A 46,207-nucleotide genomic window follows, 5' to 3' on the forward strand; every position below is an offset into this window, starting at 1 on the left:
GCGTTTCTTCTTAACTCCCGTCTTTACTGGCCTATAAAGGTAGTAGAGACTTACTTCAGGAGGGTTGCTGTTTTGCTTTTCCCCCGAAGCGGATGCGCATTTTAGGGAAATGAGCGCTCACGTCAACCCTTATTCATGAAAAAGTAATAAAAAGTCGATAAAAGTGAACCAAACGTCTATTTTTTAGTCGGATGTGATAATTAGTAGACAATGTGGACTAATTACTAATAGGATGAGAGTTGAGATCCTATATAGTAGTTCCATAAAGTGGAAAACGATCGCTGCCGATAACAACCTTAAATGTGGCATAGAATGTCGCTATTTATTTTGAAGCAAATAGTGTTTTAGTGTTTTTTTGCAAAACGCTCGGCAGCATCGTTATAAAGCTACGCAATAATTATAAAAGGTGGATTTATGTCAAGAACGCTAACAATTCTGTCGGCATCACTAATAGCAGCTGGCTTTCTCAGTACCGGTGTTGTTACATCAGCAAATGCACAGGAAGCGTCGCAAGAAGTTTCACCCCTTACAGAATCTAACGAATCTGCAGGCCCATCAATAGTGCCAAAAGACGAAGTGAGTGAATCTACTAAGTTTCAAACTGCTTTTTTAAAGCGTCAGGTAGAGCAGACCATGTCAGTGGGAAGAGCAATTAGCTCTATAGCTGGTCACTATCCACAAGACTTAGTGCTTGTGGTAGACATTGCATTAGACACTTACCCTGATAAATACAGAGAAATCATCTTCGCTGCAATATCAGCGCAGCCTTCGTCTACCGAAGAAATTGTTCAACTTGCTATAGAAAAAGAAGTGAGTAGCTGTCCAAACATCGTTAAGTTAGCTATAACGGCTGAACCTACTTACGTGGATTTTGTGGTTCATGCCGCAGCAATGGCGACACCAGAAGAATTAGATGAAATAGTGCGTGTTGCCGTACTGACTCAACCAGACTCTGCCGACAGTATTGTGCAAACACTCTCCCAAGAGCATCCAAACAAAATTGTAGAGATAATGACAAGTGCGCTTAACGCAGTTCCCTTCGTTGGTGAATATGTAGTGGATGCCTTATTAGCCGTATTTCCTAATAAAGCAGAAAAAGTAGTGGAGACTGCTGTACGCGAATCATCGCAACAGCGTGAACAAATAATGCGTATCTTACATACTGCGAACAATTCTGGCGTTTCTCAGGTTAAGCTTAAAGAATATGCCTTGTCTGCAGGACTCAGCGAAAGTGACTTTGATAACGCAGTAGGTAACTAAGCTCACTTTTACTTAAAGGCGTTTGCTTACATGACGAGCGCAAATGAACACCGTAAATTACCCATAGCAATTAAGGTTAACTGAAATTAAGGTTAACTGAGCAATAGATAACGCACGTTATCTATTGCAGCTAAAACGCCATCCCAAAAAAATGAATACAGGTTCGCACGCTAATAGAGAGCTGTGATCATAGCACCTATCATTTACTCATCATCAAAAGGCAGGCTAGGCACTACTTCATTTCATACAGCATAGCTGCCTCTTTATAAAGCATGAGTTCTGCTTTCAGCAAATCCACTTTCGCTTTTATTTCTTTTATTTGCGCCTTTATTTCGTTTTGCGCTCTAGCATTTAATACAAACATATCGCTATCGCCGGCATCAAACCGCGTTCTCTCTACACGTGACAATGTTCTAGCAAGTGACGCATTTTCGCTTTGCAACGCAGCTATATCTTTTGCTTGAGTCCAATATACATAAGCTTGCTCGAAGCGTTGCATGATCGACTGCTGGATTGAGGTAAATTTGTGTCCTAACTCCCGCTGCTTAGATAGTAACTGAGAGCGTTCCGCTTTGGCCTTTCGGTTACCAAGTGGATAAGAAAACGAAAGGCCGAGTTTAGTCTCTGTACCTTCTAATGTTTCAGATCCTGCCCCGACATCTCGAGCAATAGACGCTTGTAAATCGAGCTTTGGCAGTAAGGCATTATTGGCTAGCGCAGTTTTGTTTTTTACCACCTGCTGCTCCAACTGCATCACATCAAGTTCTGGGTGTTGGCGCAAGGCTTTACGCAACGCCATAATTTGTGCATCACCCACCCAAAATGGCCATTCAATATCGTTTGGCGGTGTATCAGCATTAAACGACATCATGTCTCCCTGTGGAGAGCGCCAATAGAACGACAACATTTGAGCATGAGCGTCGCGCTTTTGCTTAAGTTCGGCAAGTAACAATCGCTGCTGCATAATATTTGCTTGAAACTCTACCAACACGATATTGGCAAGGTCGCCCTTTTCAACACGTGTGGTCAACGCTTTTTCCCTGTCTTGGGCCGTAACAAGCAAATTATCTACCGCCTTAATTTGCAGCGCACTTTCGTACCACGATATGTACTCAGTAACCCCTTTATAAATAAAGTTATTGAGCATACTGGTGGCTTGCGCTTCCCACTGCGCCGTGGCAAGTCCCGCATTTCGAAGCTCAGTTCTGCGCTTATCTATTTCACGATTCTGTAGCAACGACATAGCAACACCAACGCTCGCCTCTCCAGCAGAAAGTGTATCGTAACCACCTTCATAAGCCGGGAAATCGCCCGCGGCAATACGATACTCGGTAAATACATTGGCATTATAATCCTCCACCGGGTTAGTGAAGCGTTGGGTTAAATTTGTTCCGTCGTAATACCCGCTTACTCGACTTTTTGTTTTCTGCTCTATGAATGGGTCGAAGCTGCTTCGTGCAATTTCTACTTCAGCGGCCGCCTGGTAATTACCCTCGTTAATCGCCAGTACATAGGGATGGTACTGGGTCATGCTATCTATAAATTCATTAATACTGGGCGCAGGAACCTGGCTGGCTGTATTCTCTATTGCATGTGCGTCCGATATACCACTTAACGTTAAGGCAACCACGGCTGAATTAAGAAAGTAACTGAGCTTCACTTTATTGATCATAACCGACCGCTTCCTTTCGCAGTGGCGGTAGTTTGTGGCTGCACCGTAGGTTTAGGTGGGAAGTTATTTAACTGACGCCACATTTCATAACCTAAGCGAACCTCCTCAAGCAATATCCACGCTCTTACTTGGCTTCCCAAGCGTGCTGAACTTTCTGCCGGCCAGGCTACGTCATCTTTGTCGGGTTTTATCCATACCTGAAACTCACCCATGGTATTCGCCACCGGCTCTACATACACAACTTCCCCACCGAAAGTACCTATTGCAGCACCAGGCCAACCGCTAAACTGAAACACCGGCCAACCGTCAAATTGAATACGCGCTTTCGCGCCTGGTGTTACTAAAGGCGCATCTAGCCCCCGAACCGTTATTCTCACACTGCGTTTTGCATCAGCAGGGATAAACTGGCCTAAAATGTCTCCTGATTTTACGAAAGTGGACACGCCGCCAGATAACAATCTAACCACTGTGCCATCAACCGGCGCCACTTTGGTTTGTGTAGACTGACGGGATAGCGTCATGCTTACATCGTTAATTTCTGTTACCGACGCGGCCGCTTTCGCTCGCAACTCTTCCACTTTTATTTGCGCGTTCTCTACTTCTTTGCGCGACACTAGCCCCTGCTTTTCGAGGCCTATCTGCCGCTGCAGGTTGTTCTCGGCATTTCGCACAGCGGTTTCATTAGCTTGGTTCTTTAGGTTAGCCGCAGCAAGCTGCGATTCTAACTTTTCTAAGCGCTGTGCATCTATATCAATAAGCGTAACAATAGGCGCACCTGCTTTTATCTGCTGGCCTTCCCTCACGTGCCACTTCTTCACCTGCCCATCCACCAGCGCGTTAATCGGCTGCATGCGATCTTCAGGGTCCAAAGAATCCACCATGCCTGTTCCGTAGGCTGTCTGGATCCAAGGCGTAAAGTACAGTGTAAAGCCTGAAACTATAATCAAAAACACGATAATGCCGCATACCACTCTGTGTAGTTTAGGCACCCGCAAGGCAGGCAACGACGTCATGTTATCTAGAAAGCGACGTTCAGCATTGTTCATTTAACTGTCCTCCTTAACATGCCCGTCTAATGTCTTGTGACCACTGGCATTATAATGCGTTACTTGTGCGTCATCGTGCAGGTGCACTAAGCCCGTAGCGCATTCAGGAATGGGCATATTAGAAAAATACAGCACGGTAAAATCGTATTCCTTCAATCGCTCAAGTAGTCGTATCCTTAAAGCCGGCGGAATGGCGTCGAAGTACTGATTCAAAATCAAAATTTGAGGTTTAGCAAGAATTGCTGCGGTTAACTTTAGAAGCAAGAAATGTATCGGTTGCAAAGGCGCTCCTAACACTGAAACTACTGTCCTTAGACCATCAGGTAAAGCATCGACTACTGACGTTAACTCCACCACTTCTAATGCTGCGCGAATATCAGCATAACTCGCCTTTGGCTGAGCTAGCTTCAAATACCGTTCAATAGACACTTCAATAATTAATGAACGGTCGAGAACAGTAACGGCTTGGCGAAGCTCGTGGATATCGTAGTCATTAAGGCTTAAGTTATCCAATGTAATTTCACCCGAACTTACCGCTTTGTAACGCTTCAAAAGCCCTACTAATTTTGGTTGTATCCAGCTCTTTTCTGTTGTTACAAAGTACTGCGTTCCCGGCTCTAATGTCATATCAATATCGCAGTGATCGTCGCCTTGTTTAAGTGCTAACTTGTTGAATGTTAGCTTAGAAGACGTGGGTATATGTTCAGCTTCTGAATGAAGTGATTCTTGCGGCATGGATAGCGCACTACCGAGCTTTTCAGCTGCACCATAGAGTTCATAGTACAGTTTTAAATATTGAGTAAAGCGAGAAAGCCCTAGAAACACTGCTGACATTATCAATTCTGCAGCAACAAGCTGGCCGATAGACAGCTGCCCCTGTACCACTAGTACGCCACCAATCCCTAATAATGATGCACTCGCCATTGCGTAAAGCAGTAAAAACATAACAACTTGAGAGAAGGTATAATGAAAGTGATTTTTATGCTTTTGAATATAGTCGCCAATAAAACCTTCGGTGCTTTTTCCCGCATATTCAACATGGTCGGCTGACTTGAAGAACTCGTGGGCACTCGCAATGTCGTGTAGCCACTTGGCTGAATTATATTTTGCAGTGGATAATTGAATTGCCGTGCGCTTAGCGCCCCGCCCCCAAACTTTCCATACCGCATACATCACAAGGATCAGCACTACGTTAAAAGCCAACAACGTGGGGTGATAAAATGACACTAAGGTAAAGCCCACCAGCATTTGCAATACCAGCGCAAAGCCATCAATCATGAGCGAGGGAATATTCTTTTGTAACGTCATTATGTCGAAATAACGTTGGGTCATACTGATATTTTGGCGACCTTCAAAATAGCTATGTGGCGCCATAATAGTACGCAAACCTATTTCGGAAGTAAGGCGCGCGTACACTTTGCGCTCGTAATACTCCATTATTCGCATGCGAAGAGCACTGAACACGCCAGAGGTGAATAGCGTGAAAAACAGCACCATGGCGAGTATCACCACGGCTCGCGTTGAACCGATGTTAGCGATACTGTTTATCAGGGTTTGTACCGCAATAGGTACTGCCAGCGTCATCAAACTTATCGCTACGCCATAGGCTATCGCCACTGAAAAAAAGCTGGATTCAGGTTTTAACAACGAAAACAGCATTTTCCTTGTATTACGCAGATTAATCACTTTCGCCATAATAGTATCTTTTGTATACCCGTAAGCTTATTTTCTATAGTGTAATTTAATATTTAATAAGATTAAATCTGTTATATTCTTCTAACTTCATCGGCAAAAACTTAGTTATGCATCATTTAAACTATCACCATCTTTACTATTTTTATCTTGTGGCACGGGAAGGCAGCATTGCAAAGGCTGCAAAACTTCTTCACGTTACTCCTCAAACGGTAAGTGGGCAACTAAGTACCTTTGAAAATCAATTAGGCTATTCACTTTTCGACAGAATAAATAAGCGGTTATATTTAAACTCAAAAGGAAAAGTAAGTTATCAGTATGCCAGTGAAATATTTCACAAAGGTAACCAACTTGCTGAAATTCTTAATACAAATGACGAAATTAATACGAAAGAATTCGTGATTGGTATTACTAATGGTGTTCCAAAAGTGCTTTTTTACGACTTTGTGCACAATACCATGCGCGAGTTCGCGAATGTGAAGTATGTAATAAAGGAAGACAGCTTCGAGGGATTATTAAAAGAATTAGCCATTAACGCCGTCGATTTCATTATGGCCGACCGAGGCATTGCGCCTGGTACCCAAGTGAATGCTAATAGCTACTTTCTGGGTGAAAGCTCGCTCAGCTTTTTCGCTAAACACCCGCTGAAGCATAACGAACACTTTCCTGCCTGTTTAAATCATTTGCCGCTGCTTATGCAGGGGCATACATCAGGCATACGGCACGCTCTTGTTAGCTGGCTTGAAACTGAACAGCTGTACCCTAAAATTGTTGCCGAATTTGATGACAGTGCACTACTTAAACTATTTGGTAGCGAAGACTTTGGGGTATTCTGCGCGCCCTCAGCTATATCTGCTCATGTAGAGGCGCAATACGGCGTGCATAGTATTGGCAACGCCAAAACACTTAACGAACGTTACTATGCAATCACCGGGAAAAGTCGAGCGGATTACACTATTTGCGAGCACATTGTAGATAACGCAAAGGCACTGTTTACGCAGAGTTAGTCGCGACGGCGTCACTACAATCTGTATTATTTCTCGCTTACCTACTGTCTACTACCCTTTGCAGCGCTCTACGCACAATGCCACCTGCGCTTCGCCGAACTGGTTATCTAATGCTTCGTGAGCGTCTTTTTGAACCTTCGTCCAATCAAATCGCCCTCTGCCTAAATAGGCACATTCAGCAAAAGCTTCCACTGCTTCAAAACATTCCCGCACTATCAAATCTTCAGTAATCATTGAAGGTATCCTGCTCTTCAAAACCTAACTGAATAATATCTCATTAGCTAAATATCAGCCTGTGGATTTGCGTATTGCGCTAGTGGGCTTTGTATATCGCCGGATAACTTTGGTGGTGTGGGTTAACAATAAATGGGGTCAGATCCGCATTTAACTATTAATGCGGACCTGACCCCCTTTATCCCTCTTCGGTATCAAGGTATTCTGCGGGCAAATCTGTTTTAAGGTATTACAGTGAAAAACGTGACGATTTTAGACGGAGGCATGGGTCAAGAACTCGTTAAGCGAAGTAAGCGTGAGCTAACGCCGCTGTGGTCTGCAGATGTCATGCTGCATGAGGCGAATTTGGTGCGCGATGTGCACGCGGAATTTATTGAAAGTGGCGCTGAGGTGATCACGTTAAACACCTACACCGCCACCCCACAACGGCTTACGCGAGATGGCTCTATCGAACTTATCAAGCCCTTGCACGAAGCTGCAATAAAAGCTGCACAGGCGGCTGTTGCGCAATCGAGTAAACCCCACACAAAAATTGCAGCGTGCTTACCGCCTCTAGTAGCCAGCTATCATCCCGATGATGCCATGCCCTTCGAGGAAGCCCTTAGCTCGTATCAACAGCTTGTAGCGTTGCAAAACTCAGCGGCAGACATATTTTTGTGTGAAACCATGTCTTCGACAAAGGAAGCCAAAGCCGCCTGCATCGCAGCAAAAGAGACAGGTAAGCCTATTTGGATAGCATTTTCAGTGAGTGATTCAGAGCCTACATTATTGCGCGGTGGCGAGCCCATTGCTGATGCAATTAAAGCACTGAGCCAATTAGAGCCGCAGATGATTTTACTAAACTGCAGTCGCCCTGAAGCCATCAACGCAGCGCTTAATGAAATTCATTCCTTATTAAGAGAGTGTGAAATTCCCTTCGGTGTTTATGCTAATGGGTTTAAAGCCGTTGATGAATTGTATCCTGGCGACACAGTAGAGAGCTTGTCGCAAAGAAAAGATTTGTCGCCAGAAAAATACGCTGAATACGCAGTGGCATGGGCGCAGCAAGGCGCAAGTGTTATCGGAGGGTGCTGTGAAATAAGCCCTTTGCATATCAAGGCGGTGAGCGAACAGCTAAAATAATAAAAGAGGGTCAGAGCCACATTTAACTCAGTTCATTAGTCCCTTTTAAAGTAAACGCAGATTTAAGCCAACATCTATTACTTTTGAATAAGCAATTGCTGATGCCTCTTTTTTGAACCATTATTTAGCTAAGTTTAGCTAAGCCATATAAAGGTAGCATATGCAAACGAACATGCATGAAGCAAAGAGCAAACTGTCACAACTTGTTGAATTGGCAGTTTCAGGCGAAGAGGTGGTCATTGCAAAATCAGGTAAGCCAGCGGTAAAACTAGTGCCTTACAAAGCCCAAAAAGAACGGGTGTTTGGGCGGTTTAAAGGGCAAGTTATTGCGTCTGACGATTTTGACTCTAAAGAAGTAAACGACGATATAGCAAACACGTTTGGTATGTAGCACGATGAAAAGAATTCTATTAGATACTCATGCGTTAATTTGGTGGATGTGTGGAGATAAAAAGCTTGGCCTAAATGCACAAGAGCACATTGCTAATCCTGAAAACGCTATATTTGTAAGCGCAGCAACAGTATGGCAAATGTCGATTAAACAACAGATGGGCAAACTTGAAGTACCTGATGACATTGAATCAATTGTTGAACAGCTAGGTTTTAGCGCATTACCCATCACGTTATTTCATTGTCAGCAAGCGGGCAAATTACCAATGCATCATAGAGATCCGTTTGATCGCATGTTAATCGCTCAAGCCCAAGCAGAGGGATTGCAGATATTAACGAAAGACGCGTACTTTCCTGATTACGGTATTCGGTTAATCGATGCCAGTAAATGATAAAGGGGGTCAGATCCGAATTAACGCATTAATGCGGATCTGACTCCCTTTATTTGCAAAGGAAGTTTTTAGTCGGCGTTGAACAGGTCGCGACTGTATACTTTTTCTAGCACGTCTTCGATGTCGGCAGTTACACGGTTGGCCACTATCACATCAGACTCTTTCTTGAAGGCTTCTAAGTCGTTGACTACACGAGAGCGGAAAAACTCATCTTCAGTGAGTACCGGCTCGTATACAATAACTTCAATACCCTTGGCTTTAATACGCTTCATAATGCCTTGAATAGCACTTGCGCGAAAGTTATCAGAGCCCGACTTCATAATAAGGCGGTAAATACCCACAATTTTCGGATTGCGGCTTACAATTGAATCGGCGATAAAGTCTTTGCGGGTGCGGTTAGCATCTACAATGGCTTGAATCATGTTGTTAGGCACTTCGCTGTAGTTAGCCAGCAACTGCTTAGTATCTTTCGGTAAGCAGTAACCGCCATAACCAAAGCTTGGGTTGTTATAATGCCCGCCAATACGAGGGTCTAAGCTTACCCCCTGAATGATTTGTTTTGTATCTAATCCGGCACGTTCTGCATAGCTGTCTAGCTCATTAAAATATGCAACACGCATCGCTAAGTACGTGTTAGCAAAAAGCTTAATAGCCTCGGCTTCAGTACTGTCGGTAAATAGTATTTCAATGCCTGTCTTAATAGCGCCCTGCTCTAGTAGCTTGGCGAAAATTTCAGCTCGCTCTGAACGCTCGCCTACAATAATACGGCTTGGGTGTAAGTTATCGTAAAGCGCTTTGCCTTCACGTAAAAATTCAGGTGAGAAGATAATGTTATCAGAGCCATGACGCGCTTTTGCTTCGCGTGTAAACCCAACAGGCACAGTAGATTTAATTACCATCACCGCTTTTGGGTTAACCGCCATTACGCTTTTAATAACCGCATCAACACTGCTGGTATTGAAGTAATTAGTTTGAGAATCGTAATCGGTGGGTGTGGCGATAATTACATAATCCGCGTCGCGGTAGGCCACTTCAGCATCTAACGTTGCTTCTAAATCAAGCTCTTTGGTCGTCAAATACTCTGAGATTTCAATGTCTTCAATAGGAGACTTACGGCTATTTAGCATCTCAACTTTTTCAGGTACTAAGTCAACAGCCTTCACTTCATTGTGTTGCGCTAGCAAAACGGCGTTAGATAGGCCTACGTAACCTGTCCCTGCCACAGCTATTTTGTACTTTTTCATTGTCTGTTCCATTTGTTTAACTTATTCCAAATTTTCGAAATTTTCTAATGTTTGCCATTAATCAGATAAATTATATTCTAGCTTGCTAGCAAATCTAATCATAAAACCATTTCGTAAATCACAGCGCGCTTAATCTATGCTGAGTAAATTGCGTAATTCTTTCTAAGCTTAAACCTCTTCTTTTGTTTTTACCGAAAAGTTTTCTCGCTTAAGCGTAAGGTTCGGGCTATAAGCGGGGTCGTGTTCAATATAGTTACTCCACTTACTCTTCAAGTATGCTAGCTCCTTATTAAACCTCGCCGCCTTCTCTGGCGCATGGTCTAAACCACGGCTTACCGATTCATGATGATAAAGTTCGGCTTCGGCGCAATATACATTTCTAACCCCAGTTTCTTTTACTCTCAGGCAAAAATCTACATCGTTAAACGCTACGGTAAGGTCAGTTTCATTCAACCCACCCACTGCATCAAATAGTGACTTTTTCACTAACAAGCACGCTGCGGTAACCGCGCTGTAATTTTGCGTCGCAATTAACCGCTTCATGTAGCCGGGGTGATAACGAGGGAAGTATTTGTGTGCATGGCCTGCACCACCACCGTAACCTAACACCACACCGGCATGTTGAACTCTGCCATCGGAGTACAGTAACTTCGCTCCTACACAACCTACATCTTCCCGTAATGCGTGGCCTACCATACTGGTTAGCCACTCAGGTTTTATCACTTCAATATCGTTGTTAATAAGGCCGATAATTTCACTGTTTGCACTTGCATGTTGCACGCCAAAATTATTAATAGCGGAGTAATTAAATATTCCAGGGTAGCGTAAAACACGAATTTTAGGGTGTTTATCCAGCTCTTCAAAATACTGTAAACTAGCAGACTCATCTGAACCATTGTCTATCAATAATATTTCATAATTTTGATAGACCGTTTTTTCCAATATAGAAGTAATACACGCTTTTACGAGGTCTTTCCCGTTTTTCGTCGGAATGATTAGCGAGACCAAGGGCTCTTGCTCTACTGGCCACTGATTATGATTTACACCCTGTTGCTCGTTAAATGCTGGTACTGCTTGTGTTAGTACTTTTACTGTTTGAGCTACATCTTCAAGCCCGTTGCGCCATACAGCTTTATTTAAGCTTCTGTGCACAAGCGTATATGCAACATGCTCGATGACTATGGAGGTATTTTTAAGCCACAGTTCGGTAATCAGACCTGCAATTGTATTAGCATCAATTGCCGAACGTTTAAGTATTTGGGCAGTTACCAGCACCCCGGTTGAAACATAAGCAGTTGACAGCTGTAACTCTGGGTTCCAGTCTGGCAGGAAATAAGGCGACACGCGCTGCTTCTTCCCATTCACTTTGTCGGTATCGCAGTACACAATATCAGCGGTGTTCGATAGCCCTGCACATGCCTGTATAGCTTCACGAGTAAGTACGTCGCCACTATTAATAAAGAATGCACGCATATTAGCGGGTAACTGATCTATTGCATCATGAAGAGAGGAACAAGCTTTCGCGTCTTCTGCAATCTTCTGCGTAGTAACAATTAAAACGTGTGATTGATTCACACCCGCTTGCAATAAGCTTTTAAGGGTATTTGCAATATTGCTATGCCCTATCACCACAATATACACATCACTAATAAGCAGTGGCGATAAAGCAAGAGAAGCTAATTTCGCCTCTTGCTGCTTCAAGTATGCGCCGTAGAGCGCCATGCGCTTTGCCTTAGAAGGAAAACCGTAAAACAGCCCCGAACGTTGCAACGAACGGCTATACAACTCGGTGAGATGATGGTTTGCTTTGAGCTTATTTCGCACCGTCTTGGGTACTAGCCCCACCGCACCTTTCACAGTTAACATGGCCAACTTTTTCATACTGCTATTAAGACCCTAAAAATAACAAAAAGCCGCATTCATTTGCGGCTTTTTTAAGAATATCACACTTCATTATTTTTCGAACTAGCTACCTGCACCTAAACGCTCTCCTTGATAGCTACCGTCTAGTACGGCTTTCCACCAGCCCTCGTTAGCTAAATACCATTCCACTGTTTTGCGAATGCCACTTTCAAACGTTTCCTGTGGAGTCCAACCTAGCTCACGTTCAATTTTGCTAGCATCTATTGCGTAGCGCATGTCATGACCTGGACGGTCTTGAACATATGTTATCTGGTCTGCATATTTCTCGTTACCAGAGCCATCTTTTGGCTTCACATCATCTAAAATAGTGCAAATGGTATTCACTACTTCAATATTTTGCTTTTCGTTGTGTCCGCCAATGTTATAGGTTTCGCCAACTTTACCTTCAAGAGCTACAAGCACCAACGCGCGAGCGTGGTCTTCAACATATAGCCAATCGCGAATTTGATTACCCTTGCCATATACAGGTAATGGCTTACCCGCCAAGGCGTTTAAAATAACCAGCGGTATCAACTTTTCTGGGAAATGATACGGCCCGTAGTTGTTCGAGCAATTTGTCACTAGCGTGGGTAATTTGTAAGTACGTAGCCAAGAGCGAACTAGCTGATCAGAGCTTGCTTTGCTTGCTGAATATGGCGAGCTTGGGGCATATGGCGTTGTTTCAGTGAAAAGAGGTAGCTCAGTGCCTGGCTCAACCTCGTCAGGGTGTGGCAAGTCGCCATACACTTCATCGGTAGAAATATGATGAAATTTAAAACCGGCCTTTTTATCGCCTTCCAATGTATTCCAATAGGCTCGCGCTTGCTCTAATAGCGTGTAAGTACCCACCACGTTTGTTTGAATGAATTCGCCTGGACCATCGATAGAACGGTCGACGTGCGATTCAGCCGCCAAATGCATAATAATGTCGGGCTGATGGGCATTAAGTACGCGACCTACTTCGTTAGCATCGCAAATATCAACTTGCACGAAGCTGTAGCGGGAGTTATCTGAAACTGAAGTTAAGGATTCTAAGTTACCGGCATAAGTTAGTTTATCTAAGTTAATTACCTTATGGTCGGTATCGTTTATCAGATGACGTACCACGGCAGAGCCTATAAATCCTGCACCACCGGTAACTAATATTGTTTTACTCATTTATCTTTTTCTCAAAATATTTTGTTTTGGCTATGTATATTGTTTGACTAGATAGAAAGGACCACTGCATAGCTACCGACTAATATTTTTATCAGTCTTCGACTGAGCCTTTAACTGCAATTTCTGGTCAGCAAACAACTCATTCATTCACTAATTCATCCATCATCGCCGACAACTGCTTGCGCCAGTGTGTAGGGTTGCAAGAGGCAAACGCTTTGCGGGCAGAGGTTTTATCTAGCACGCTATAATGAGGGCGTTTTGCTGGTGTGGGGTATTCACTGGTTGGAATAGGCAATACGGGAATAGCATCACTCAGCAACCCTTTTTCAATACCTATCTCTTGAATCGCTAGCGCAAAATCGTACCAACTGGCTACACCTTCGTCTGTCCAATGATGTACACCTGCCGTTTTATTTTTCGCTGCACTAACGCACGCTTGTGCCAACCCTTTAGCCCATGTAGGCGTACCTATTTGATCGTCGATTACAGTAAGCTGTGGTTTATCAGCCATTAAGCGAAGCATGGTTTTCACAAAATTATTACCATGAGCAGAATACACCCATGCGGTGCGAATCAAGCAACTTTGTTCTGGAACAAGCTCAAGTACCGCTTTTTCGCCGTCGGCTTTGGTTTTGCCGTAAGCACCTTGAGGTTCAATAGGGTCATTTGGCAAATAAGGCGAACCTTTGTGGCCGTTAAACACATAGTCGGTAGATACATGAACCAAAAACGCACCAGAGTTTTTACAATACTTCGCTAAATTTTCAACGGCAGTAGCATTGATTGCATGACAAAGCGCTAAATCGTCTTCGGCTTTATCAACCGCAGTATAGGCGGCAGCATTAATGATTACGTCCGGAGCTAGCCCAGAAAGCGTTTTTGTTAATACCTCTTCACTGGTAATGTCGGTATCTTCAGGCCCTAAACATACGGTGTCTTCGCCCAATATGCGTACCAGTTCGTAAGACAACTGCCCTGCGTTACCAATAACAACAATTTTCATAGCTTATCCTTACAATGAGTTACTGATTAAAACGCAGGGGCATCCACAAATGCAGTACCGTTTTCATCTTTGCCAGACAGCGAAGGACTTTCGCCGTTCACTAACGGCCACGTAATGCCTAACGTCGGGTCGTTATAATTAACCGACACTTCAGACTCAGGGTGATAATAGTCTGTGCATTTGTACACAAACTCAGCCGACTCACTAGTTACGTAAAAACCATGTGCAAACCCTGCAGGAACCCAAAGCTGGCGCTTGTTTTCAGCAGACAAGGTTACGCCAACCCACTTCCCATAGGTGGCAGAGCCTTTACGCATATCTACCGCAACGTCGTAGACTTCACCGCTAACCACGCGTACTAATTTGCCTTGGGTTTGCTCTAACTGATAGTGGAGGCCGCGAAGGATACCTTGGCTCGATTTTGAGTGATTGTCTTGAACAAAGTCGACATCGGCACATTCTTTTTTAAACCAGTCGGTACGAAAAGTTTCTAAAAAGAAGCCGCGTTCGTCGCCAAATACTCTGGGCTCAATAATTTTTACGTCGGGTATTTCTGTTTTAACTACTTGCATGTGTTTTCCAAATAAGACGCGGTGTTTACACTACGCTTTTACTCTGTCGCTAATCACTTTTAACAAGTAATCTCCATATCCACTCTTTTTAAGCGGTGCGGCAAGCTTGGCTAGCTGCTCGGCATCAATATAGCCCATTCTGTAGGCAACCTCTTCGGGGCAACACACTTTGAGGCCTTGGCGCTTTTCAATAGCTGCAACAAAATTGGCAGCATCTAATAGCGAGTCAAGGGTACCAGTGTCTAACCACGCTGAACCTCGGCCCATAAGCTCTACTTTTAAGCTACCGTCCTGCAGATACAGGTTATTTAAGTCGGTAATTTCAAGCTCGCCACGGTGTGAAGGTTTAACCTCTTTTGCAAAGTCGACCACGCGATTATCGTAATAGTACAGGCCAGTTACCGCGTAATTCGATTTGGGTACATCAGGCTTTTCTTCAATAGAAAGCGCATTCCAATTATCATCAAAATCGACCACACCGTAACGCTCTGGGTCCGTAACATGATACCCAAAGACAGTAGCACCATAGTCTTGACTGTATGCATTTTGAAGTGAGCGCTTGAGGTCGTGCCCATAATATATATTATCGCCCAATACCAACGTACAACTATCATTGCCGATAAAGTTCTCACCAATCAGAAAGGCTTGAGCAAGTCCATCTGGTGATGGCTGTACCGCATACTGAACGTTAATACCTAAATCGCTTCCATCGCCGATAAGTTCAATAAAACGTTGCTGCTCAACTGGAGTAGTAATGATTAGGATGTCTTTTATTCCTGACATCATTAACGTGGCTAGGGGATAAAAAATCATGGGCTTATCATAAACAGGCATAAGCTGCTTACTCACCACCTTTGTTAACGGGTGAAGGCGCGTGCCTGAACCACCAGCTAGAATTATTCCTTTTCGCATTTTAACCACCTTGTTATTGGTCTCGAGTCGTTATCAAATATAAACTGCTTAGCTACAAAGTCTATCGCATTATTAGTGGCACACTGAAGGCCGTCTTCATCCTTCATTGCTTTCACGTGCCGCATCTTTTTTACTGTATCTTCAATCGAAGCATTTGCCCACCTAGAATTACATGCCAATGGATACGCGCGCTCTTCCACCGATGTTAATTCATAATCTACTAACCAAGGGTAATCTTTAGGAAAGAGGTCGGTACTTCCCGAATAGTTTGTGGCAATAACGGGTAGTCGTCTTAATAAAGCCTCAGCTATAGTTCGCCCAAACCCTTCGCTTCGATGAAGTGATATATAGCAATCTGCTGTTAACCACAGTGCATTTAATTCTGCTGCCGTCATTAGGCGACTTATTATTTTAATGCGACAGTCTGAGTTAGCTTTCTGTTTCACCGTAGCCCAATGTTCACTGTCCGACTCATTTGCTACTTTTAAAACCAATTCTACATTTTCAGAAGAATGAAACGCTTGTTGGAATGCTTCAACAATCGCTAGTGGGTTCTTTCTTTCAATGAAAGAGCCAGCATCGAAAACAAATAAAAATCGAAAAGTCTCACCCGCTTTTCTTTGGGTCTTATCTATTTCACTTAAAGGCAAAACAACAGGAGCGGCATAGTGCACATTACTATGAACTTTTTGAAGTGCGGTGGTGGTAAACGCAGATATGCCCCACACTTCCTCAAAAGACTCTAGCGTAGATGTCCACTCCTCAGGCACATTCTCTAGCTCCCAAGGCGGCACGGCCACGGCACGACCAAAGTGCTTTGAAAAATCATCGTAAATCGCCAGCAAGTTAGCTATTTCTATAGCATTTAGAAAAAATATCGACTTGTTATACTTTATTTGCCCTTCATTGGGGTGAGTAAACGTAACAGGGTCGTCTGAAGGGTGACCAATATGAACAATAGAATAAGGGCAGCCGATACGATCTAACAGGACAGCGTAGCCACGAATATCCTCACCTAAACCTAGTCGTCCCCTATTATAACCAACAAGGTTTACCCCGCCTGATTCTATAACAAGTTCTTTGTCGCTCACTGGCGTAGTCTTTGTTGCAGACAAGGTTTGCTCTAGCTCATCAATATTAAATATACTACGGCCAAATTCGTTATACCAAGAAACGAGCTCTGCGCGCTTTTTAAACGTTGATAAATCGGTGTTTTGAGCAAGCTTCTGACCAACTAAAACCATCACATTGCTGATCGGTTGCGACTGGTCTTGGATTATCCCCTTGGCTGGAGAAAAGAGCTGTTCCCAAACGGTTGAGGGAACAGACTCTATTCTTTTCTTCGTCCATGGGAGATATTGATTGAATATGTTCATAGAGTTGCTCTTAGCGCTATACCCTACCCAAAGATTTTTTTATTTTGAAAAGCGCGACCTTTGACCACGGCAATATATCTTTCACGATATCGAGGCGCTCTGGAGATTTCTCTACTTTTTGATATTTCCAATCATTCTCATATGAACTGATCATTTTATTGAGAACACCTGGCTGCTCAATAAAATTTGAAAGCATACGTGTAAAGGTTTCGATATCGATGAACTGTTTAACTTTTGGCTTTTGCTCAGACTGCTCACATTGCTGTATGAACATAGCTGTATTCTCAACACTGTTTTGCTCGCAAAAAGTTCGCATCTGTGCAACAAACTCACTTTTGAAAGCTTCAAAAATCTTTGGAGGAACAAAAGAGTAGCTTTGCGTTCCAGACTGTTCTCTTTGTAAAAATCTATCCATATCTTCTTGCAAGCTTCCCAAGTTCAATTGGTTAAACCACCGTTTAAACTCCAAGCCTTCCAAAGTATACGAGGTATTAATTTTTCGACTACTTACATTGATCGGAACGACATTGAACAAACTCAAAAAATCATCGAGTATGCTATTCCCTTTAAAGCAAGCTTGGTGATAAGGCCTAAGAATAAATCGCTCTTTTCCTATTTTATTAATAAGGCGGCTTAAAATTTCTAATTGGTAGGCTCTAGGCGTGGCAGGTAAGCCAAAGGCGTTTACCTGAGCGTGCCTTTTTACACCTTGGTTGTAAGAAGACTCGGCTACTTCTAATGGAAAACGCAAGTAACCAACGAATATTGCGTTAGGTATCTGCTCTGCTAGCTGTTCCATTCTTTTGAAGAAAAACTCAGATGAGAGTAGAAGTTTTTCCGCACCTGAAGCGCTGAACTGTTCCAGCGTATCTGTTAACTTTTTCTTATCTAAAACGAAGTCACCTTCATCAGGAGAAAAAAGTGATAATAGATTTCCCGAGCTTACCCCGTTTTCATCCACCTCATGTTCAGGATAGTAAACACCGTTTGTTAATAGATATTCCCTGTGCTCATTTAGCCACTTCTGTATAGCAGAAGTCCCCGACTTTGGGGGACCTATGTGTATAAAAACGTTATTCATGCATTACTTCTGTCAATCAAAACTATCCATATTCGGTTAGCGACCAAGAGTAGCCCAGTTAACCCACGGGTATTTTGAATGTTTTGTGAAATTACACCTCGTGAAACCACTTCGTGCTTTCTACTGAGTTTTCACCTGATTATTTTCGAGCGCCAACCGATGAGGCCAAGTGCAATACAATATCAAGTGTAGAGTGAAGAGACTCTTCAAGTTCTTGAATTTTTTCGACACTTAGCCCTGAGAGAGACTGTTTTACCTCAGTTGTAGAAATATCTTTGGTACGGTCTAAATATACCACTTCGCATTGTTCTTTAAGTTCGTCGAACTTACCTTCCCAATCGTTCCCCATACCAAAAATATCGATATTGTACTTTTTCACATCAGTTGTTTTTTGTTCCCAATTGTTCTCTGGAATAACCTCATCGACGTATTGAGAAGCTAAAAGAATGTTTTTTCTCTCTTCGTATGAGTAGAAAGATTTCTTGCCTTTAAGCGCGTTAAACTCATCAGTTGAAAGACCAACAACTAAGCGATCACCTAATTCGCGTAACCTACGCAGCAAGTTAACATGACCAACGTGAAACAAGTCGAACGTGCCATATGTTAATACCGTTTTTGGAGCAGAGGCTGGCTTTAAATTTAGCTCAGCAATATCCACTTCATGGCGATAACGTAAATACTTCTCGTCGCGAATTGGATAGACACCTTGCTGCTTGAGCTGTTCAATTTCGGGTAGGAAATGATCGAAATTCATATGGCGCATAACAATAGCTTCGTCAGTTCGAAAACCACTGCGTGAAAAATATCCCGAATAATCCCTAATGCCTTTAGCAGTGAAAGGCCCAAACTCATAGTCTTTTAAAGGGTAAAGACTATCTACTTCGATATATCGTTTAGGAAAGCAATCGCGGAAGTAAGGTGTTTTATAGTGCAGAACAGACTTATTATCTACAGTGACACGCTCGCCAATGAAAACATCTATCTGTAAGTAGATATCTTGCTTAACTATATCGCTGGATGTTTTGTTGGTACAAAAGAACTGAAATAAACCCGGCATTGTGCGCTCTTTAAGATGAACACCTTTAGCCTCTAACTCTGGAACAAGTTGCTCTAGCTTAGCTTCGAAGAACTCTTCAACCATAACGTCAATATCATCGTCCCAAGGGATAAGGCCCTTGTGACGCACTGCGCCTAGCATTGTTCCTGAATGCATGAAGAACTCGACACCGTGTGCATCAAGCGCCTCTTTGAAGACCTTAAACATTCGATAATAGCTATGCACATATCCTTTGCCTAGGATAACGCGACTAAAAAAGTCGTCTAGCGTCACCGATTGACTATTAACTGCTTCCATCACAACCTCAAAAATATAGTTCCTGTAACCATGTATTTGACATACAACTGTCATACAAGTGTAACACTTTGATTCTATCTAAACTATATTTAGTGGTTGTGAACTCCGTGGCTTTTAAGCAGCTATGATGCTTCGCGAGTTGTTAGAAACTTCTTATATGCCTTTCTTAAAAATTCAGGCTCCAATGAACGTAATACTTTTGCATGACCTTGATAATAAGATTCTAATGATATCTCCTGCTGGTTTACCACTACCTGCCAGTCAATATCTTTATTTAAGACGTTTTTCACGCTTTCATATACTGGCGGTCTGTTATTATTGAGATGTTCATACTTACCCTTAACATCACTAGACTCTTGTCCAAGCGCTACCATAATATTAGAGGCCATATGGCTTAATACTGTTCGCTTAGGGTGATTCATCGAATAAAATAGAATGTCCTCTTTCCAATGCTCAGCAATGTAATCGCTTACTGTAATGTCGCATTCCTCTTCACGACGCGCTAATTCATCTATACTAGCACGCGCATTTTCTAGAACACGTTCTGACGAATACGTCACTGGATCTTCTACTTTAACAACCGCCTTTTCTACCGCATTCACTGGATCAGCCATAAAAAGAGCTAAAAAGTTCTCATCGTGGTAGTCACAGAATTTTGTTACGTGAGGCTCCCCTGCCCTGAAATATACAACCTCTGGCATATAGCCTGAAAAGTACGCATTAGGGATTCGAATAACGCGAGTTTCAGGCTTCATGTGTTTAACTAAATTTTCAGAAGCAAATATGCCGTGACTTTCACCCACGTTCTGCGTAATGAATAGGTCTAATGTGCTCATAAGGTTTTCAATTTCGACCCAATCATCTGCCCTTAGCGCGAATGAGGGTTTTGGAAATTGCACAAACTCCCAGTTATCAGAAAACTCTGAATTGGTTTGGAGAATATTACCTAACGGGTCGGCTTGACAGTTACCATACACACTATACTTTTTCTTTTTCTCTGGTGCATTCTTGCCTACTGAACTACTAACATTGCACTTAGAGGCTTGCTCTGTACTTTTTGTCTGAGTGTTGTCGGTTGGTGGCGATAATTTGTCACTATTTTTTTGAGGTGAATGCGCTCGATGGCTACCCTTCTTATCGTTCATAGAAGAAGGACCCATAATTTTATTACGTATTTTTTTTATAAAAGAAAACATTCACACTACCAGTTAATCAACGCCACGTATCAACAAGACACTCTTTAAGCTTTTTTACGCGTAAGACCTCACTTTCAGACAAATAGGCTGCTATATCTATTTTATTAGACTGAGGTGGTTTATTAAGCAGTGGGTCCCAATCTTGTGCAGGCCTGTCGCCCGCATCATTTGAGTTGCTTGCTATTGTGTTTACACCCACAAATTCAAACACACTTTGCATAGTGTCTTTCGCGTATTCCGTAAGCTCCGAATATGGAACGACTAACAGTGCATTACCCTGCGAGAGGTGGTGGCGAATAATATCGTCCACTTCCTTAAAGTAAGAGATGAATTCGTCCAAGGGTTTGTTTAACCATTGCAACTCTTCAGCATTTCTATCCACTCCCAAAGCAACTTCGCTTTCAAAACGCTTTCTATGCGATGCAATGATTTCACTTGGTTCACGGGTACAAACCAACACCTTAGCGTTTGGAAATACATCGTAAACTTCAGGTAAGCTTCGAACATGGGCAGGTGTTTTTTCCACTAAACGTTTTTTGCCAAGGTTCTGCCAGGCGAAGTAAAAAAACGTTCTCAGTAGCGTACCGTATTGCCTTGCTTCCCATATCTTGGGTCTATTTTCCTCATACAGGTACGTTTTAGGCAACCCTCTTGAATCAGCCTCACGATTGGCCTCAACAATAAATTGGATCTTTTTCTGAAATTCATCCCAATTGTCTTGACCTACATACAATCGCATTTCGTAATTGTCAGGCCCTGATTCTGCGAGCAATAGCCAAGGAGATGTAAAACAAAACGTTTCTACCGTTGCCTCGGAAAAGTCACAAAACTCAGGATGATTGCTTACTTGCTGAAACAATAAACTTGTACCACTTCGCTCAGGCCCAACAACAAAAACAGGCGAGTTATCAGTTGCCCATTCTTGCAGTAACTTTGAAAATAATTGATCTTGCATCTTTACTCCACGAACAACGATTTAAATTCATTAATGAACCTTTCGTTATACGATTGGAATGTTTCAATTGAATGACTATGGAGAACTTCGAGGCGCTCTTTAGAAAGAGATTTTAACGCACCTACCATCTCAGGCACTGAAGCAAAATTGTGGAAGGCATCGGTACCATCGATTCCTACCATAGCATCTTCGGTCGCTAATAATGCCTTACCGTAAGACAATGCTTCTAACGACTTTATCTTAAGCCCAGTACCGCCTACCATAGGGTTTATCGCAATATCAATTTGACGATAGAAGTCATCTAAATCATCAACGAGACCTATAATATCAAAAATTTCGTTCATCTCGTTAAATGCTTTACACACCGTACCGCCTAATAAAAAGGTGAACTGCTGCATAAGCTCTGGCTTTGCCATCACCTCTTGCTGAAACACCCGTAAGCTTTCCACATTAAACGGGTTTCCAGAGCCGATGTAACCAATAACCACTTTACTGTGTTTTTGCACTACCAAAGGCTGAAACGGCACCACATAGCCCATAACTTCTACGCGCTTGTTGGTAATACCTTCAAAATAGGCTTTTTCTTCATCCTGTATTGCTAAAACAAGGTCTGCTCTATCTAGGGCATAGGCCTCTAACTCTTTTGTGGTGTAGAACCAGACAGGCTCTAACCCTGCTTCTTTCGCTACTATATGGCGGTCGCCAAACACATCGTGGGTATCTATCACTTTTTGTGTGGTATCGGGCAACACATCTAACACTTTAGAAAACCATACATAATTGGCAACACAGACATCAAAGCTCCATTTCTGACACAGTCCGTCTACGTAATCAGACACTCTGTCGTCGTACCAATCGTCTATGTCGAAATACTCACCGAATGAGGGTTCAGCGGCCGGGCCTTCTGGCTGAACAAAGTGAAAATAGTCCCACTGTTGCTCCATAGCTCTGCGCTGTTCATCACTTAGTCCTTCCATACCGAAATACAGAAAATGAACCTGGTAGCCACACAGCTGAAACATTCTGTTTAGCCTGAATATACGCGCGCTATTGCCTTGAAATTGAGGATGTGAGGGAATAGGAGAAACAATAAGTACATGCTTATTCATAGTGGCATTTCTTCCCAGTTAACGGTTAGATCGGAGATTGAAATGCTTAGCGTTTTATCTGCCACTTGTATTTTTTGTTCAGTCACAATGAGCAATTCAGCTAAACTACCGTCAGTCTCGGCAAAATAGGGGATATTGACTGTTGCTCCAGCTGAAACAATTTGCGTTGCTTTTAAACGTCCATTAACAAAACAACGAAGAGTTGCTTTTTCTAGCCCCTCAGCAACTGAAAACACATTAAACGAAAGTGTGTAGTGCCCACTTGCTCGAAGAGGAAGGAAAAGCCTAACGCCATCGCTTCCCAGCCAACGCCAAAAATTAACGCCATCGGTTTCAATTGGGTACAACCCCATATTTAATAGCTTATCTAAATAGTACCATCGCCTTCTGTGCAGCAAATAATCGAGTGTTTGGTGGGCAAGTTTATCGTTAGTTTCTGTTAATACTGGCCATGCTTGCTGTGCCAGCATATCCATTGGCAGTTTTGTGCTTACTGGGCCTGCATATTTGCCGACCAATACTTCAACTGAATGCAAAATGTCAGGATTTGGTACTAACCAGCAATATGTATCTTCATCCTCAGATTCAAGTGATGCTAACGAGTTTGTTACGCCGCAGTAATTATTGTACTTACACCACGCCACCATGCTCTCTATGCTTTCTTTGGTAACCACACCACTTAACAGTGGCCTGTGTTGCTCAATAGTAAATTCGGTAACCTCTAATATCGAGAGTGAAAGCCTAGGTAGCGCTAACCAACTCACATTTACCCTACTACTAAGAAATGTATCTGGGGTGGTAATCGTTAAATGCTGTGAACGTTGTCCAAGCCCTTCAAAACCAGCCTGCACTTTAGGGGAAATTTCTAAGATGGTTGATGTAGCGTCAAAGCATACCGATTCAACACCCGCTGTTTTGCTTGCTTCAAAATAAGACAGTCCGTGCTGTTCAAGCAAGGTTTTGTTCGCAAGATACGTTACACTTGCTCCCGCAGCGCTCGCCAAAATAGAAATAATGCTTTGCGGCATTGTGGCTAATACCACCTCACCTAGCTGTGGCAAGCTTCGAAGAAACGCTGATGTTACTAATACATCAACATTAATTTTATGACGCGCTGCCGCTAGCTCTAGTGGTGTCATTGCAGTATCTACCGGGTTGAATACCGTATTATCACACATACTATTATGAGTGTTGCCGTTTGTGCTAACCAACGTTTTAGGCATTATCCGCCTCCTCTGCGTCAGTGATTTTTTCATTGGCATACAGCCATTGCAATTCGCTGCTTCCGTTTTGATAGATCTCTGGATTGCGGTTAATCATCCACGACCGTTTAGTAGCAACAAACACCCAGTATTCATTCAAAGGAGCGATGTCATTCGTCATCGTAATATCGAGCGGACCCGCAACGGTGTTATCTACCGAAAAGCCTGCTGCCTCTATAAAACGCTTTATGCTGCTTCTATCTAGGGGGTATTCACTGGTAAGTTCATTTGTGGCCCCACTAACGCTGGCGCCTGGATTAAGCAATGAAACAACGAGCGTACCACCTATATTCAACCGTTTATTTAAATGCGCAAACCACGCGACGGGCGATTGAGCAACATCAGCTAACGACGCATCACACACCACTAACGGATAGGTACGTCCGAGGCTATTGTGTGGCAACTGTGCCGGGCTTAATTGGGTAATTTGACTGTCTTCATAGCCAAATAGTGATTTAAGCACAAAAGATTGGTGTAGCGGGCTTGCTGTAATACTTAACAATGACGATTGCGCTACAGGAACTAGATTTGCCTGCCACCATAAACTACTGGTTTCAGGCACGTCCTTTTTAAAAGACTTCGAGGTTTCGCGCCGCCAATTTAATACTTGCTGCTCGGTAAGGTAAAGACGATGCGTATTGTTTAGCGCTTTGGTATTTAGCGTAGTGCTGTCGCTTAATTTAGCGGCTTCGCTTAAGTACGCATTAGTGGTAACAGTAATATTATGGGTACTCTCCACCCACTTCTGGGCATTTTTGCCGAAAGTTACGCGGTATTGAGTATCTTCTATTAACCGTTGCAATTGGAGTTGTAAGTTTTCACTGAAGTTTTCATCCCAATTGAGCTTAACCGCACAATCTTCTGGTAACTCCCCAAACGGCCCAATGTTTACCACTACACAACATAAACCCATTCCCATAGCACGAGTTAATGTACCTGAAGACTCTCCACCGGTGGGATAGCGTAAATTAACGATAAAGTCAGACGCCAACATATATTTAAAAAATGCGTTTTCATCTAAGAAACCAGTAACAACAACATTATCGGTTAACCCACTATCCGCAATGTCTTGATACACATCGTATTCGTGAGGCTTACACTTTCCTGCAAGTACGTATGTGAATTCTACACCTTGTTGTTTTAGCGCTGCCAATGCCGCTAGCACCGATTTAATTTGCTTCGCTTTGGCTATAAACCCCATAGACGTAATCACGGGCTTATTGCCTGGCAAACCTAATTCACCACGATATTGCATTTTAAGCTTAGGCTGATACTGGCGCGCGGCAGGTGAAAAGTGGTGAGGCACAATACTCACATTGCTTTGCCCAAGAGCCGCTATCTTGTCGGCGGAATACCTTGAATGCACAAGAATACGCTCTGCGGCTGTAATGATACTCGCATTCATCATCAGTTCGTGTGGCATGAACTTTCCTTTCCACCCGAACTTATGTAATTGCTGTCCAATTAGCTTACCTGCCTCACCATAATTATTGGTGAGCGCCAATTCGTAACCCTTTTTATCGTCTTTCGATAAATTAGTTAGGTCGATGAGGTAGTGCAAATTCAAATCATGCACTACAACCAAACCAGGCTTAGAAAGTAATACTGGCAGCATATACTGAGTATCAGGGTTATTGCCAACATGGTAAATATGAGGAACATTCGCAAAATTAGCTTGCTGCCACATGTACTCTTCTAAACGCAGTACTGATACATTTGCCGCAATTCCCGTAGGTTCAGGGTGCTCATTTTCTATGACAACCGTTACCTTAGTGAATCTTAAAAAATAGGGGATCTGCTCAGCAAAATAATCAGCAATACCATTAGGTTTAGGCGGTAGCGGGCAAAACACCACTACCTGAGTTGGCGCATTTGTCATTACTTACCTGATTCTAGCTGCTGCTTTATGTAATCGAACTCACGCTGCATGCGCTCATTTTGAATTGCAAGTAACGCATCCATTCTTCGCTCTACCTCAACAGAAAACTCGCCGAGCATATCGGTAAAGCTACTTTTGAGTGAGATAGGCTCGCTGGTAACGCGCTTACCGTTAATGTAGAGGTGTGCTTCACGTGCCTCAGCAGAAAATGGCAGCATGTCTAGTTGCAATGTAAAACCATGACATCCATTACCCACGCCAGCGGCAACTAAGTCTTCGCGAAGCGTCGCCGCTTTAGTTTTCGCTAAAACCGTATCACCGGTTTTTAACTGTATGTCACATGGTGAAGAGGGGTTTGCTGAATTGACTGCCCAGCCCGATACTACATCGCTGGTTACCGTATCAATGTGGTAGCTAAGCTCGCTTCTGCCTAGCATGCGTTTGGCTAAATTTTTAAGTTTGCGTTTCATGTGTTTTTACGTCCAATCCTTTTATAGCGCAATGTTACCCTAAATAAAAAAACGCTTCATCAGGTAAGTGCGCATGGCATTTAACTATCACTTATTCTATGTACCATTTACTGTGCTTGTGAACGGTGTCGTTAGCTAACATGTCGCTTTTATCAAACCATTGATAATCATTGTGCTGAGCACTGGGTAAAGTAGAAACATCCAAATCACACACTATCTTGTAACCCAATACCACGTAGTGGGTAGTTACCCCCTCGCCGAACACATAGTCGTCGTAAAAATGCTCATATGGCCCTAAAAAGATAGCTTCTTTGCGCTCGAAAACTGAACCGAGTTCAGCAAGGGTTAGGCGTTTAAAAGCGTCATCCATGCTTTCATTTTTCAATATACGACCACCAGGCACAAACCAGTATCCTTTTGCGGGGCGGTTATTTCTATAACCTAGTAACACCTTGCCGTCAGTGTTTTCTACCAACAAGTCGATAGATACTAATGGTGTGCTGTCGATAACGGTAGTGAATGTTTGTTTTTCTAGAAATGCCATTTTATCCCTTAAATAAAAACACCGGGCAAGCCCGGTGCTATATGCCAGCTAATTTCAATTAGCCTCTAAAGTTATCCTGGTTCGCTAAAAACCAATCGAACGCTTGTTTAAGCCCTTGTTCCAGGTTGTAAGTATGCTTCCACCCTAAGGCATGCAGACGTGATACATCCATAAGTTTACGGGGTGCACCATCGGGCTTGGTGGTATCCCACGTAATATCGCCTTTAAAGCCCGTTACCTTGGCTACCGTCTCTACTAACTCACGGATCGTACAATCTTCTCCCGTACCCACGTTAATATGGCTTAGCATTGGCTGTGTATTGGCCTGATACGTTTTGTTGTCTAATTCCATTACGTGGACACTGGCCGCGGCCATGTCATCTACATGCAAAAACTCGCGCATAGGGTTACCGCTGCCCCAGGCTACCACTTCGCTGTCGCCGCGCTGTGCAGCTTCATGAAACCGGCGCAGCAATGCTGGAATCACATGGGAATTTTCAGGGTGAAAGTTGTCGTTAGGGCCATATAAATTAGTAGGCATTACCGAGCGGTAATCGCGGCCATACTGGCGGTTATAGCTTTCGCACAGCTTTATCCCTGCAATTTTAGCAATGGCATAGGGTTCGTTGGTTTCTTCAAGGGTGCCCGTTAACAGCGCCTTTTCTGTCATAGGCTGCTCTGCTAATTTAGGATAAATACAGCTAGAACCCAAAAATAGTAGCTTTTGAACATCATTGGCGTGAGCCGCATGAATAATATTCGCTTCAATCATCAGGTTTTCGTAAATAAACTCTGCGGGGTAAGTGTTGTTAGCGTGAATGCCCCCTACTTTTGCTGCGGCTAAATACACCTCATCAATGGTGTTTTCTGCAAAAAAATTAGCAACAGCCGCCTGACTGGTTAAATCTAACTCTTCGCGAGTTTGCGTGAGTATGGTGATTTTTTCACGATTTTTTAATTGCTTGACGATGGCTGCGCCTACCATTCCGCGGTGGCCAGCTACAAATACTGTTTTCATAATTAAGTTCTCAATCAATTCATTTATAACTCTATCGGGCTATTTCCGCCCTTTTCTCGACGCCCAAGCAGGTAATTGACTTTTTAGAGTATTGAAATGCGGATAGGCTTGTACTTCGTAATGTGTAACTTCTGACCTACCCAGTTTTCTTAGGAGGCTAAAAATACTTGCATCATGCCTATGCTCTTTAAACAAAGGATGTTCGTCTAAACTTGAGGGAGAATCATCAGAAAAGTGATAATTATCTTCAACCGCAATATCTTTCCACTTTTTGAGAAGCTCAAAATTTTCCTGTGTGTTCTGCATTAAAAAGAATCCCGCGGCAAGCTGAGTAGTCTTTAAAAGTGAACTCTCGAAGTCTATTCCTAACCTAATTGCAAGATCACGCTTTGTCCAGAGATACTCTGTATGAGTATTGGAAAATGAAAGCATTTTTGAGTCGTGAGCTAGTGTAAGATCGATGTAATCTCTGAACCTGAGAGCCGCCATATGATTGAGCTCAAAACCTGCATCCATATAAACTATAATGTCTTCCGGAGAACTTTTTTGAGCTACTTGTAACACGACCTGAGGCTTCCAAATCCAGTATCCAAAGCCTTTACTATTGGTTGTCATAAAATCTCTGTGACTTTCGAGAAAATCAATTTCAAGATCGTTCAAGTGATAGACTGAGACTGTGTCGAAAAAGTTTGTATCTACAGCTTCTTTAGCGAACTCTTCTCCCCTGTCTTTAAAAGCTCCATCAGCAAAAGAGACTAAGTGTATATCCATTGCCATCCTTATAAAGTTGAAAGCCCTCTAAATGAGGGCTTCATTACTACTCTTTCGCAACAGAAACAGAATAACCGTGCTGCTTAAGCAGCGCATGCTGTTTAGCTTTACCAAGGTCGTAAGCCACCATCTCGGCACACATTTCTTCAACAGTAATTTCTGGTACCCAGCCTAACTTTTCTTTAGCTTTAGTTGGGTCGCCAAGCAGCGTTTCTACCTCTGCTGGGCGGAAGTAACGCGGATCTACTTCAACAATTACATCCCCAACATTTACACCTGGAGCTAATTCGCTATTAACTTCTGTAACGGTAGCTATTTCTTTTACGCCTTCGCCCGTGAATTCAACAGTAATACCGGCTTCTTTAGCCGACATGCGCACAAACTCACGTACAGATATTTGCTTGCCTGTTGCGATTACAAAATCTTCTGGAGTGTCTTGCTGAAGCATCATCCACTGCATACGCACGTAGTCTTTCGCATGGCCCCAATCGCGAAGTGCATCCATATTACCTAAGTACAGCTTACTTTCTAAGCCTTGAGCAATATTAGCAATACCGCGCGTAATTTTACGCGTTACGAAGGTTTCACCACGGCGTGGGGATTCGTGATTAAACAAAATGCCGTTGCACGCATAAATACCGTAAGACTCGCGGTAGTTAACAGCTATCCAATAGGCATACATTTTTGCTACGGCATAAGGTGAGCGTGGGTGAAACGGCGTGGTTTCCTTTTGAGGAATTTCTTGCACTTCACCGTAAAGTTCAGATGTAGACGCTTGGTAGAACTTCGTTTTCTTTTCTAAACCTAAAAAGCGAATAGCTTCTAGTAAGCGAAGTGTACCCATGGCATCCACGTCTGCCGTATATTCTGGCGCTTCAAACGACACAGCTACGTGCGATTGTGCTCCAAGGTTATACACCTCGTCTGGCTGCACTTCTTGCATTATGCGAATAAGGTTTGAAGAATCCGTTAAATCGCCATAGTGTAGGATAAAGTTGGCATTTTCTACGTGCGGATCTTCATAAATATGGTCTACACGTTGTGTGTTAAACAAAGAAGCACGACGTTTAATACCGTGTACTTCATATCCTTTTTCTAACAAAAACTCGGCTAAATAGGAGCCGTCCTGGCCGGTTACGCCGGTAATAAGTGCTTTTTTCATTATTAACTCTTACTCAAATATGATTGTGTATATTTTAAAAATCGGTCTTGTATATGATCAGGTTAGGCTATCAAAAAATTTCTTATATTTCTCAAAAGATGCAGACTTTGTTTTTGCTATGTAGTAATTAGATACTTCGTTGCTAACTGACTTACCTGTTGCATTGACTTTTAGCTCATCTAAATTAGAAAATTGTAATTCATCTGGTGTTGGTAAACAGGGAATGTCAGTTTTAAATCTCATTACGTTCATACCCATTACTATAGCTTCAAAAAGCAACGTCGAAGTATGCCCAATGATTAACCTACTGGAACCCAAATCTGACCCTTCAACCAATCCGGGAAACTTACAAAGATATTTACTTCGATCATTCTGTGGATGAAACCTAACTTTCACGTCAAAACCTTTCAGACGGCCGTAGTTTAGCGCTATGTCAATCATTTCAAAGTTTTGTTCATCAAAAATAGGTTGATCCAAAACAACTAAAACATAATTGCTTTCAAGTTCACTTGTTTCATATGATTTAGCTATCGAAAGTTCAGGCTTTCCGCACAAAACCACCTGAGTTTCAGGGTGATAGTCTTTAATAAGCTTGCCTGTGCACTCTCCCCAAGCTAGAAAATATTGAGCACATTGCTGTTCATAGTTTACTATATTAACTGTATCGTAGTCTTTATATTCAACGTACAAACCATGTTGTAAAGTGACAGTTTTAACGTCCCTGTTTCTAAAATACTGAACCAAGAGGTTGTCTACTGGTTGCATATCTGCAAAAACTACAAGGACTTTAAAGTTTATCGCCCTCAGATTGTCTAAAACAATCAAATAAGAACATAGATTCAGATATAAACAAAGTTTCCTTATCGCGTTGTTCTCATTAATTAGGTGCATGAGATGCCGATTTTCATTCACGAAACTAACTAAATCTAGATTAATACTGTTAGTCTCTTTATGGTAATCTTCAACTACAATAACTTCGCCTGATATTTGCTGTATCACTTGGTTAAAAAAATACCGATAGTCATCTCTGACCAATCCTCTAAAACACAAATATTCACAACTTTTATTATTTTGTATACCGTTAAAAGTAAAATCAGATCTCACTAAATTACGATACGCCATATCTAATCTTTCACGCAGACCTTTTTCACTTTTCACTCTTTTGAGATAATACGCATCAGCACTTAGGCACTGTTGTAAATTTATACCTTTGAAATCCTCGGCAGTAAATATTGAATACATTACAGGTCTCTTGTTAAGTCGCCAAAATTATTTATAAAACTTTTGATATAAACGCTATTTTGCGATTTAAAGCCTTTGGGAGCATTGTCTAGTTGAATTTTTATAACTTCTAAATAAGGTCTTATGCCGGATTCACTCCTTCCTCCTGCTTCAAAATTACTGATAGTTAAGTCAATTTTTTTGAATTTTATATTCGATAAGTACATTTTTACGACTTGATGGTAATCAGCTGCGTATTTATAAGCCAATTCAAACTTAAACTTTCTGAGTACCGACGACTTTACAAATACAGACTGATGACAGTAAGGCATTCGCTCGAAAACTGTAGACATTTCTTTTGCTTTTTGGTGCGATATTGTTCCATCAGCTGCTAAGTAATTGCGATCACCATATATTACATCATTTGAAATATCTGATTCTTCGAACGCTTTCCCAACTACATCAGGAGTTGTAAAGCAATCTCCGGCGTTCATGAAAATTACATAATCTCCCGAGCTCCTATCAATTGCTTTGTTCATAGCGTCATAGATCCCATCGTCATTTTCACTCACTAGCACATCTATTTTACAGCTGTTTGCTTGTAAAAAATCTATCGTACCGTCTGAAGAGTTACCGTCTATTACGATGTATTCAATATTCACATAATCAAGAGTTGAAACGCTTTCGAATGTTCTTTTCATTCCATTTAAGTCATTATAAACGACTGTTACTATTGAAATCTTCGGAGTAAAGGTTTTTTCCTTTGCAAATTTTATCGACTCGTCACGCTGGGGAGTAGTAGACAACGCTAACCTTGAGAGGGGCCTAAGCACCCTTCCAAGAAAGCGATGAAAGGTGTCATTGGATTTATTAAGTTTTATTCTTAGGTTCCCTTTAGAATCATTAAAAAATGTTCCCCCAAAAGAACCTTGCCCATCAATGTAATCAGTAATAACTCTGTTTAGTTCGGCTTCCAAGTGGTTACCAATAAAACCCTTAAAAAAGTCACTCTCCGTCCATAACGACTTATCTTTCTGAAAATCAATGGAAATTTTCATAGCTTCGGTCATACCACGGACATGCAGAACTCGGCTTCTACCTCCACATTGAAATTTACATATGGGAATGCTTACATACCTAAGTGACGCACCTGAATGAATTGCTTGTACGATATATTCATAATCAGCTGCTAGGCTATAATGCGTGTTGTATGGGCGTTTTTTTAATCTTGACGTTCGATTAAATAGTGCTTGGTGAAATACTACCTCTGTTTTTAGATAGTCGTCTAACTTGCCAGCATTTTGGAGTGCCTCTGAGCCATTTGTCTCAACTCTGATTCTATCTCCGTAGAGAAAGTCTACCTCACTGGAAGCATGACTCATTACTTTCGCTAATATATCATTAGCGTAGAATACGTCTGCCGCATTCATAAAAATAATCCATTCACCAGTAGCCAACTCTATGCCTTTATTCATAGCATAGTAAATTCCATTATCCGGCTCGCTTAACCATTTTACATTTTCGGGTAATGTTTTCAGAAACTCTACCGTTGAATCAGTGGAGCCGCCGTCGACTATTATGTATTCTAAATTTTTATAGGTTAGATTCTTTACACTATCGTATGTTTTTTTTAGATCCGAAAGTGCATTAAAGCAAACTGTCACCACCGTAACCTTAGGAAGCATCATTTAATCAGCCCCCTTATTTTCTTCTATTTTTTTTGTCACAGCAACAACATCCGCAGGGACGTCTACTGCCAAAGAACCGTCAGAAACTCTCACCATATCAATATGATAGCCAGCCTCTAAGAATCTCAAAATTTCAATATCTTCTATATTCTCCAAAGGCGTTTTCTCTTTATGAGAAGAGAAAAAATTGAGTTGCTCTCTTGAGAATGCATAAATACACACTTGTTTGTATCCAAAACTAAATTGACCGCCTTTAGTTAATGGAATAGGCGCTCGGCTCATATACAAAAGTTGTTCCGTCAACGAGCAAACAACTTTAGGAACATTTAGAGACTTATGCTCGTTCTCACTCTCTATTGAGCAATATGCGTTCGTCACATTTCCTGTTCTTAAATGTTTTTCAATGACTTTAAGGATATTGGTCGGCTCTATTAAAGGTTCATCACCTTGCACATTCACTATGAAATCACAATCGAGTTGCTTGTTGGCTTCAGCTAACCTATCAGTCCCAGTCAAACAACTATCACTCGTTAAGAGGACTTGCCCCCCAAAAGCTCTGACTTCCGACTCGATTCTTAAATCATCCGTTGCCACGTATACTTTTTCTACCCCTACAGCTGAACAACATCGTTCCCATACGTGTTGCACCATTGTTTGACCGCAAATATCAACAAGCGGCTTACCGGGAAATCGTGTCGATTTGTATCTCGCTGGAATAACAACTGCAAAATTGTGTGACGTTTTCATTATTTATCTACAACCTCTTGAAAAGACGATAGTATTTTATAATCAAACTGTTTACAAAGCTTTCTCATGATCGAATCTACATTCGAGTAAGGGCTGTAATAGATAAAATCGATATGATTAGTCCTAGCAGCCTCTAAATCAGAATGTGAATCGCCTATCAGAATACAGCCTTCGTTGCCAGATTTTGAAATAATATCTGCAACTAAATCCACCTTTTTTGTTGGTGAGCCGAAAACGCCGTCAAAATAATGATTTAATCCTCTTTCCTTTATAACCTGCCTGAGCTCTTCTTGCTCAGACCCGCTAGCAATAAATTTTACAGCTTTGTTTTTAGCTAAAAACTCTAATAGAAACGGAGCAATCTTTGCTACCGTATAAAGATGGCGGCATTCTACAGAATATGCATTCAATATTTTTTCTCGAAAGTAATCCTTTTGCTCATCTTTTATAGCTAGGTATTTTTCAAGAAATACATCCACATGAAAATATCTAGATTTACCGAAATTTTTTGAGAAAAAATTTAAACATGATTCTATCTGGCTGCTAGAAAAGTTGAGCGAACGCAAAACAGTACCCATTGCATCTACTTTTAGATTATTAGAATCAAATATCACGCCGTCACAATCAAAAATAATTGTGACGCTACTATTTAATGGGTGCATAGACCGAACCTTCTGGAACTGAGTAAGAGGTTGGAGTAAGCGATAATATTTGCGGCACGCCCTCAAACTTCTGAACTCTTGCTAATAGATCGATCATTTCCAACTGGCGCGGGTCGGTTGAGGCATAACCATCAAATCCTGCAAGTAAGATTGTATTAGGCTTCATGACTGTCGCTATGGCAAGGGTGTACCCGGCTGTAATATCAAATGGAATAGTGCATTTATTATCGAACACTTCGTATGTCTGTGCCAACTCAATCAATCCGTAGTCAAAAAGCATTACATCTTCACCAAAAACAGCTAACTCATCATCAGTGAAGCGATGCTTAGGTAGAATTACGGGCTTTCCAATTTCAGAGTAATTACTGTGCTCAGACAAAAATTTAGGGTTATGTGTAATGCAATAATAATCAATATAGTCTTTATTAAGAGGTAGCATATTTATAGCTAAAACTATTGGATTATTTGATTCAATAAAGGCTTCAATCTCGTGTGAATATCTTTGAAAGCTAGGCCCGTTAGCGAGAATTAATATGTCTCTATTGACCGCTTTCCCAACTAAAGCATTACTGCCTGAAACTTCTTTTTTTGAAGAATCAAATGTCAAGGCAGCTTTCAGTACCTCACCTTTGTAACTTGATGTATTCTCTAGCTTACTTAAATATTCTATCGCGCCTACGACTTCATCAGTTCCATAATGCGTGTCACTTAATAGATTTTGTATATAAGTCGGGTGTATGTCATGCTGAGCACCCAAGAAATAGAGCAGGTTTGTGCCCCAGCCATAGCTACGCTGCATGGGCTCGAAATGACGTATTGCCAAATCATAAACGGGTGTTGGCCTATACTTTGTCGAAGATTTTGATACGGAAGCTAACAAGCATTCAGTCTGCGCGTTCCCGGCTCCTCTTCCCATTCCAGTTACTGTTACATCCAGCCATTCAACACCTTCCGAGTTTGCAATGAGAGCGTTATCTAATGCCTTACCCATATTATTGTGAGTATGAATACCAAGTGCGCCCGACCAACCCTGCTTAAGCGCTGCAGTAATTCTTTTTACTTCTTCCGCTCCCATATTCCCAAGTGAGTCAGCAAAGTATAGAACGTCCAAGCATTCCCAATCAGTTGCTAAAGCAGCTTTCTCTGATATTACGCTCGAAGGTTTTCCGCCGGCCTGCATTAAATTGTATCCAACAGTATAACCTTTTGCTTTTAACGCCTTAATAACTGGGCCTGATTGTTCCACCTCATGGAAATGCGCAGCAACTCTCACTAAACCAATTTTACTTTCGGTTGCATTTACGAATAACGAATCAATCGCCTCTTGAACTGTGACTTTTGCATTTAGTATAGTTTTCGCGTCAACCATAACACCATATGTTGGGCCATCAGGCAGATCTAGCCTGTTTAGAAATGATTCGGTTGTATATGCAAAAGCACCAACAAACCCAGACATTGGAAAATTACGTAAACCCAACTCGACGTAATCCACCCCTGCTCTACTCATGGCATTAAGATAACTGTTGACCACCTCAACATCGAAATCCCATTTGTTATAATAACCACCATCACGTAAGGTGCAGTCTAATATTTTGGTCATTTTTGTTCTTCTCTCGTAATCATTAATTTGCAAATTTTTTCATAATTTTCTGATCGCTGACTTTCAGCGACAAGGGCCTCAGGAATGTCTCTAATTCGTTCCCCAATTACATCAGAAGTTCGGCCACTATCTCCAGTCACATCAAAAACTCCAAATGTTTCCACAAAGCTTTCATCGTATGGAAGAGCTAATGCGTCACATATTTTCTTCATAATTAACTCTGGTGATTCTACGAACTCCTCATATTTGAATATAGAACTTGGTGCATGTTGCTTAAGCAACAAAAGTAACCTCCGACAATATTCGTCAAAACTTTGGGGTTCGAAAGTCATCCAACCATTTCTCTTTAAGCTAGTGAATGAATCTAATGGATCTCTGATAGTTAACACAGATTTTATCTCATATTCACTTTCGAGGAGGGAAACAATTTCACTTTTCAAGGGTACAGGCGATTCCGTATTAAAGTCGGAATGCGTATGATCGCGCAGTACTAGTGTTCCCCCACATTGTTCGACGTGTTCATAGGCAAGTTTTATTGAATTAGTGAAAACTTTCGCAGCTAATTTTTTTTGATTAGGTACACCAGCAAATTTCGAAAGCATCGCTATGTCAGAAGGAGCAAAATGCGGTCGGGAAGCAGATAGTTGAGAGTAGGGGTGCACCTCACTGAGTAAGTATACATTTGGCATAGCTGATAAACACTTCGAAAACAGTGTACCGCCGCTGCATGCCAAGTGATGAATAATGCGAATAATAGGCTTATCAGCAGCATATTTTTCACATAAACCCTCACAACGCGCAAGTAAAGATTTTGTATCTTCTAATTCGTCAAGAAATGGAGGTAAACTGGTGGATTTCTGTTCGCCAACACTACTACTCTCTATCAAACTAACCGCGCCATCTAGTTGCTTTTTGAAAAGTTCGAAACTTGAAGACATCGCTAGTTCTCTTTTCCACTAGCATCACTCGCTAGCAATTCAGGATGCTCTTGTTGAAGTTTAAAATAATATTTTGAGGCAATAGCCAGCTTCGCCCTCAATTCTTTTATTAAATCAATAAGTTCCCTCTCAGAAGACAGTTTTTCAGAATATTTTTCGCGCAGATTGTCTAAGTCTACCTGCGCTTTGGCATGCATTTTTTGAGCTAAACTAAAACTGCTATTTTTTTTCGTTAATTCAGCTTTGAGTTGCCCTTGCTGGGTGTTAAGTGATTCTGCCAGGCTTTTACTCTCTTGATGTAATTTATGCTTTGCATCACGCTCTGTGATGCATTCAGCAAGGTCAATCGTAGCCTTTTCATTTAAAGACTTTAGCTCTCTTATTTCGTCATTTAACTCTTTAATGTTTAATCTGAGTTTCTGATTCTCGATTAAATCATTATCAGCTTGGGTTCGCGTATTTTGTTGTATCGAATCGAGTTCATCGCGTAGCTTAGCGATTTCATTATCAGCCTCCTTTTTTGCTGGTTGTAACTGATCTGCATTAACTTTTTCAGCGTCTTTCAGCAATTCTAATTGCTTTTGAAGTTTACAAATTTTTTCATTGCGAATAAAAAAATCAAATGAACTACTTTCTTCGTTGGCAAGAATTGCTTCGTCAAAAAAATAAAGCTGGTCAGTATTTGATAGTTCGCTTTTTTTCACCTCTTCAGCACTTTTTATCAACACTAAGAAATCGAAATACTGAAGGTAACAACATTTACTATTTGGCAAAAAATTGTTTTTTGCATTGGGTGTGTCAATGACAAGTATATTGGCCATATTGCCGTCCATATGCAAAGCATCGACGAAAGAATCTAATGGCTCTCCTGACACGGTGACTCTATTTTGGAGTTTAACATTTGAGTGAGTCAACTCGATATTACTGTCAGCGCACAACGAATTATATCTTGGGTTACTGTACAAAGAAGCGGTGGCAGTTTTTTGGCCAGGCGGTAAAATCCAAACATTTTCGCTGATTACATTCACGCATTTTTTAGATTTTCTGTAAAGTGCAGAGTACAATTCTGCGGATGCTTCAACCGCTACTAATTTTCTAGGCTCAAGAGAGTTTATAGCAGCCAACTCACTGCCGCTACCAGCACCAATGTACAAAATGGTGCCCAGCGGCTTTTCATTACGTTTTAATAAGCTCTCTAGATACTTTTTCATCGTCAAAGTTCCCAGTTATTCTTTAAGCCACTTTATCAAATTCGTAAACAAATTTTGGTAATAAATCGAATCACGAGTACTGTTTTCAACACTTCTCGGCTCGATAAATAGTGAGTTGCTAATTGTGTAGCTACTTCCTAACCTATCAAGCTCTCTTACAATCCAGCAACTTTCGCTAACGACCACATGTAAATTAAAGTATGCTGCTAACCAAGTAAGACCAGAGCTTTTATTCTTATAAGTAAGTGGGCTATACGTACACACAAAACCTGTAAACTCTTGAAAAGCATTAACAAGATCAGGTGCTTCCCAAAAAAAATTGTGTAAATTGAGCTGCTCGTATTTTTCATTCAACAATAACAGCTGGCTAATAGAAGCAGCTAATTCAGGATAGTCCCAAGCAAGCGTATATTGAATAGTTAGGTCAACATTACCCTCATACCGTTTGATGTAGGATTCAACCAATTCGGGCAGTCGAGTAAACCCTTTATTTTCTTTTGCATCTCCCATATATAACAGAAAATGGGGAGTCTTTTGAGATTTACTACGCTTAACTGTTGCTTCATCCCAATTCAACAGATAGCAGGGATGGTAACCTTTAGTTGGAATATTCAAACTGGAGTAATACTCTTTGGTTTCCCAATCCGTCGCATAAAGTTTAACATTGCGAAATTTACTCAGGGTACTAAATCCCATTCTGTAATAGAAAGAATTCGAGTCGCATCTGTCCGCGGGCGTAAACATGCAACAAACTTTATGAACAATAGGCAGCTCACTCTGCATAAAAGAAAGTGCCAGAGATAATGAAGAAGCATGTTCCCAGTTTAAACATGGGTAGAAAAAAACCATTTTTTCTTGTGAGTTTTTCTCAGTAACTAGTTTAAATACTTGTAGGTACTCCGCAGCTAAATGGCGAATATATTGCTGCAGGCCCGATAATTTAAGCTGAAAGCCGTTATCATAGTGTTGATAAAAATTAGTTTTGAAATGTTTAACTATTTCTATTTTTGCAGACCTCGCTTTAGAAGCAAGAGCGCTATCTAGATGTTCGTGTGAAAAAACCGACAGCTTAACGTCCTCTTTTTCCGATTCACACAATGTCTCAAGCAATGCAGCATGATGTCCGCCAGCTTCCATCAGGCCTGGGTCGATAACCACTATTTGTTTCATTAACCGCTACTTTTCGCTTTTGCGATTTAGTATGTTTTTCCACAGCAGCTTTACTAGTTCGTCTATATTTTCTGCTTGTTCTACATTTACAGGTATATCTTGATATACAGATATCGCCCACAAAAACTGTTCTTCCTGGTTATCATGCTGAAGTGCCTCCAACATTTCTGCAGGAATTTTAACTCGCGGCCCGTAATCGTCCTCGCCAAAAAATTTGCTGCCGTTATAAATAACGCTGTTCGTGCCGTCTCTTAGTTCTAGATAAACCTCAGCATCGAAAGTTTCCGGGTTAACATTTTCTGCTCTCAGTTTAATCTTGGTGTTGTTACCTACTTGCGTAAATACCAAGTGCTGGTAACTGCCCACACTAACTACTTCGTCGCACACTAATGTGTTTTGAGCTTCAGTCACTACTTCCTGCTCTGTCTGTTCAGTGCCTTGAAATGTCTGGTGCCCTTCTATAGCGCCTTCTTCCGCTATTAATGCAGTAATTGCGGATGCCCATGCCGATTTGCTTCGTGACATGTCACTATCATCAACTTCTAACTTATCTAATATACTTGTAACATTATTAACTAAGTGTGAAATTAGCTGTTTGTCGTGATTCGCAAAATCGTTAAGTCGCGTAAGGTTATTTATGGCTACATTGAGTTTAGGCCCATATTCATCGGCAGTTTCTGGTGGCCATGTCATTAGCGGAGCACTGCCATCATCAAGTTCTCTAAACTCAATATTGATTGCATCACTAAACTCACCGTTTTGCGCCATGCCTACGTTATTAGCTGAAAGCTTAAACTCCAGAGTATTGCGCCACACATTACCTACTAATACTCCGTTAAATACTAACCACAAATGTTCGTAACCATCTGTAGCGAATTCTTCGCGTAACTGCACGCTATCGAAGCTTAACCAGTTTGGTAATGTATCAATATGGTTCGATAGCGCTATGGCAGCTTTTCGCCATTCTCGCCACTGCTCTGAAGTAACCTCTGTACTTGTTGATATATTTGAATTTTGTAACTGCTCGGCGATAACGTTTATACAGCCCATTATAAGCAAACGCTCGGAGGCATTTAGTCGCTCTACCGTTTTTTGTTGCTGCGCTTGCAAATTTTCGGGTGCGGTTAAAAAGTAACGAAGATATGCGCCATATTCGTCTGAAGAGTCTTCAAACTCTCTGAACAGTGCTTCATTGTCTTGAGCTCTAAACTCTACGCCTATATGTCCTGCCACGTTTACAAGCTTTACCTTAACGCTTTCTACTTGACTTCCATTTGGAAAGTTAAGGCTATGCAATGTTAAGTGAATATCTTGGTAATCGCCCTCCACGTATTTCCCTATTATTGAAAGCTCGCTAGCGGCTACCTTATCGAAAACTTTGGTTTGAGGTTTGTTACTGCTCATAGTGTTATGTGGTAATCCTTTTTTTAGCGAACGTTCACTTTCTTGAAGGGCAAGGTAATAATGCTCTACTTCTTCTTGAAGCTGGGAAATTTGTAATGACGCTAGCTCTAACTCTAGTTCGGCGTTTTGTAACTTTTCACTACTCATTATGGTTACTCCGGCATGCTCCGTTTGTGCAAGTTGTAGTTCGCTGTGCGCTTTTGCTAGTGATTCCTTTTTGAGTTCAGCTTTTTCTAGGCCTTGCTGTAACTGCGTAACCTGTTCCGTTAAAAGCGCATTCTGTTTTTGCAACGCCTTGAACTGCTTATTTGCCTTTAGCTGCTTGCTAATCTCTGCGGTTGCCTCTTTTTCTTTAACTTTAACAGCTTCGAACTCAGAATAGCTGCGCTCCAATTCTTCTTGTAATTGCGCTATTTGCAACGTTGCAAGTTGCGCCTCTTCGTCGGCGCAGGTCAGCTTCTTCTGCAACTGTAATATTTGTTTATTAGATGCGCTAAGCGCTTGCTCAGCGGACTCAAGCTTACTGACTTTTTGCGCAGTAACTTCTAGCTCTTCCTGTAGCTGCGTAATTTTCAGCATCAGCAGTTTTTGTTCTGCTTCTGTTGAAGTTAGCTTTATTTGTAACTGCGATGCATTTTCATTCGACGCTTTTAACGCTTGCTCAATAGGTGCTAGCTTATTGGCTTTTTGAACGGCAGCTTCTAGTTCTTCTTGCAATTGAATAACTTGAAGTTGAGACAATTCTGCATCTTGTTTTTGTTCTGCTAATTGCTGGGTAAGCTGGTTACACTGTTTTTCTTTTTCACTTAATTTCGCTTTGGCTTCGTCAGCCTCTTTTGCCTTAGCACCTATTTCGTTTGCACTGACGTTTAGGTTTTGCTGCAACGTAGCAAGTTCTTTTTCGTTAGCCGTTGACTGCTCACTGGCTTTAGCAAGCGCTTGCTTCTGCTTTTCTATCTCACAGCTAAGTGCGTTGTTTTGTTCGTCAGCTTTTGCTACTTGCTCTGCCTTTTCTGCAAGCTGCTGAGTAAGCTGGCTACACTGAGTTCCTTTCTCATCCAATTTTGCTTTACTTTCGTCAGCCTCTTTTGCCTTAATAACTATTTCGTTTGCTCTGACGTTTAGGCTTTGCTGCAACGTAGCAAGTTCTTTTTCTTTAAGCGTTAACTGCTCACTGGCTTTGGCAAGGGCTTGCTTCTGCTTTTCTATCTCGCTGCTAAGTGCGCTGTTTTGTTCGTCAGCTTTTGCTATTTGCTCTGTTTTTTCTGCAAGCTGCTGAGTAAGCTTGTTACTCTGAGTTTCTTTCTCATCCAATTTTGCTTTACTTTCGTCAGCCTCTTTTGCCTTAGCAACTAGTTGGTTTGTTTTGGTATCTAGGCTTTGCTTTAGTGAACTGCATTCTTTTTCTTTTGCAGTTAGCTGCTCACTGGCTTTATTGAGAGCTTGCTTTTGCTCTTCTAGCTCACTGCTTAGTGCACGGTTTTCTTCTTCTGCTTTTGTTTTTTGTTCTGAAAGCTGCTGAGTAAGCTGGCTACACTGAGTTTCTTTTTCGCTTAGCTTCGCTGTGCTTTCTCTAGCCTGTTGGTTGAGTGTTGATATCTGCTGATTCTTTTGCTGTATTGCCTTTGAAACCTGGCAAAGCACGCTAACCTTATTTTTAAACGTATCTGAATCTGGGCTAAGGTGAACTGAAAATTCACCAAACAATTGACCAACTGAAAGGGCATCATCATAAAGCTCGTAAAGTTCATCTTTATCGACCAGTGCAGCGGCGGCACTTAATGCCATCGCTTTATAAACCAGGCTGGGTGGCGTTACAGCTTTTGTTTCTTGGCTATCTTTTCCAAACACTGTTTTCATAAATGCTGCAGAGTTAGCTAAAATATCATCTATAGAGCAAATATTTAGGGCGCCATCTTGTTCTAAAGCATTTAAAGCGCTTTGAACATGTTTGCTATATTGTTGAATATGCAGCTGAGTTGCTGCATCAGCATTTTCATTAGTCTGGTTAGCCACTAAACACTGAGTTAAATAGGTTTCGGGCGAACTATAAATAAGATGAGTAGCAACGCTTGTGAAGGCTGAAACATTTTTTTCGGCGTTGTTATTGGCTTGAACTAAAAGGCATTCTGCATGTTGCTCTTGTTCAGAAAGATTGTTTGTTAACGCTTCTAAGCTTTTTAGGCTAGCAGTATCAGTTACTGCAATTGATGCGGTGGTAACACCATTACTTTCCACCAACGTTTTTAGTGGCTCTAGCGAAAGCTCACCAACAGAAATAAGCACTGCGCGTGGCATGTTGTCTCCTGAGACTACCTTGAACTTATGCGTCCATTACAATTTTATTAGTGTAACGAGTTTAGTCGCCAATTTAAACTGTAATAGATCAACGAAGTGCGCGTAGTAATGCGTATTTCAGCACTTGTCTCTTCAAGCGCTTCGACAATGTTATGTGCAGTTATACTTTTCATGTACACCAATGTATTATTGCGTCGTTTTATTAACTCAACGGTACTTGTAAAGTATTTTTTGACATCTATTGAGTGTTCCGCAGCGTTTTATTATCTATGTATCAATTATCATTTTCCCAAAAACTAGAACGGAAACTATCTTCTAAAGAGGTAAGTGCCCAAGCACCCAATAAAAACGTAGATTGGGTTGTGCATCACGTACCGAAAACAGCAGGAAGTTCATTAAGGCAAAGTTTTGTTAATGCCCTTGGACAACGCCCGGTTTTTGGTGTTTATCGAAATACTGGAGCAGCAGAACTCGGGCTAGGCAACCCCATTTGGGTTCCGCGAAGCGCAAAAGTGGTATTTGGTCATTTTCCAACACACGCGGCGCAAACAAGCATGTTCCCAAATGCGAAAAAAGTAACATGGGTGAGAGATCCCCTTGAACGAGCTTGGTCTTTATTGGGCCATTACCTAGCAACTAAAGATGAAACAGCGCAGTATGCGTTTGTAAAGCAGCACTATTTAGACAAGGGAATTAGTAAAAAAGAAGATATTTTTGAACGCCTCATTAAAGATAATGGCTTGGCAAAAAATATCTTTGTTTATGCTCACTACTTCAAACATGTTGAGCTTAAAAATTTTGACTTTGTGGGTAGCACAACAAGTAATAGTGATGATTTAAAGCGCCTGCAAAAGTTACTTGGAAAACCTTTGATAGAAGAAAAAGAAAACGTGCGAAATAGTGCTTCATCGTTTCCTAGTACTTTGCGCTATTTGGAAAGCTATTTTACTTGCGAATATGACATTGTTGCTGACTTCTTATAACAGTTTACAACAATCAAGACGAATTAGAGATTTGAAATGGGACTAACAGTAAAAATAACCAAACAACATATAGATACGCTGAAAGCGCATCGCTTGTTTACTGCATGGGTACCAAACTTCGAAACCTATTTAGCTCGCGAAAATACAACGGGCTGGTTAAGCGAAGGCTCGCAACTGACGTTTTATAACCCCATTGAAATAGAACCATACGCCGCTATATACGGTTCACCCTATGTGGGCGGCAAAGGCACTATGCCTACATCAGGCTTATGCACTATTGGCTTTAATTCGTACTCTCATTCGCCGCTGCCTGAAAAAATGAAAGTAGGTAGATATTGTAGTATTGGTGAGGGTTTGAAGGTATTAGACAGTCAGCACCCCGTAAATCAGTTAAGTTCTAGCCACTTTACGTGGAAGCCACAGTCTGTTTTTGTTGATGCCTATTTTAAAGATAACGAACTCGATTCTTTAGAAAAACCCACCTTCGATGTAAATGGTATTAAACCCTTCCCTGTTTTAAAAAATGATGTATGGGTAGGTCAAAATGTGACCTTATCTACTGGCATTACAATAGGAAATGGCGCTATTGTTGCGGCTAATTCGGTAGTCACAAAGTCTGTACCCGATTATGCCATTGTAGGTGGTAATCCAGCGAAAATTATTAAGTACCGTTTTTCTGATTATCAGCGTGAAGAATTACTGAAAACTGAATGGTGGAAGTACGACTTGAAAGGGTTTGCCCATCTTGATACCAAGTCAGTTTTTCATTTTTTAAGGCAGTGGAAAGAAGCTGCTGGTACGTTGAGTGAATACACGCCTGAAAAACTGGTATTGCCAGACGTATTCAAATAGCAGCGTTTTAATGCATATCAGTTTTTGATTTGTCTTGTAATGGCTCTTCTGATGGTATCGGCAACTTGCTTATCGACTCAGATACAATGTAATCAGCTTCAGGAGCAGGTGCCTGAGATACCTGTACTTGCATAGCATCTAAACCTGAGTCGTCTTGCAAGGTTTCATTTTCAGGGGACATAAGATTTGACGCATGGTCACTAGTCTCACCAATTACGTTGCCACTTGCATGATCACTTGGCTGAAGCAGACTTTTCGATGTGTTAGTAAGTGAGCTTTTATTTTGAAGTAATGCAGAGGATGAATCTGTACCTTCATATGCGGCGTTTGCAGGGCTATCTACAGCGTTATTCCCTACCTCCTTTTTAGATGCTGCCAACTTTTGCAACTCAATCGCATAATCGCTTAACTGCACTTGTTTATCCTCATTAACACTGAACACTCGATACGTACAAAATCCGACAATCAGTGCCATTGAAAATATCAAAATTAACTTCATTGCTCTCCCTTACTCAATGAGTGGGGAAGATACGCCTTATCTCCCCCTTTTGTTATTAGTGAATTACTTGCCAGTTTGTACCTACTGTTGCGCCATAACCTTGCTCAGTTATCTTCACGCCATCCATCATATACATGTAGGTTTGGCCAGACTGCTGCTGTCGCCAGAACAAATCAGCTTTTCCGTCACCATTAAGGTCGGCAATGTCAGCGATGCTCCAATTTGTATTACTGACTGTGTTGATAAGCGAACTGGTTTTTATCTCACCATTTTCCATTAAGTAAGCCCAGTTTCTACCGTCTGTTTGGTTTCTCCAAATAATGTCGGCTGTGCCGTCACCATTGATATCTCCTGCGCCAACAATATCCCAGTTTGTATTCACATTGTTGAGCGTGTATCGGCTAGCAATATTGGCTCCTTCCATAAGCCAAATATAATTTGTGCCTTTTGTTTGATGACGCCAAATTACGTCATCAAACCCATCGCCATTCACATCACCACTGCCAACAATTTGCCAATTGAGGTCGGCTACTTTTAGGCTGGCTTTCGATACACTTGGTTTTATGCCATCCATCAAGTATATCCACGTGTCTCCTCGTCCTTCATGGCGCCAAACAATATCGTCTTTACCATCACCATTGAGATCCATGACTTCTTTGATTTTCCACTGAGAGTCGTAAACATAATTTAGTTCACCACGTTGCTTAATGGTAAATCCATCCATTAGGTAAATATAATTACGACCCGTTTCTTTGTTACGCCATAATATATCCGACTTTCCGTCACCATTAAAATCACCGCGACCTGCCATTTCCCATGCCTGATCTGCTATAACATTAATTCCAGCACTCTTAGTGGCAGACATGCCGTTCATTGTCCACATCCAATTACGGCCATCATTTGTGTTGCGCCAAAGAACGTCGGCTTTGCCGTCGCCGTTAGTGTCGTGGCGTACATGCTTGGCTAGTACAGGGCTGGATGCCCAGTTTGAGTAGTTTACTTTTCCTACTGAAGAATCAGTATAGCCATCATAAATAAAGCTTAACGCCTTAGGGTTATCCCCCTCATTCATTTCAGCCGTGTCGTCTTCACCCCACCAGTTGTTTTTCGCATTTATCGCATTACTCGTGTGGTTCGCTAACGCATAACCA

41 protein-coding genes and 1 pseudogene are annotated in these 46,207 nt (G+C 41.7%); 7 read left to right on the forward strand and 35 right to left on the reverse strand.

Translation table 11 applies throughout. The annotated features are described in order from the left end of the window. The first annotated feature begins 414 nt into the window (after positions 1 to 414). A complete protein-coding gene (locus tag O9X84_RS17370) occupies positions 415 to 1,260 on the forward strand; it encodes a hypothetical protein (protein WP_269520942.1) in 846 nt (281 codons plus the stop codon). 232 nt (positions 1,261 to 1,492) lie between these two features. On the opposite strand, the gene O9X84_RS17375 is transcribed toward O9X84_RS17370, so the two are convergent. The 3 genes from O9X84_RS17375 to O9X84_RS17385 are packed head-to-tail and all read right to left on the reverse strand — an operon-like array spanning position 1,493 to position 5,673. Then, complete coding sequence (locus O9X84_RS17375) at positions 1,493 to 2,932, reverse strand: TolC family protein (RefSeq protein ID WP_269520943.1); 1,440 nt, start codon at positions 2,930 to 2,932, stop codon at positions 1,493 to 1,495. Next, positions 2,929 to 3,978 (reverse strand): HlyD family secretion protein, encoded by a 1,050-nt coding sequence (locus tag O9X84_RS17380; protein WP_269520944.1) that lies wholly within the window; start codon positions 3,976 to 3,978, stop codon positions 2,929 to 2,931. Before O9X84_RS17380 ends, O9X84_RS17375 begins: the two co-directional genes overlap by 4 nt. Further along, the gene (locus O9X84_RS17385; RefSeq protein WP_269520945.1) at positions 3,979 to 5,673 is read right to left on the reverse strand and encodes an ABC transporter transmembrane domain-containing protein; all 1,695 of its coding nucleotides are present in this window, start codon (positions 5,671 to 5,673) and stop codon (positions 3,979 to 3,981) included. Between the two features lie 107 nt (positions 5,674 to 5,780). Between O9X84_RS17385 and O9X84_RS17390 the strand changes: the two genes are divergently transcribed. Beyond that, positions 5,781 to 6,677 carry a LysR family transcriptional regulator gene (locus tag O9X84_RS17390; RefSeq protein ID WP_269520946.1) on the forward strand — a complete coding sequence of 299 codons (897 nt, stop codon included), beginning with the start codon at positions 5,781 to 5,783 and terminating at the stop codon, positions 6,675 to 6,677. A 51-nt stretch (positions 6,678 to 6,728) separates the two neighbouring features. On the opposite strand, the gene O9X84_RS17395 is transcribed toward O9X84_RS17390, so the two are convergent. Then, positions 6,729 to 6,911, reverse strand: coding sequence for a hypothetical protein (locus O9X84_RS17395; protein WP_269520947.1), 183 nt, complete (start codon positions 6,909 to 6,911; stop codon positions 6,729 to 6,731). A 234-nt stretch (positions 6,912 to 7,145) separates the two neighbouring features. On the opposite strand from O9X84_RS17395, the gene O9X84_RS17400 reads away from it, so the two are divergent. From O9X84_RS17400 to O9X84_RS17410, 3 genes are all read left to right on the forward strand, one after another. Next, positions 7,146 to 8,033, forward strand: coding sequence for a homocysteine S-methyltransferase family protein (locus O9X84_RS17400; protein WP_269520948.1), 888 nt, complete (start codon positions 7,146 to 7,148; stop codon positions 8,031 to 8,033). Between the two features lie 160 nt (positions 8,034 to 8,193). Beyond that, positions 8,194 to 8,424 carry a type II toxin-antitoxin system Phd/YefM family antitoxin gene (locus O9X84_RS17405; protein ID WP_269520949.1) on the forward strand — a complete coding sequence of 77 codons (231 nt, stop codon included), beginning with the start codon at positions 8,194 to 8,196 and terminating at the stop codon, positions 8,422 to 8,424. Between the two features lie 4 nt (positions 8,425 to 8,428). After that, complete coding sequence (locus O9X84_RS17410) at positions 8,429 to 8,815, forward strand: type II toxin-antitoxin system VapC family toxin (protein ID WP_269520950.1); 387 nt, start codon at positions 8,429 to 8,431, stop codon at positions 8,813 to 8,815. Between the two features lie 68 nt (positions 8,816 to 8,883). Here O9X84_RS17410 and O9X84_RS17415 read toward each other — a convergent pair whose 3' ends face one another. The 29 genes and pseudogenes from O9X84_RS17415 to O9X84_RS17555 all read right to left on the reverse strand — a co-directional run bounded on the left by O9X84_RS17415 (position 8,884) and on the right by O9X84_RS17555 (position 42,722). Beyond that, entirely contained in the window at positions 8,884 to 10,071 is a 1,188-nt protein-coding gene (locus tag O9X84_RS17415) for a nucleotide sugar dehydrogenase (RefSeq protein WP_269520951.1), read from the reverse strand. A 156-nt stretch (positions 10,072 to 10,227) separates the two neighbouring features. Continuing rightward, positions 10,228 to 11,940, reverse strand: coding sequence for a glycosyltransferase family 2 protein (locus tag O9X84_RS17420; protein WP_269520952.1), 1,713 nt, complete (start codon positions 11,938 to 11,940; stop codon positions 10,228 to 10,230). 84 nt (positions 11,941 to 12,024) lie between these two features. Then, complete coding sequence (rfbB, locus tag O9X84_RS17425; protein WP_269520953.1) at positions 12,025 to 13,119, reverse strand: dTDP-glucose 4,6-dehydratase; 1,095 nt, start codon at positions 13,117 to 13,119, stop codon at positions 12,025 to 12,027. Positions 13,120 to 13,258: 139 nt separating this feature from the next. Further along, positions 13,259 to 14,122 (reverse strand): dTDP-4-dehydrorhamnose reductase, encoded by an 864-nt coding sequence (gene rfbD, locus O9X84_RS17430; protein WP_269520954.1) that lies wholly within the window; start codon positions 14,120 to 14,122, stop codon positions 13,259 to 13,261. 26 nt (positions 14,123 to 14,148) lie between these two features. Then, on the reverse strand, positions 14,149 to 14,694 hold the full coding sequence (rfbC, locus tag O9X84_RS17435) for a dTDP-4-dehydrorhamnose 3,5-epimerase (RefSeq protein ID WP_269520955.1): 546 nt from the start codon (positions 14,692 to 14,694) through the stop codon (positions 14,149 to 14,151). 30 nt (positions 14,695 to 14,724) lie between these two features. Next, complete coding sequence (gene rfbA / locus O9X84_RS17440; RefSeq protein ID WP_269520956.1) at positions 14,725 to 15,606, reverse strand: glucose-1-phosphate thymidylyltransferase RfbA; 882 nt, start codon at positions 15,604 to 15,606, stop codon at positions 14,725 to 14,727. Continuing rightward, entirely contained in the window at positions 15,591 to 16,982 is a 1,392-nt protein-coding gene (locus tag O9X84_RS17445; protein ID WP_269520957.1) for a glycosyltransferase, read from the reverse strand. The genes rfbA and O9X84_RS17445 overlap by 16 nt, the downstream gene beginning before the upstream one ends. 16 nt (positions 16,983 to 16,998) lie before the next feature. Further along, entirely contained in the window at positions 16,999 to 18,063 is a 1,065-nt protein-coding gene (locus tag O9X84_RS17450; protein ID WP_269520958.1) for a hypothetical protein, read from the reverse strand. A gap of 139 nt (positions 18,064 to 18,202) precedes the next feature. Next, positions 18,203 to 18,715 (reverse strand): glycerol-3-phosphate cytidylyltransferase, encoded by a 513-nt coding sequence (gene tagD, locus O9X84_RS17455; RefSeq protein WP_269520982.1) that lies wholly within the window; start codon positions 18,713 to 18,715, stop codon positions 18,203 to 18,205. Positions 18,716 to 19,021: 306 nt separating this feature from the next. Then, a pseudogene (locus tag O9X84_RS17460) lies at positions 19,022 to 19,471 on the reverse strand (LicD family protein); the annotation flags it as partial. A 68-nt stretch (positions 19,472 to 19,539) separates the two neighbouring features. Continuing rightward, positions 19,540 to 20,562: a WcbI family polysaccharide biosynthesis putative acetyltransferase gene (locus O9X84_RS17465; protein WP_269520959.1), complete on the reverse strand. Its 1,023-nt coding sequence runs from the start codon at positions 20,560 to 20,562 to the stop codon at positions 19,540 to 19,542. A gap of 67 nt (positions 20,563 to 20,629) precedes the next feature. After that, positions 20,630 to 21,568 (reverse strand): sulfotransferase family protein, encoded by a 939-nt coding sequence (locus O9X84_RS17470; RefSeq protein WP_269520960.1) that lies wholly within the window; start codon positions 21,566 to 21,568, stop codon positions 20,630 to 20,632. A 2-nt stretch (positions 21,569 to 21,570) separates the two neighbouring features. Then, a complete protein-coding gene (locus O9X84_RS17475; RefSeq protein ID WP_269520961.1) occupies positions 21,571 to 22,677 on the reverse strand; it encodes a glycosyltransferase in 1,107 nt (368 codons plus the stop codon). After that, entirely contained in the window at positions 22,674 to 23,900 is a 1,227-nt protein-coding gene (locus O9X84_RS17480; RefSeq protein WP_269520962.1) for a hypothetical protein, read from the reverse strand. Before O9X84_RS17480 ends, O9X84_RS17475 begins: the two co-directional genes overlap by 4 nt. Beyond that, positions 23,893 to 25,818, reverse strand: coding sequence for a glycosyltransferase family 4 protein (locus O9X84_RS17485; RefSeq protein ID WP_269520963.1), 1,926 nt, complete (start codon positions 25,816 to 25,818; stop codon positions 23,893 to 23,895). The genes O9X84_RS17480 and O9X84_RS17485 overlap by 8 nt, the downstream gene beginning before the upstream one ends. Further along, entirely contained in the window at positions 25,818 to 26,288 is a 471-nt protein-coding gene (locus O9X84_RS17490; protein WP_269520964.1) for a hypothetical protein, read from the reverse strand. The genes O9X84_RS17485 and O9X84_RS17490 overlap by 1 nt, the downstream gene beginning before the upstream one ends. Positions 26,289 to 26,379: 91 nt before the next feature. Continuing rightward, positions 26,380 to 26,832 carry a GDP-mannose mannosyl hydrolase gene (locus O9X84_RS17495; RefSeq protein WP_269520965.1) on the reverse strand — a complete coding sequence of 151 codons (453 nt, stop codon included), beginning with the start codon at positions 26,830 to 26,832 and terminating at the stop codon, positions 26,380 to 26,382. Positions 26,833 to 26,890: 58 nt separating this feature from the next. After that, a complete protein-coding gene (fcl, locus tag O9X84_RS17500; protein WP_269520966.1) occupies positions 26,891 to 27,850 on the reverse strand; it encodes a GDP-L-fucose synthase in 960 nt (319 codons plus the stop codon). A 39-nt stretch (positions 27,851 to 27,889) separates the two neighbouring features. Then, the gene (locus tag O9X84_RS17505; RefSeq protein ID WP_269520967.1) at positions 27,890 to 28,621 is read right to left on the reverse strand and encodes a hypothetical protein; all 732 of its coding nucleotides are present in this window, start codon (positions 28,619 to 28,621) and stop codon (positions 27,890 to 27,892) included. Positions 28,622 to 28,667: 46 nt separating this feature from the next. Continuing rightward, on the reverse strand, positions 28,668 to 29,783 hold the full coding sequence (gene gmd / locus O9X84_RS17510) for a GDP-mannose 4,6-dehydratase (protein ID WP_269520968.1): 1,116 nt from the start codon (positions 29,781 to 29,783) through the stop codon (positions 28,668 to 28,670). 57 nt (positions 29,784 to 29,840) lie between these two features. Beyond that, on the reverse strand, positions 29,841 to 31,025 hold the full coding sequence (locus O9X84_RS17515; protein ID WP_269520969.1) for a hypothetical protein: 1,185 nt from the start codon (positions 31,023 to 31,025) through the stop codon (positions 29,841 to 29,843). Continuing rightward, complete coding sequence (locus O9X84_RS17520; RefSeq protein WP_269520970.1) at positions 31,025 to 32,692, reverse strand: glycosyltransferase family 2 protein; 1,668 nt, start codon at positions 32,690 to 32,692, stop codon at positions 31,025 to 31,027. Before O9X84_RS17520 ends, O9X84_RS17515 begins: the two co-directional genes overlap by 1 nt. After that, on the reverse strand, positions 32,693 to 33,439 hold the full coding sequence (locus O9X84_RS17525; RefSeq protein ID WP_269520971.1) for a 3-deoxy-manno-octulosonate cytidylyltransferase: 747 nt from the start codon (positions 33,437 to 33,439) through the stop codon (positions 32,693 to 32,695). Next, positions 33,439 to 34,101, reverse strand: coding sequence for an HAD family hydrolase (locus O9X84_RS17530; protein ID WP_269520972.1), 663 nt, complete (start codon positions 34,099 to 34,101; stop codon positions 33,439 to 33,441). Before O9X84_RS17530 ends, O9X84_RS17525 begins: the two co-directional genes overlap by 1 nt. After that, positions 34,085 to 35,701, reverse strand: a complete 1,617-nt coding sequence (locus O9X84_RS17535; protein ID WP_269520973.1) for a pyruvate carboxyltransferase — start codon at positions 35,699 to 35,701, stop codon at positions 34,085 to 34,087. The genes O9X84_RS17530 and O9X84_RS17535 overlap by 17 nt, the downstream gene beginning before the upstream one ends. Beyond that, positions 35,698 to 36,639, reverse strand: a complete 942-nt coding sequence (locus O9X84_RS17540; RefSeq protein WP_269520974.1) for a sulfotransferase — start codon at positions 36,637 to 36,639, stop codon at positions 35,698 to 35,700. The genes O9X84_RS17535 and O9X84_RS17540 overlap by 4 nt, the downstream gene beginning before the upstream one ends. Positions 36,640 to 36,641: 2 nt before the next feature. Then, on the reverse strand, positions 36,642 to 37,850 hold the full coding sequence (locus tag O9X84_RS17545; protein ID WP_269520975.1) for a hypothetical protein: 1,209 nt from the start codon (positions 37,848 to 37,850) through the stop codon (positions 36,642 to 36,644). 15 nt (positions 37,851 to 37,865) lie between these two features. Continuing rightward, positions 37,866 to 39,008: a hypothetical protein gene (locus O9X84_RS17550; RefSeq protein WP_269520976.1), complete on the reverse strand. Its 1,143-nt coding sequence runs from the start codon at positions 39,006 to 39,008 to the stop codon at positions 37,866 to 37,868. Between the two features lie 18 nt (positions 39,009 to 39,026). Further along, positions 39,027 to 42,722, reverse strand: coding sequence for a hypothetical protein (locus tag O9X84_RS17555; protein ID WP_269520977.1), 3,696 nt, complete (start codon positions 42,720 to 42,722; stop codon positions 39,027 to 39,029). 269 nt (positions 42,723 to 42,991) lie between these two features. On the opposite strand from O9X84_RS17555, the gene O9X84_RS17560 reads away from it, so the two are divergent. Beyond that, positions 42,992 to 43,705 carry a hypothetical protein gene (locus O9X84_RS17560; protein WP_269520978.1) on the forward strand — a complete coding sequence of 238 codons (714 nt, stop codon included), beginning with the start codon at positions 42,992 to 42,994 and terminating at the stop codon, positions 43,703 to 43,705. Between the two features lie 36 nt (positions 43,706 to 43,741). Further along, on the forward strand, positions 43,742 to 44,557 hold the full coding sequence (locus O9X84_RS17565; RefSeq protein ID WP_269520979.1) for a CatB-related O-acetyltransferase: 816 nt from the start codon (positions 43,742 to 43,744) through the stop codon (positions 44,555 to 44,557). 7 nt (positions 44,558 to 44,564) lie between these two features. Here the strand turns inward: O9X84_RS17565 and O9X84_RS17570 are convergent, their stop codons facing one another. Both O9X84_RS17570 and O9X84_RS17575 read right to left on the reverse strand, forming a co-directional pair. Next, on the reverse strand, positions 44,565 to 45,056 hold the full coding sequence (locus O9X84_RS17570; RefSeq protein ID WP_269520980.1) for a hypothetical protein: 492 nt from the start codon (positions 45,054 to 45,056) through the stop codon (positions 44,565 to 44,567). A gap of 55 nt (positions 45,057 to 45,111) precedes the next feature. Further along, on the reverse strand, positions 45,112 to 46,207 hold a 1,096-nt coding region (locus O9X84_RS17575; protein WP_269520981.1), incomplete at its 5' end, for an FG-GAP repeat domain-containing protein.

Origin of the sequence: Alteromonas sp. BMJM2 (genome assembly GCF_027257845.1) — a bacterium.
Lineage (GTDB): Bacteria > Pseudomonadota > Gammaproteobacteria > Enterobacterales > Alteromonadaceae > Alteromonas.

Bases quoted from the DNA above. Each gene is read 5' to 3' on its own strand.
- O9X84_RS17370 (WP_269520942.1), top strand. From the start codon at position 415: ATGTCAAGAACGCTAACAATTCTGTCGGCATCACTAATAGCAGCTGGC.
- O9X84_RS17375 (WP_269520943.1), bottom strand. From the start codon at position 2,932: ATGATCAATAAAGTGAAGCTCAGTTACTTTCTTAATTCAGCCGTGGTT.
- O9X84_RS17380 (WP_269520944.1), bottom strand. From the start codon at position 3,978: ATGAACAATGCTGAACGTCGCTTTCTAGATAACATGACGTCGTTGCCT.
- O9X84_RS17385 (WP_269520945.1), bottom strand. From the start codon at position 5,673: ATGGCGAAAGTGATTAATCTGCGTAATACAAGGAAAATGCTGTTTTCG.
- O9X84_RS17390 (WP_269520946.1), top strand. From the start codon at position 5,781: ATGCATCATTTAAACTATCACCATCTTTACTATTTTTATCTTGTGGCA.
- O9X84_RS17395 (WP_269520947.1), bottom strand. From the start codon at position 6,911: ATGATTACTGAAGATTTGATAGTGCGGGAATGTTTTGAAGCAGTGGAA.
- O9X84_RS17405 (WP_269520949.1), top strand. From the start codon at position 8,194: ATGCAAACGAACATGCATGAAGCAAAGAGCAAACTGTCACAACTTGTT.
- O9X84_RS17410 (WP_269520950.1), top strand. From the start codon at position 8,429: ATGAAAAGAATTCTATTAGATACTCATGCGTTAATTTGGTGGATGTGT.
- O9X84_RS17415 (WP_269520951.1), bottom strand. From the start codon at position 10,071: ATGGAACAGACAATGAAAAAGTACAAAATAGCTGTGGCAGGGACAGGT.
- O9X84_RS17420 (WP_269520952.1), bottom strand. From the start codon at position 11,940: ATGAAAAAGTTGGCCATGTTAACTGTGAAAGGTGCGGTGGGGCTAGTA.
- rfbB (WP_269520953.1), bottom strand. From the start codon at position 13,119: ATGAGTAAAACAATATTAGTTACCGGTGGTGCAGGATTTATAGGCTCT.
- rfbD (WP_269520954.1), bottom strand. From the start codon at position 14,122: ATGAAAATTGTTGTTATTGGTAACGCAGGGCAGTTGTCTTACGAACTG.
- rfbC (WP_269520955.1), bottom strand. From the start codon at position 14,694: ATGCAAGTAGTTAAAACAGAAATACCCGACGTAAAAATTATTGAGCCC.
- rfbA (WP_269520956.1), bottom strand. From the start codon at position 15,606: ATGCGAAAAGGAATAATTCTAGCTGGTGGTTCAGGCACGCGCCTTCAC.
- O9X84_RS17445 (WP_269520957.1), bottom strand. From the start codon at position 16,982: ATGAACATATTCAATCAATATCTCCCATGGACGAAGAAAAGAATAGAG.
- O9X84_RS17450 (WP_269520958.1), bottom strand. From the start codon at position 18,063: ATGAATAACGTTTTTATACACATAGGTCCCCCAAAGTCGGGGACTTCT.
- O9X84_RS17465 (WP_269520959.1), bottom strand. From the start codon at position 20,562: ATGAACGATAAGAAGGGTAGCCATCGAGCGCATTCACCTCAAAAAAAT.
- O9X84_RS17470 (WP_269520960.1), bottom strand. From the start codon at position 21,568: ATGCAAGATCAATTATTTTCAAAGTTACTGCAAGAATGGGCAACTGAT.
- O9X84_RS17475 (WP_269520961.1), bottom strand. From the start codon at position 22,677: ATGAATAAGCATGTACTTATTGTTTCTCCTATTCCCTCACATCCTCAA.
- O9X84_RS17480 (WP_269520962.1), bottom strand. From the start codon at position 23,900: ATGCCTAAAACGTTGGTTAGCACAAACGGCAACACTCATAATAGTATG.
- O9X84_RS17485 (WP_269520963.1), bottom strand. From the start codon at position 25,818: ATGACAAATGCGCCAACTCAGGTAGTGGTGTTTTGCCCGCTACCGCCT.
- O9X84_RS17490 (WP_269520964.1), bottom strand. From the start codon at position 26,288: ATGAAACGCAAACTTAAAAATTTAGCCAAACGCATGCTAGGCAGAAGC.
- O9X84_RS17495 (WP_269520965.1), bottom strand. From the start codon at position 26,832: ATGGCATTTCTAGAAAAACAAACATTCACTACCGTTATCGACAGCACA.
- fcl (WP_269520966.1), bottom strand. From the start codon at position 27,850: ATGAAAACAGTATTTGTAGCTGGCCACCGCGGAATGGTAGGCGCAGCC.
- O9X84_RS17505 (WP_269520967.1), bottom strand. From the start codon at position 28,621: ATGGATATACACTTAGTCTCTTTTGCTGATGGAGCTTTTAAAGACAGG.
- gmd (WP_269520968.1), bottom strand. From the start codon at position 29,783: ATGAAAAAAGCACTTATTACCGGCGTAACCGGCCAGGACGGCTCCTAT.
- O9X84_RS17515 (WP_269520969.1), bottom strand. From the start codon at position 31,025: ATGTATTCAATATTTACTGCCGAGGATTTCAAAGGTATAAATTTACAA.
- O9X84_RS17520 (WP_269520970.1), bottom strand. From the start codon at position 32,692: ATGATGCTTCCTAAGGTTACGGTGGTGACAGTTTGCTTTAATGCACTT.
- O9X84_RS17525 (WP_269520971.1), bottom strand. From the start codon at position 33,439: ATGAAAACGTCACACAATTTTGCAGTTGTTATTCCAGCGAGATACAAA.
- O9X84_RS17530 (WP_269520972.1), bottom strand. From the start codon at position 34,101: ATGCACCCATTAAATAGTAGCGTCACAATTATTTTTGATTGTGACGGC.
- O9X84_RS17535 (WP_269520973.1), bottom strand. From the start codon at position 35,701: ATGACCAAAATATTAGACTGCACCTTACGTGATGGTGGTTATTATAAC.
- O9X84_RS17540 (WP_269520974.1), bottom strand. From the start codon at position 36,639: ATGTCTTCAAGTTTCGAACTTTTCAAAAAGCAACTAGATGGCGCGGTT.
- O9X84_RS17545 (WP_269520975.1), bottom strand. From the start codon at position 37,850: ATGAAAAAGTATCTAGAGAGCTTATTAAAACGTAATGAAAAGCCGCTG.
- O9X84_RS17555 (WP_269520977.1), bottom strand. From the start codon at position 42,722: ATGCCACGCGCAGTGCTTATTTCTGTTGGTGAGCTTTCGCTAGAGCCA.
- O9X84_RS17560 (WP_269520978.1), top strand. From the start codon at position 42,992: ATGTATCAATTATCATTTTCCCAAAAACTAGAACGGAAACTATCTTCT.
- O9X84_RS17565 (WP_269520979.1), top strand. From the start codon at position 43,742: ATGGGACTAACAGTAAAAATAACCAAACAACATATAGATACGCTGAAA.
- O9X84_RS17570 (WP_269520980.1), bottom strand. From the start codon at position 45,056: ATGAAGTTAATTTTGATATTTTCAATGGCACTGATTGTCGGATTTTGT.